Source organism: Paenibacillus sp. FSL K6-2862 (genome assembly GCF_038005125.1).
Taxonomy (GTDB): Bacteria; Bacillota; Bacilli; order Paenibacillales; family Paenibacillaceae; genus Paenibacillus; species Paenibacillus illinoisensis_A.
Map to the genome: position 1 here is coordinate 717501 of NZ_JBBOSN010000001.1, position 57671 is coordinate 775171.

The 57671-nt window shown below is 48.6% G+C and carries 51 protein-coding genes, 2 rRNA genes and 1 riboswitch (2 of these 54 cut by a window edge); of the genes, 40 read left to right on the forward strand and 13 right to left on the reverse strand.

From position 1 onward, the window contains the following. Together MHB82_RS03380 and rrf are read left to right on the forward strand one after the other, a co-directional pair. Window positions 1-1574: ribosomal RNA gene (locus tag MHB82_RS03380) — 23S ribosomal RNA — on the forward strand; it begins 1354 nt to the left of the window's first position. A gap of 135 nt (window positions 1575-1709) precedes the next feature. Beyond that, window positions 1710-1826, forward strand: a 5S ribosomal RNA gene (rrf, locus tag MHB82_RS03385). A gap of 133 nt (window positions 1827-1959) precedes the next feature. Here rrf and MHB82_RS03390 read toward each other — a convergent pair. Continuing rightward, window positions 1960-2505, reverse strand: a complete 546-nt coding sequence (locus MHB82_RS03390; protein ID WP_341173804.1) for an NADPH-dependent FMN reductase — start codon at window positions 2503-2505, stop codon at window positions 1960-1962. 297 nt (window positions 2506-2802) lie between these two features. Between MHB82_RS03390 and MHB82_RS03395 the strand changes: the two genes are divergently transcribed. Further along, window positions 2803-3804 carry a ketoacyl-ACP synthase III gene (locus MHB82_RS03395; RefSeq protein WP_341176574.1) on the forward strand — a complete coding sequence of 334 codons (1002 nt, stop codon included), beginning with the start codon at window positions 2803-2805 and terminating at the stop codon, window positions 3802-3804. A 130-nt stretch (window positions 3805-3934) separates the two neighbouring features. On the opposite strand, the gene MHB82_RS03400 is transcribed toward MHB82_RS03395, so the two are convergent. Further along, entirely contained in the window at window positions 3935-5872 is a 1938-nt protein-coding gene (locus tag MHB82_RS03400) for an amidase family protein (protein WP_341173805.1), read from the reverse strand. 350 nt (window positions 5873-6222) lie between these two features. Between MHB82_RS03400 and MHB82_RS03405 the strand changes: the two genes are divergently transcribed. The 24 genes from MHB82_RS03405 to MHB82_RS03520 all read left to right on the forward strand — a co-directional run bounded on the left by MHB82_RS03405 (window position 6223) and on the right by MHB82_RS03520 (window position 33171). Next, entirely contained in the window at window positions 6223-8352 is a 2130-nt protein-coding gene (locus tag MHB82_RS03405; protein ID WP_341173806.1) for a DNA topoisomerase III, read from the forward strand. A 125-nt stretch (window positions 8353-8477) separates the two neighbouring features. Then, window positions 8478-8615 carry a hypothetical protein gene (locus MHB82_RS03410; protein WP_167301682.1) on the forward strand — a complete coding sequence of 46 codons (138 nt, stop codon included), beginning with the start codon at window positions 8478-8480 and terminating at the stop codon, window positions 8613-8615. 130 nt (window positions 8616-8745) lie between these two features. Beyond that, window positions 8746-9009 (forward strand): DUF1294 domain-containing protein, encoded by a 264-nt coding sequence (locus MHB82_RS03415; RefSeq protein WP_095288452.1) that lies wholly within the window; start codon window positions 8746-8748, stop codon window positions 9007-9009. Window positions 9010-9160: 151 nt separating this feature from the next. Further along, on the forward strand, window positions 9161-9595 hold the full coding sequence (locus MHB82_RS03420; RefSeq protein WP_341173807.1) for a universal stress protein: 435 nt from the start codon (window positions 9161-9163) through the stop codon (window positions 9593-9595). A 268-nt stretch (window positions 9596-9863) separates the two neighbouring features. Next, window positions 9864-9965, forward strand: a riboswitch (purine riboswitch). Window positions 9966-10158: 193 nt separating this feature from the next. Beyond that, on the forward strand, window positions 10159-10644 hold the full coding sequence (purE, locus tag MHB82_RS03425) for a 5-(carboxyamino)imidazole ribonucleotide mutase (RefSeq protein WP_095288499.1): 486 nt from the start codon (window positions 10159-10161) through the stop codon (window positions 10642-10644). Next, window positions 10641-11837 (forward strand): 5-(carboxyamino)imidazole ribonucleotide synthase, encoded by a 1197-nt coding sequence (gene purK / locus MHB82_RS03430; protein WP_341173808.1) that lies wholly within the window; start codon window positions 10641-10643, stop codon window positions 11835-11837. Before purE ends, purK begins: the two co-directional genes overlap by 4 nt. Further along, window positions 11834-13132 carry an adenylosuccinate lyase gene (purB, locus tag MHB82_RS03435; protein ID WP_095288455.1) on the forward strand — a complete coding sequence of 433 codons (1299 nt, stop codon included), beginning with the start codon at window positions 11834-11836 and terminating at the stop codon, window positions 13130-13132. Before purK ends, purB begins: the two co-directional genes overlap by 4 nt. Before the next feature lie 235 nt (window positions 13133-13367). Continuing rightward, on the forward strand, window positions 13368-14240 hold the full coding sequence (locus tag MHB82_RS03440; protein WP_341173809.1) for a phosphoribosylaminoimidazolesuccinocarboxamide synthase: 873 nt from the start codon (window positions 13368-13370) through the stop codon (window positions 14238-14240). A 556-nt stretch (window positions 14241-14796) separates the two neighbouring features. After that, complete coding sequence (purS, locus tag MHB82_RS03445; protein WP_090904903.1) at window positions 14797-15042, forward strand: phosphoribosylformylglycinamidine synthase subunit PurS; 246 nt, start codon at window positions 14797-14799, stop codon at window positions 15040-15042. Between the two features lie 4 nt (window positions 15043-15046). After that, a complete protein-coding gene (gene purQ, locus MHB82_RS03450; RefSeq protein WP_095288457.1) occupies window positions 15047-15736 on the forward strand; it encodes a phosphoribosylformylglycinamidine synthase subunit PurQ in 690 nt (229 codons plus the stop codon). After that, the gene (gene purL / locus MHB82_RS03455) at window positions 15714-17957 is read left to right on the forward strand and encodes a phosphoribosylformylglycinamidine synthase subunit PurL (RefSeq protein WP_341173810.1); all 2244 of its coding nucleotides are present in this window, start codon (window positions 15714-15716) and stop codon (window positions 17955-17957) included. Before purQ ends, purL begins: the two co-directional genes overlap by 23 nt. Next, the gene (purF, locus tag MHB82_RS03460) at window positions 17942-19420 is read left to right on the forward strand and encodes an amidophosphoribosyltransferase (RefSeq protein ID WP_095288459.1); all 1479 of its coding nucleotides are present in this window, start codon (window positions 17942-17944) and stop codon (window positions 19418-19420) included. The genes purL and purF overlap by 16 nt, the downstream gene beginning before the upstream one ends. An 11-nt stretch (window positions 19421-19431) precedes the next feature. Further along, window positions 19432-19875: an immunity 26/phosphotriesterase HocA family protein gene (locus MHB82_RS03465; RefSeq protein WP_341173811.1), complete on the forward strand. Its 444-nt coding sequence runs from the start codon at window positions 19432-19434 to the stop codon at window positions 19873-19875. Window positions 19876-20122: 247 nt separating this feature from the next. After that, window positions 20123-21163, forward strand: a complete 1041-nt coding sequence (purM, locus tag MHB82_RS03470; protein WP_341173812.1) for a phosphoribosylformylglycinamidine cyclo-ligase — start codon at window positions 20123-20125, stop codon at window positions 21161-21163. Continuing rightward, complete coding sequence (purN, locus tag MHB82_RS03475) at window positions 21163-21780, forward strand: phosphoribosylglycinamide formyltransferase (RefSeq protein WP_095360922.1); 618 nt, start codon at window positions 21163-21165, stop codon at window positions 21778-21780. Before purM ends, purN begins: the two co-directional genes overlap by 1 nt. 202 nt (window positions 21781-21982) lie before the next feature. Then, on the forward strand, window positions 21983-23530 hold the full coding sequence (purH, locus tag MHB82_RS03480) for a bifunctional phosphoribosylaminoimidazolecarboxamide formyltransferase/IMP cyclohydrolase (RefSeq protein WP_127538326.1): 1548 nt from the start codon (window positions 21983-21985) through the stop codon (window positions 23528-23530). 119 nt (window positions 23531-23649) lie between these two features. After that, complete coding sequence (gene purD, locus MHB82_RS03485) at window positions 23650-24915, forward strand: phosphoribosylamine--glycine ligase (protein ID WP_341173813.1); 1266 nt, start codon at window positions 23650-23652, stop codon at window positions 24913-24915. 651 nt (window positions 24916-25566) lie between these two features. Then, complete coding sequence (locus MHB82_RS03490) at window positions 25567-26907, forward strand: hemolysin family protein (protein WP_095360925.1); 1341 nt, start codon at window positions 25567-25569, stop codon at window positions 26905-26907. Window positions 26908-27187: 280 nt separating this feature from the next. Continuing rightward, window positions 27188-28270, forward strand: a complete 1083-nt coding sequence (locus MHB82_RS03495) for a hemolysin family protein (protein WP_095360926.1) — start codon at window positions 27188-27190, stop codon at window positions 28268-28270. Between the two features lie 271 nt (window positions 28271-28541). Then, a complete protein-coding gene (locus tag MHB82_RS03500; RefSeq protein ID WP_371859966.1) occupies window positions 28542-29492 on the forward strand; it encodes a ring-cleaving dioxygenase in 951 nt (316 codons plus the stop codon). Between the two features lie 14 nt (window positions 29493-29506). Then, complete coding sequence (locus MHB82_RS03505; protein WP_110756004.1) at window positions 29507-30112, forward strand: alpha/beta hydrolase; 606 nt, start codon at window positions 29507-29509, stop codon at window positions 30110-30112. Window positions 30113-30316: 204 nt separating this feature from the next. Then, entirely contained in the window at window positions 30317-31177 is an 861-nt protein-coding gene (locus MHB82_RS03510; RefSeq protein WP_341173814.1) for an alpha/beta fold hydrolase, read from the forward strand. A 93-nt stretch (window positions 31178-31270) separates the two neighbouring features. Then, window positions 31271-32563, forward strand: coding sequence for a threonine ammonia-lyase IlvA (ilvA, locus tag MHB82_RS03515; RefSeq protein WP_095360928.1), 1293 nt, complete (start codon window positions 31271-31273; stop codon window positions 32561-32563). Further along, window positions 32563-33171 (forward strand): GNAT family N-acetyltransferase, encoded by a 609-nt coding sequence (locus MHB82_RS03520; protein ID WP_341173815.1) that lies wholly within the window; start codon window positions 32563-32565, stop codon window positions 33169-33171. The genes ilvA and MHB82_RS03520 overlap by 1 nt, the downstream gene beginning before the upstream one ends. Before the next feature lie 85 nt (window positions 33172-33256). On the opposite strand, the gene MHB82_RS03525 is transcribed toward MHB82_RS03520, so the two are convergent. After that, window positions 33257-34225, reverse strand: coding sequence for a hypothetical protein (locus MHB82_RS03525; protein ID WP_341173816.1), 969 nt, complete (start codon window positions 34223-34225; stop codon window positions 33257-33259). Window positions 34226-34515: 290 nt separating this feature from the next. Between MHB82_RS03525 and MHB82_RS03530 the strand changes: the two genes are divergently transcribed. Together MHB82_RS03530 and MHB82_RS03535 are read left to right on the forward strand one after the other, a co-directional pair. Further along, window positions 34516-37731: a copper amine oxidase N-terminal domain-containing protein gene (locus tag MHB82_RS03530; RefSeq protein WP_341173817.1), complete on the forward strand. Its 3216-nt coding sequence runs from the start codon at window positions 34516-34518 to the stop codon at window positions 37729-37731. Window positions 37732-37913: 182 nt separating this feature from the next. Beyond that, complete coding sequence (locus MHB82_RS03535; protein WP_341173818.1) at window positions 37914-38819, forward strand: AraC family transcriptional regulator; 906 nt, start codon at window positions 37914-37916, stop codon at window positions 38817-38819. Window positions 38820-38893: 74 nt separating this feature from the next. On the opposite strand, the gene MHB82_RS03540 is transcribed toward MHB82_RS03535, so the two are convergent. Then, window positions 38894-39685, reverse strand: coding sequence for a hypothetical protein (locus MHB82_RS03540; protein WP_341173819.1), 792 nt, complete (start codon window positions 39683-39685; stop codon window positions 38894-38896). 415 nt (window positions 39686-40100) lie between these two features. Here MHB82_RS03540 and MHB82_RS03545 point away from each other — a divergent pair, with 415 nt between their 5' ends. Further along, window positions 40101-40349: a hypothetical protein gene (locus tag MHB82_RS03545; RefSeq protein WP_095360934.1), complete on the forward strand. Its 249-nt coding sequence runs from the start codon at window positions 40101-40103 to the stop codon at window positions 40347-40349. Window positions 40350-40365: 16 nt separating this feature from the next. On the opposite strand, the gene MHB82_RS03550 is transcribed toward MHB82_RS03545, so the two are convergent. Further along, entirely contained in the window at window positions 40366-41829 is a 1464-nt protein-coding gene (locus MHB82_RS03550) for a HAMP domain-containing sensor histidine kinase (protein WP_181429645.1), read from the reverse strand. Further along, window positions 41826-42524 (reverse strand): response regulator transcription factor, encoded by a 699-nt coding sequence (locus tag MHB82_RS03555; protein WP_095360936.1) that lies wholly within the window; start codon window positions 42522-42524, stop codon window positions 41826-41828. The genes MHB82_RS03550 and MHB82_RS03555 overlap by 4 nt, the downstream gene beginning before the upstream one ends. A 376-nt stretch (window positions 42525-42900) precedes the next feature. On the opposite strand from MHB82_RS03555, the gene MHB82_RS03560 reads away from it, so the two are divergent. Both MHB82_RS03560 and MHB82_RS03565 read left to right on the forward strand, forming a co-directional pair. Continuing rightward, the gene (locus MHB82_RS03560) at window positions 42901-43731 is read left to right on the forward strand and encodes an alpha/beta hydrolase (protein ID WP_341173820.1); all 831 of its coding nucleotides are present in this window, start codon (window positions 42901-42903) and stop codon (window positions 43729-43731) included. A 173-nt stretch (window positions 43732-43904) separates the two neighbouring features. Beyond that, window positions 43905-44693: a DODA-type extradiol aromatic ring-opening family dioxygenase gene (locus MHB82_RS03565; protein WP_341173821.1), complete on the forward strand. Its 789-nt coding sequence runs from the start codon at window positions 43905-43907 to the stop codon at window positions 44691-44693. A gap of 150 nt (window positions 44694-44843) precedes the next feature. Here MHB82_RS03565 and MHB82_RS03570 read toward each other — a convergent pair whose 3' ends face one another. Both MHB82_RS03570 and MHB82_RS03575 read right to left on the reverse strand, forming a co-directional pair. Next, window positions 44844-45056, reverse strand: coding sequence for a hypothetical protein (locus tag MHB82_RS03570; RefSeq protein WP_341173822.1), 213 nt, complete (start codon window positions 45054-45056; stop codon window positions 44844-44846). Between the two features lie 134 nt (window positions 45057-45190). Next, on the reverse strand, window positions 45191-45730 hold the full coding sequence (locus tag MHB82_RS03575; RefSeq protein WP_341173823.1) for a DoxX family protein: 540 nt from the start codon (window positions 45728-45730) through the stop codon (window positions 45191-45193). Window positions 45731-46071: 341 nt separating this feature from the next. Between MHB82_RS03575 and MHB82_RS03580 the strand changes: the two genes are divergently transcribed. The 4 genes from MHB82_RS03580 (at window position 46072) to corA (ending at window position 50360) form a co-directional block, all read left to right on the forward strand. Next, the gene (locus MHB82_RS03580) at window positions 46072-47151 is read left to right on the forward strand and encodes a DUF3048 domain-containing protein (protein WP_341173824.1); all 1080 of its coding nucleotides are present in this window, start codon (window positions 46072-46074) and stop codon (window positions 47149-47151) included. Between the two features lie 282 nt (window positions 47152-47433). Then, complete coding sequence (locus MHB82_RS03585; protein ID WP_095360942.1) at window positions 47434-48048, forward strand: DUF47 domain-containing protein; 615 nt, start codon at window positions 47434-47436, stop codon at window positions 48046-48048. A gap of 14 nt (window positions 48049-48062) precedes the next feature. Then, window positions 48063-49052: an inorganic phosphate transporter gene (locus MHB82_RS03590; RefSeq protein ID WP_095360943.1), complete on the forward strand. Its 990-nt coding sequence runs from the start codon at window positions 48063-48065 to the stop codon at window positions 49050-49052. Between the two features lie 348 nt (window positions 49053-49400). After that, the gene (gene corA, locus MHB82_RS03595) at window positions 49401-50360 is read left to right on the forward strand and encodes a magnesium/cobalt transporter CorA (RefSeq protein ID WP_095360944.1); all 960 of its coding nucleotides are present in this window, start codon (window positions 49401-49403) and stop codon (window positions 50358-50360) included. 136 nt (window positions 50361-50496) lie between these two features. On the opposite strand, the gene MHB82_RS03600 is transcribed toward corA, so the two are convergent. The 4 genes from MHB82_RS03600 to MHB82_RS03615 form a co-directional block, all read right to left on the reverse strand. After that, on the reverse strand, window positions 50497-50913 hold the full coding sequence (locus MHB82_RS03600) for a MerR family transcriptional regulator (protein WP_095361018.1): 417 nt from the start codon (window positions 50911-50913) through the stop codon (window positions 50497-50499). A gap of 25 nt (window positions 50914-50938) precedes the next feature. Then, the gene (locus MHB82_RS03605) at window positions 50939-51667 is read right to left on the reverse strand and encodes an SDR family oxidoreductase (RefSeq protein ID WP_341173825.1); all 729 of its coding nucleotides are present in this window, start codon (window positions 51665-51667) and stop codon (window positions 50939-50941) included. 268 nt (window positions 51668-51935) lie between these two features. After that, window positions 51936-53018, reverse strand: coding sequence for a DNA alkylation repair protein (locus tag MHB82_RS03610; RefSeq protein WP_341173826.1), 1083 nt, complete (start codon window positions 53016-53018; stop codon window positions 51936-51938). A 187-nt stretch (window positions 53019-53205) separates the two neighbouring features. Next, complete coding sequence (locus MHB82_RS03615; protein WP_341173827.1) at window positions 53206-53844, reverse strand: tyrosine protein kinase; 639 nt, start codon at window positions 53842-53844, stop codon at window positions 53206-53208. Between the two features lie 458 nt (window positions 53845-54302). Between MHB82_RS03615 and MHB82_RS03620 the strand changes: the two genes are divergently transcribed. Both MHB82_RS03620 and MHB82_RS03625 read left to right on the forward strand, forming a co-directional pair. Next, on the forward strand, window positions 54303-54593 hold the full coding sequence (locus MHB82_RS03620) for a YerC/YecD family TrpR-related protein (protein WP_017690665.1): 291 nt from the start codon (window positions 54303-54305) through the stop codon (window positions 54591-54593). Between the two features lies 1 nt (window position 54594). After that, a complete protein-coding gene (locus MHB82_RS03625; protein ID WP_341173828.1) occupies window positions 54595-55380 on the forward strand; it encodes a sirohydrochlorin chelatase in 786 nt (261 codons plus the stop codon). Between the two features lie 89 nt (window positions 55381-55469). Here the strand turns inward: MHB82_RS03625 and MHB82_RS03630 are convergent, their stop codons facing one another. Then, window positions 55470-56039, reverse strand: a complete 570-nt coding sequence (locus tag MHB82_RS03630) for a TetR/AcrR family transcriptional regulator (RefSeq protein WP_341173829.1) — start codon at window positions 56037-56039, stop codon at window positions 55470-55472. 209 nt (window positions 56040-56248) lie between these two features. Between MHB82_RS03630 and MHB82_RS03635 the strand changes: the two genes are divergently transcribed. Further along, window positions 56249-57172 (forward strand): ketopantoate reductase family protein, encoded by a 924-nt coding sequence (locus MHB82_RS03635; protein ID WP_341173830.1) that lies wholly within the window; start codon window positions 56249-56251, stop codon window positions 57170-57172. Window positions 57173-57271: 99 nt separating this feature from the next. After that, window positions 57272-57671: the 5' portion of a DUF4395 domain-containing protein gene (locus MHB82_RS03640; RefSeq protein WP_095360950.1), read on the forward strand. It continues 17 nt past the right edge of the window; 400 of the gene's 417 nt are visible here — the first part of the coding sequence; its start codon is at window positions 57272-57274; its stop codon lies beyond the right edge, outside the window.

Sequence of the window (57671 nt, forward strand, 5' to 3'; positions counted from 1 at the left end):
GTTCCTGAGGAAGGCTCGTCCGCTCAGGGTAAGTCGGGACCTAAGGCGAGGCCGAAAGGCGTAGTCGAAGGACAACAGGTCGAAATTCCTGTACCACCGTAAATCGTTACGAGCGATGGGGGGACGCAGTAGGGTAGTGACGCAGACGGATGGATGTCTGTCCAAGCAGTAAGGCTGATGTGTAGGCAAATCCGCACATCCTAAGGCTGAGCTGTGATGGGGAGTGAAAATTACAGTAGCGAAGGTCATGATCTCACACTGCCAAGAAAAGCCTCTAGCCAGATGAAGGTGCCCGTACCGCAAACCGACACAGGTAGGCGAGAAGAGAATTCTAAGGCGCGCGGAAGAACTCTCGTTAAGGAACTCGGCAAAATGACCCCGTAACTTCGGGAGAAGGGGTGCCCCGGTAGTGTGAATAGCACGAGGGGGCCGCAGTGAAAAGGCCCAAGCGACTGTTTAGCAAAAACACAGGTCTGTGCGAAGCCGTAAGGCGAAGTATACGGGCTGACGCCTGCCCGGTGCTGGAAGGTTAAGGGGAGCGGTTAGGGAGTAATCCCGAAGCTGTGAACCGAAGCCCCAGTAAACGGCGGCCGTAACTATAACGGTCCTAAGGTAGCGAAATTCCTTGTCAGGTAAATTCTGACCCGCACGAATGGCGTAACGACTTGGGCGCTGTCTCAACGAGAGATCCGGTGAAATTTTAATACCTGTGAAGATGCAGGTTACCCGCGACAAGACGGAAAGACCCCATGGAGCTTTACTGCAGCTTGATATTGAATTTGGGTACGATCTGTACAGGATAGGTGGGAGCCTTTGAAGCATGAGCGCCAGCTTGTGTGGAGGCACCGTTGGGATACCACCCTGATCGTATCTAGGTTCTAACCTGGTGCCCTTAGCGGGTACGGGGACAGTGTCAGGTGGGCAGTTTGACTGGGGCGGTCGCCTCCTAAAGAGTAACGGAGGCGCCCAAAGGTTCCCTCAGAATGGTTGGAAATCATTCGAAGAGTGCAAAGGCATAAGGGAGCTTGACTGCGAGACCTACAAGTCGAGCAGGGACGAAAGTCGGGCTTAGTGATCCGGTGGTACCGCATGGAAGGGCCATCGCTCAACGGATAAAAGCTACCCTGGGGATAACAGGCTTATCTCCCCCAAGAGTCCACATCGACGGGGAGGTTTGGCACCTCGATGTCGGCTCATCGCATCCTGGGGCTGAAGTAGGTCCCAAGGGTTGGGCTGTTCGCCCATTAAAGCGGTACGCGAGCTGGGTTCAGAACGTCGTGAGACAGTTCGGTCCCTATCTGTCGTGGGCGTAGGAAATTTGAGAGGAGCTGTCCTTAGTACGAGAGGACCGGGATGGACGTACCGCTGGTGTACCAGTTGTTCCGCCAGGAGCACCGCTGGGTAGCTATGTACGGACGGGATAAGCGCTGAAAGCATCTAAGCGTGAAGCCCCCCTCAAGATGAGATTTCCCAGTATGTAAGACCCCTTGAAGACGACGAGGTAGATAGGCTGGGGGTGGAAGTGCAGTAATGCATGGAGCTGACCAGTACTAATCGGTCGAGGGCTTATCCAAATTGCAGGTTTTGATCGCAAGTTTCGTTTCGGATCTAGTTTTCAGAGAATAATCTCTGAAATGAAAATCGGTACATCACTCCAATGTGTGTATGATTTTCAGTTCCACAAAATGCATTTGTTACACAAATGCTCGTTTGGTGGCGATAGCGGAGGGGTTCCACACGTACCCATCCCGAACACGACCGTTAAGCCCTCTAGCGCCGATGGTACTTGGACCGAAGGGTCCTGGGAGAGTAGGACGTTGCCAAGCAAAGAACCACTGCCGAAGAATCTCGGTGGTGGTTTTTATTTGTTTATAAATGTAACTAAATACAATTTTGACAGCCCGATAGTGATCAATCGGGCTGTTTTTGTTTTTTTATAAAACTTGTCAGTTCATTCATTCAGTTGGGGCATGCTTCTGCTAAGCGTAAAAGTGAATCTTGCAGTGCCTTTTTAGTATCAGGATCAATGATCATACCTTGTTTGTTGATTTTCATCGTAATATGAGGAATTGTATGTGAGGCATCATCCAGGACGAGGGCATTGATCATGTTTAAAGTCAGCAATATGGATGTATGGGCTTGATTACCGCCCAAAGGGCTGGGGGATGCTGCTATGACCACTGTAGGCTTATTCACCCATTCTCCGGAGGATACAATCCAATCTAAAGCATTTTTTAAGACACCGGGAATACCATTTCCATACTCAGGTGTACAGATCAGGACACCGTCTGCTTGCTTTAATTGGGATCTGAAGTATTGAACGGAAGCAGGACCATCATCTACATCAAGATCAGGATTGAAGTGTGGAAGATCATTCAGTTGATCATATACCTGAAATTTTAAAGTAGTAGGGGCAAGCGCCATCATGGCGTGCATTAGCATAGTGTTTGTGGATTGTTTCCGTAGACTTCCTGAAATTGCAAGGATGTTTATTTCTCTTTGCATTCTGTAATCCCCCATCTTGTCAAATGTCTATCAGTAATATGAATTGATTTGTCTATTTTCCATCTTTCCTTACGAAGAGTCTACAGATAACGGCTATTATTAAGGCATTCTTCATACTAAGCCGAATATGGTTATTCTTCTTCATTGGATCTACATACCAAGTGTGAGGAGAATGGACCAGAGGGAGGCTTTTGTGTATCAACAGAGAAAACAATAAAAATTTATCATAAATTAGTACCAAGTACTAATACTTAGTGCTATAATAATAAAAAACAAAACGAGGTGACTGACGCTATGATGCAATCAAAAGCCAGTATTACTGCATTCGGAACCTATGTGCCGGAGCGTATTCTAAATAACGCGGATTTGGAGAAAATGGTCGAAACGAACGATGAATGGATCGTACAACGAACAGGCATGAGAGAGCGGAGGATTGCCGCAGAGGATCAGTTCGTTTCTGATCTGGCAGTTAAAGCTGTGGAAGACATGATTCAGCGTTATGAGGTTGACGTTCATGATGTGGATATGATCCTCGTAGCAACAAGTACACCGGATTATGCATTTCCCAGTACAGCTTCCAGAGTACAGGCCCGTTTGAACATTGCTCAGACGGGAGCCCTGGATTTGAGCGCAGCATGCGCAGGCTTTGTCTATGGATTGCAGCTGGCCGATAGCATGATTACAAGTGGCATGTATCGCAAAGTGCTCGTGATCGGGGCAGAGACATTATCCAAAATTACAGATTACACTGATCGTACGACATGTATTTTGTTTGGGGATGGAGCCGGAGCGTTTCTGTTGGAACGAACCGAAGGCCAGGGCAGTACTCTGGCAGCACTTTCCGGAACTCAGGGTGATGGTGGGTTACATGTTTATAGCAGTGGGCTTTCTTCCGAGATGAATGGGGTACCTCTTCAAGGTGACGGACGTCTTGTGCAAAACGGCAGAGAAGTATACAAATGGGCTGTACGGCTGATACCGGAGCAATTGCCGAAACTTATCGCTAGCTCAGGCTTGCAGACGGAGCAAATCGACTGGTTCGTACCGCACAGCGCAAATATGAGAATGATTGAGGCTGTCTGCGAGCGTGGTCCTGTACCGTTGGAACGCACGCTAACCAGCATGGAGTACCGTGGAAACACATCAGCTGCATCCATACCTCTAGCCATTCAGCTGGCTGTCGATGAAGGGAAAGTGAAGCAGGGTCAGCGCCTCGCCTTATTCGGTTTCGGTGGTGGCTTAACTTATGCGGGCCTTGTGTTGGAATGGAGTGTAGCAGACGCTGGTTCAACGAATTAACGTAGAAAGTTGAGATTAAGCGGGAAAGACAGTGTGTCTTACTAGGATCATAAAAAAAGTACACTTTCCTCCGATGTGGAGGCGAAGTGTACTTTTTGTTTATTAAGCTCTTTTTAATTCAATAAAGGAGTTATGGCGTAAGTTTAGGAGCTTGGCGGTGGTGGGTTCCCTGCTCATAACTATATGCGAGTTTAATCAATGTTCCTTCATCAAAGGCGCGGCCCAGGAATTCAATACCTACGGGTAGACCCTCTGTAGTGAAGCCAGCAGGTACGGTGATAGCCGGGAACCCGGAGAATGGGCTTAGTCGGTTATTCCCGCCGGAGTTTTGGCCTTCGCCGATCACGGCAGCAGCCTGGGTGGATGTAGGATAAACGATGGCATCCAGGTTATTATCAGCCATCACTTTTAGAATAGCTTCGCGCGTGATTTGAGTACGTTTCAATACGATGTCTTTATACTCAGTTGTCTCCAGCGTTTCTCGTGCATCGCGTGCCTTCATGGATTGTTCCTGTGTTTTATCAAATTCACCTGAAGCGATGATGTCCGACAGACTGTGGTATGGAGCATCTTCACCAAGTGACTCCAAATAGTCGTTCAGCTGGAATTTGAATTCATATCCGCTCAGGCTCGGGTATTTGTTGATTTCGTCCAGGTTCGGAATACTGATGGGAACAGCAGTTGCACCCAGAGATTTCAATTCTTCCACGGCATTGTTGATCACATCGGCAACGGCTTTTTCTTCTGCTTTGGTGCTTGGGATGAGCTCTGTGGCCACACCAATTCGTGCACCTTTCAAACCGTTCACATCAAGGAAATCGGTATAGCTGGATGGGATTTTGCCTACAGCATAGGCTGTAGCCACATCATCTTTGTCATAACCGGCTGTAGCGTCCAGCATGATCGCAGCATCGCTAACTGTACGAGCCATAGGGCCGCCTACATCCTGAGTGAGAGCAAGCGGGATAATCCCTTCACGGCTGGATAGTCCAATCGTTGGACGAATTCCGACAAGGCTGTTGAAGCTGGATGGAATACGGATCGATCCACCAGTATCGGTACCCATGCCTGCTGCAGCAAAGTTGGAGGCAATCGCTGCCCCTGTCCCGCCGCTGGAACCGCCAGGATAATGATCCAGTGCGTAAGGGTTCAGGGTTTGTCCACCCAATGAACTGGATGTAGTAATGCCAAATGCAAATTCATGCAGATTTGTTTTACCGAGGATAATGGCACCTGCTTCTTTGAGCTTCTTCACTTGCTCAGCGTCTTGCGCAGGCACGGAGTCCTTCAGACAGATACAGCCGGCAGTGGTAGGCATATCATTTGTATCGAAGTTGTCCTTCACAAGTACCGGAATACCGTGCAGCGGTCCGCGTGCACCTTTGGCTGCACGTTCTTCGTCCAATGCCTGGGCAAGTTCAAGTGCTTCCGGGTTTAAGGTTAGTATGGAATTAATGCTAACTCCCTGATCATCGTATTTCTCAATCCGATCCAGATACATTTGAACCAATTCCTTGGATGTAAGCTTTCCTTGCGTCATTGCAGCCTGGAGTTCCGTAATCGTTGCTTCCTCCAGCACAAATGGTTTTATGTAGTTATAAATGCGATCTTTCAATATGGCGACATCATTTTCCGTCAGGACAGCGTTAGGGAGAAAGAGGGAATCAGTATATCCTTTCATCAACCCTGCAGCATTCAAAGCACCGATGGCACCTGCATAGCTGGATTGGTCCGGTACGTCTTTGAACGACTCTGTGGTGGACTCCAGCTTCAACCAGGTTTGAAGAGCTAGAGCAGCATCCTTACGTTGAATGGTTTTGCCTGAGAGCTCGTCCATTGAAAAAGGCACACCTGCAAGTGTCGCTGCTTCTTCCATGGCTTCAATAAATGCGGCAGACGTGGCAGGTGCCTTCACTGCAGCTGTTGCTGCGACCGTTGTTTTGCTTGATGGGGTTGCTGCTCCGGCTGATGCCAGCGGTACGGAAGCTCCTCCCCAAGTTGTAACCATTACTGCTCCTGTCAGTAACAGAGCTCCACTTTTTTTCAATACAGATCCATGATAAGTCATGCATCCACGCTCCCTTCTGTCGCAATGATGTGTGTGATGAAACGGCTGTATATGCTTTTGTCACATTCTAATAACATGTCAGGTATTCTTACAACGCTCATATTTATCCAAAAAAACGTATACAAGTTGTATAAAGGTGATTATCTCTTTCAGATGCTCTTATTTTCATTCCTAAAAGAAATTTAAGTGTTCACAAATGTGTTATATTATCTTACATGTAACCTGGAGCAGTAATTTATCAGGTTAATAGTTCCCCCTGGGATATGCCAAGAAACGATTGGTCTGAAATGATATAATGAAAGGATAGGAACTTGGGTTACAAGGTGTATGAAGAAAGGAAGAGATACGAAGTGAAAACATTGGTACTCGCTGAGAAACCATCTGTGGCACGGGAAATTGCCAGAGTTATGGGAGCGCGTGATAAACATAAGAGTTATTTGGAAGGTCCTAAATATATCGTAACGTGGGCACTTGGGCATCTAGTGGGACTTGCGGAACCAGAAGATTACGACAAGAAGTACGCCACCTGGAATCTTGAAGATCTGCCGATTCTGCCGGAGCGGGCGAAACTGAAGGTGCTAAGAGAGACGAATCATCAATACAAGGCCGTACAACAGCTTATGAAACGCCAAGATGTTGGTGAACTGGTCATCGCGACGGATGCCGCCCGGGAGGGAGAACTGCTTGCCCGTTGGATCATGCAAATGGCGCAGTGGAAGAAGCCCTTCAAACGATTGTGGATTTCTTCTCAGACGGATAAGGCAATCAAAGAAGGATTTGCTTCGCTGAAGCCAGGGAGTCAGTTTGACCGTCTCTATGAATCGGCACGGTGCCGGGCAGAAGCGGACTGGATGATTGGGCTTAATGTGACACGAGCGCTGACCGTTCGATTTAATGCACAGTTGTCTGCAGGACGGGTACAGACGCCAACCCTGGGCATGATCATGGACAGGGAAAATGAAATCAATGGTTTTCGGTCACAGGAGTATGAGACATTAACTGCAGATTTTGGAGGTTTTCAAGCCGTGTGGCGGGCCTCAGGCGGAGATTCACGCATCTTTGATACTCAAGATACCCAGGCATTGAAGAAACGAGTGGATGGACGTAAGGGAACCATTGCTCAGGTCAAAAAGAGTGAAAAAGTCGAGCCGCATCCTCTGGCCTATGACTTGACGGAGCTGCAGCGTGATGCCAACCGCAAGTATGGTTTTTCAGCCAAGCAGACTTCCAACGTCCTGCAGCGTCTATATGAGCAGCATAAGCTGGTTACATATCCGCGTACGGATAGCCGCTACCTGACATCGGACATGACAGATACGCTGAAAGAAAGACTGGATACTGTAGCAGTTGGACCGTATGCATCATTAGCGCGTCCCTTGCTGCGGAAAAATCTGAATATCACCAAACGAATTGTGGATGACAGTAAGGTAACGGATCACCATGCCATCATCCCAACAGAACAGACCGTGCTGCTGAATCAGCTGAGTCCAGAGGAACGCAAACTGTATGATTTGATCGTACGCCGGTTTATCAGTTTGTTCTATCCAGCTGCCAGATACGATTCAGTAGCGATTACTGTGCAAGTGGGTGAAGATTCCTTCCATGTTAAAGGTACAACGGTAAAAGACAGTGGCTGGCGTGAAGTATACGGCGGAGACTACAGTGACGAAGATGATGAGCGCACAGATGAGCAAGCAGACAATGGCCACACTCTTTTGCCAGACGTACAGCAAGGTCAGTCGGTTACCGTTCAGCGTTGTCATATTAAAAGTGGAAGAACCATGCCACCTAAACGGTACACGGAGGCTGCATTGCTCGCACAAATGGAGAAGCACGGACTAGGTACCCCGGCTACGCGTGCAGATATTATCGAGAAATTGATCAGCTCCGATACCATCGACCGCCAAGGCAACAGCATGCATCCTACAGGCAAAGGGAAGCAATTGATTGAGCTGGCTGCTCCGCAGCTGCGCACACCTGAACTGACGGCGCGTTGGGAGGCTGAACTGGAACGGATTGCTCGTGGACAAGGGAAACCAGGTCCTTTCCTGGAAGGCATACGTTCGATGGCTAAAGAACTGGTGTCCACTGTAAAAGGAAGCAAGGCAGAGTATAAACCGCATAACGTGTCGAGCAGCCACTGCCCGGATTGCAATGCGCGTCTGCTTGAGAAGAAAGGGAAACGCGGCAAGTTTCTCGTATGTCCCACGGAGGATTGTGGCTATCGTCGCTCTGCAGAGAAGCGGTTATCCAACCGTCGTTGTCCGCAGTGTCACAAGAAGATGGAAATGAAAGAAGGCAAAGCGGGCCTCTATGTGCAGTGTCTGCCTTGCGGAATCACGGAAGCACTGGATAAAGATAAACAGCACGTCAACAAACGCGAACAGCAAAAGCTGGTCAAACAGTATGCCAAGCAGGAATCCATCGGATCCAATCTCGGAGACTTGTTGAAAGCAGCGATGGAGAAAAAAGGGGACTAGTGCCCCTGAAAGAGTTTGGACCAAGTTGAATGGATACCGGCGAGGTCATGCTCAATAAACCGCTTCGCATGGTGTCGTATAAGATCCCTCCTTTTCAGGCAACGTAAGCCAAGGAGGTGACACAGATGCCACACAACAAACCAGAGAAAATTCATAATCAGCAGAATAAGGACAGTATCCGGGAAGAAAGCATCGGAGCACGTCCAACCAAGGCCGGCAAAAGAGTTCCCAGCCTGAACGGTATTCCGAAACAGGAGTCCTAGGTTCTACCCGGAACGGATGATTCCAATAAGCAATCTATGCGGCTCCCTTCTCTCGTTGATCATGTCCCTGCAGAGGATTATAATGGAGGAACAGGGAGATGTCCCGGGATAGGGGGACCGCTAGAATTATATGCAAACCGGACTCATATTGTGGTTTTTATTTATTAACGTGGTAGGTTATCTGGTGATGTCAGATGACAAAAAACGGGCGCAGCGACGTCGTGATCGTACACCCGAACGGACGTTATTCCTGCTGGCGTTTATCGGAGGCGCGCTTGGAGTCTGGATTGCAATGTACCGGAAAAGGCACAAAACCAAACATCCGAGCTTTACCATCGGGATTCCACTTCTGCTATTTCTGAATGCCGTAATCTATGGTTATTTTCTGAAATAGAACCTGGAGGTGGCGACACTGCAAAACCAGGCAAATGGTTCATATCGCATGAAGAACGTTTATAGGGTTACATGGCGGTGGATTTAGTTTTATGTTAGACCGAAGCTTCCAGCTTCGGAGTTTCTACATATAAGGAAGGGACGGGATTTACATGTTATTCTCCAAAATTTTAGTAGCTTATGATGGATCAAAAGCTTCAAACAAGGCACTTGATCGTGGCATTGAACTGGCTAAGGTGTCTCCGGATTCAGTCATTGATGTCATTCATGCCTTTGATTTCCCACGCGTATTTATTGGAGAAGGACTCGCACCGCTGCCGCCATCTCTGAATAACGATTACTACAACCTGGCTGTGCAAACAACCGATGAAGCAAAAGAACGGATCAAAGCTGCAGGCGTTACAGCCAACGTAGACCTGATTCAAGGGGCCGCAGCTGAAGTGCTGCTTGATTATGCCAAGGAAAATGGATCGGATGTTATCGTCATCGGAAGTCGTGGACTTGGTGGCATTCGTGAATTTGTCTTGGGCAGTGTAAGCCACAATGTGGTGCAGCATGCTCAAGTTCCTGTATTGATCGTTAAATAATGCAATAGATTGTGAATTACAATACGCGGTGAGCCGGCTGTCTTCATTTCATTGAAGAGAAGTCGGCTTTCTTTTATGGGATGAAATGGATATGAAGTTCAAAAGAAACGCCTTAATCACGAACATTATATTTGTCAATATGTTAAATGTTCGTCTTTAAGTTGACATTAGCTGTAGGGGATTGTTAGAATGTTAGATGTGTCGATCAGGTGAGAATAAGGTCGAGTAGGAACGAAAGATGTACCAAGGTTGACCGAAATGAGTCGCTTGGATTGAATAGATATTTGCTCGTATAACGCCGGGGATAAGGCCCGGAAGTCTCTACCCGGAGACCGTAAATTTCCGGACTACGAGGAGATACGGCTGAGAGTCGCATGAATATGGATGCGGACAGCAAGCCCCCTTTTGGCATGCCCAAATGAGGGATACGTATTTCTTGGAGTCCGGTGTCCGGAGAAAATGTGATGTTTTCGCGGGTAGCGGATTTTTTTGTTTCAAAAGGGAGCACGTATGGCTAGAGTGGTTGTTATCAAAATAAGCTCAGACGGGAGTTGGATGTATTCATGTCAGTGCAGGTCGCTGTAATTATGGGCAGCAAGTCGGATTGGGAAACGATGAAGCATGCGTGTGAGGTGCTGGATGAACTGGAGATCGGGTATGAAAAAAAGGTTGTATCTGCGCATCGCACACCGGATCTGATGTTTGAATATGCCGAGCAGGCTACTGAGCGCGGATTCAAGGTTATCATTGCAGGTGCAGGCGGAGCAGCACATCTCCCAGGCATGGTTGCTTCCAAAACGATGCTGCCGGTAATCGGCGTACCTGTGCAGTCCAAGGCACTGAATGGTCTCGATTCCTTATTATCCATTGTTCAGATGCCAGGCGGCATTCCTGTTGCAACGGTAGCGATTGGCAAGGCGGGTGCTACCAATGCAGGGCTGCTTGCGGCCCAGATGATTGGTGCATTCGATGAGGATGTCCGTAATCGCTGCGAAGCCCGCAGAGAGCGGATCAAGCGTGAAGTACTCGAAAGCAGTGATGAGCTATGAGTAAAACTGAATTGAATCTTTCCGGCATGGCTGGACGTGTGCTGCTCCCAGGAAAAACAACCATTGGCGTTCTCGGGGGCGGACAGCTTGGACGAATGCTAACGCTCGCCGGGACAGCGATGGGATACCGCTTTGTTACGCTTGATCCGGCACCAGATTCGCCTTGCGGACAGGTTGCCCGCCAGATTGAGGCCGGATATGACGATGAAGCTGCAGCGCTTGAACTGGCCCGTCAGTGTGATGTGATCACGTATGAGTTTGAAAATGTGGATGCAGGTGTAGCGGGCTTGCTGGAACGTGAATCCTATGTGCCGCAAGGAAGTGCGTTATTGTATACAACTCAGCATCGGTTGCGTGAAAAACGAGCGATCGAAGCTGCTGGAGTAAGAGTAGCGCCTTATAGGGAGATTACAAGTAAGGATACGATGCAAGCAGCAGTAAGCGAGCTTGGTGTACCATGTGTTTTGAAGACGGTAACCGGAGGATACGATGGTAAAGGCCAGCGAGTCATTCGCGAAGCGAGTCAGGCTGTACCGGCTTACGAAGAGCTTGCGGCAACCGGAGCGGAACTGGTGCTTGAGCAATTTATCAAGTTTGACTGTGAAATCTCCGTCGTCGTTGCCCGAAGCACGAGTGGCGAGATCAAGACATTCCCACCAGCGGAGAACATTCATGTGAACAACATTCTGCATGCCTCGATCGTACCGGCCAGAGTGGCTACGGACATACAGATTGAAGCCCAAAAACTTGCAGCGGCTGTGGCCGAATCCATGCAGGCTGTTGGATTGCTGGCGGTGGAACTCTTTGTTGCGGCAGACGGAAGATTGTATGTGAACGAACTGGCTCCAAGACCTCATAATTCCGGTCATTACACGATGGAAGGCTGTGCGACGTCACAGTTCGAGCAGCATATTCGTGCCATCTGCGGGCTGCCATTAGGAGACACAACACTGTTAAGTCCGGTCGTTATGGTCAATGTGCTTGGAGAACATCTGGAAGGAATTATCACCAGAACGGGTCAACCTGATGCAGAAGCAATGGAACTCGGTGTTATTCCCAAGCTTCATATATATGGAAAAACCGAAGCGAAAACGGGACGGAAAATGGGGCATGTCAATCTGCTCTGTCAGGATGTTGAAGAAGGATTGCAATGGATTGAACAAACTAATATCTGGAGGAATACAAATTCATGATCGAACGTTATAGCAGACCCGAAATGAGAGCCATCTGGACGGAGGAGAACAAATTTAAGTCCTGGCTGGAAGTTGAAATTTGTGCATGTGAAGCTTGGGCGGAACTCGGAGTTATTCCTAAGGAAGAAGCAGCATTGCTTCGTCAAAACGCTTCTTTTGATATTGATCGCATCTATGAAATCGAACAGGAAACGCGCCACGACGTTATTGCTTTTACACGCACGGTATCCGAGAGTCTGGGTGCAGAACGCAAATGGGTGCACTACGGACTGACATCCACGGATGTGGTAGATACGGCTCTGGGGTACGTACTGCGCCAGGCCAATGAAATTCTGGAACGCGACATCGTGAACTTTATCGAGATCTTGCGTGAGAAGGCCCTCGCTTATCAGCATACGCCAATGATGGGTCGCACACACGGGGTGCATGCCGAGCCAACAACCTTTGGTTTGAAAATGGCCCTGTGGCACGAAGAGATGAAACGTAATCTGGAGCGTTTCCGCCATGCGGCAGACAACGTACAGTACGGTAAAATCTCCGGTGCGGTAGGAACTTACGCGAACATCGATCCGTTTGTTGAAGAGTTTGTCTGCGAGAAGCTGGGCACGAAGCCTGCGCCAATTTCGACACAAACCTTGCAGCGTGACCGTCATGCAGAATACATGGCTACCCTGGCATTGATCGCAACATCACTGGACAAGTTCGCTACAGAAGTTCGTGCATTGCAAAAGAGTGAATTCCGTGAAGTGGAAGAAGCGTTTGCCAAAGGTCAAAAAGGATCTTCCGCCATGCCGCACAAACGCAATCCGATTGGTAGCGAAAATATCTCCGGTCTGTCCCGCGTCATCCGCGGACATATGGTGTCGGCATACGAGAACGTAACACTGTGGCATGAACGCGATATCTCACACTCTTCCGTAGAGCGTGTCATCCTGCCGGATGCAACGATGCTGCTGAACTACATGCTGAACCGTTTCGGTAACATCGTGAAAAACCTGACGGTGTTCCCTGAAAACATGAAACGCAACATGGAGCGTACCTTCGGTGTTCCATTCTCTGGACGCGTACTGACGAAGCTGATCGACAAAGGCTTCAGCCGTGAACAGGCATATGATACCGTTCAACCACGTGCCATGCAGGCATGGGAAGAACAGCGCCAGTTCAAGGATATCGTGAAAGCGACACCGGAAATCACCGAGGTGCTGAGCGATGAAGAAATCGAAGATGCATTCAACCCGTCCTGGCACTTGAAACATGTCGATACCATCTTCAAGAAACTTGGTTTGACCAACTAATTAACTCCAATAAGGCTAGAGAGCAGAATGATGGACCAGCAGGGAACGGAGAGGACAGAGCAAATCTGGAGAAGCGAAGCGCTCGCCTTTATCCCCGGATTTACACTTTGGAAAAAGTGGATCAAAAAAATCCGGGGATAACAGCGATCGAAAGATTGTTCTGTTATCGGAGTGGAGTGTGCTCCATCGCGGTTCTGTCTGTAGCCTTATATCTCCTGAAAGAAGGTGAGCCTCCATGGCACTGTCCACAGCGGCAGATCTCGTTAAAGCACCTCTGTTATATAAAGGAAAAGTACGTGAATTGTACGATCTGGGGGAACATTTTCTGATCGTGGTAACGGACCGGATTTCAGCTTTTGACTACGTGCTGGACCCAGCGGTGCCCGAGAAGGGTAATGTGCTGAATAAACTCAGCAGCTTCTGGTTTGAACTGACGAGTGACATGATGGACAACCACGTGGTTCATACGGACGTCAACCGGCTCGGTGATCTCATTGTGGACCCGGAGCTTCTGAAAGATCGCATTATGGTGACACGCAAAGCGGAACGCATCGATATCGAATGCGTCGTACGCGGATACATTACTGGCGGCGGATGGAGACAATATGAGAATAGCGGAGAGGTGAACGGTATCAAACTGCCGGAAGGACTTCGCAAAAACGCCAAGCTCGAAAACCCTATTTTCACCCCGGCTGCCAAAAATGATGTGGGTCATGATGAAGACATTCCGATGGACCGCATGAAAGAACTGGTTGGAGATGAGCTGGCTAGCGAGCTGCAGGAAAAAAGCCTGCGACTGTACGAGTTCGCCCGGGATTATTGTGATCAGCGTGGAATTATTCTCGCAGATTGCAAATTCGAGTTCGGTGTCGTCGATGGCAAGGTCATCCTGATCGACGAAATCTTCACCCCGGATGCATCACGGTTCTGGGCGAAAGAGAACTACGCACTCGACATCGAGATCGACAGCATGGACAAGGAGCCGGTGCGTACCTATCTGGCAGGAACCGATTGGGACAAAAACAGTAAGCCTGACCCGCTGCCACAAGCGGTGGTGGAGGCAACAACGGCAAGATACGTCGATATCTATAACCGCTTAACGAAATAATAAATGGAAAGTTTGAGGTGAGCTGCGGGAAAGTTTGGCTTTCGATCGCTGTTGCCTTCGGAATGTATTGATTGGAATCTTTTTTCAAAAGGAAACATTCCGATTGCAAAGGCGGAACGCTCCGCTTCTCCAGTTCAATCTTTCCCTCCGCCAGTATCAAACTGGGGGATGAGGTAATTAAATGCGGAGGCTTCCCACAGGTAGGAAGCCTGAAAAATTACGAGAATTAAATTCTTTGATTACTAAAGTATTTTATAGACCATTTATTATTAAAACGTAATGGTCAGACTATACCATTACACACCGTGTAACGTAACAGAATTAGGCCTTTCAAAAAACGCCGCATGGACAAGCGGAGGGGCGGAATTGTTCTTAAAGGAGCGATAGCGTTCGCCTTTGTCCCCGGGTTTTGACCGCACAGCGGTTCAAAATAATCAGAAAAACCTGGGGACAACAGCGACCGGAAGAACAATCCGCCCCGGAGCAAGCTCCCAAACCACTTTTTTAACAGCATAAAGCATTTATCCCGTTCATTACTGAGGAGGAACATAGGATCATGATCAAAGCAACCGTCTATGTCACTATTAAGCAAAGCGTTCTCGACCCGCAAGGAGTAGCCGTTCAAGGTGCCCTGCACTCGATGGGATTCAATGAAGTGGAAAGTGTACGGATCGGTAAAGTCATGGAACTGAACCTGGATACAACTGATCGCGCAGAAGCGGAAAAGCGTTTGACTGTGATGTGCGAGAAGCTGCTGGCCAACACCGTTGTTGAAGATTACCGCTACGAATTGGAGGGTTAATCCCATGAAATTTGCAGTTCTTGTGTTTCCTGGCTCCAACTGCGACATTGACTGTTACAAGGCAGTGGAAGATGCCATTGGGCAAGAGGTTGATTATGTATGGCACACGGCAACGGATCTTTCGGCATATGACTGTATCCTGGTTCCGGGTGGTTTCTCCTATGGAGACTACTTGCGTTGTGGGGCGATTTCCCGCTTCGCACCTGTAATGAATGAGGTAGCCAAAGCTGCTGAACAAGGTAAATATATTCTGGGGATCTGCAACGGATTCCAGATTCTGACTGAAGCCGGATTGCTTCCAGGCGCGTTAATTCGCAATATGTCACTGAAATTCCGTTGCCACGATACGGTCTTGAAAGTAACGAATGCAGATACACCATTTACACGTGACTATGCACCTGGGGAAGAGATTATCATTCCGATTGCTCACGGTGAAGGCAACTATTACTGCGATGAAGAGACGCTCGCGAGTTTGCAAGCGAACAACCAGATCGTATTTACGTACGGCAGCAACCCGAACGGTTCCCTGGGCGATATCGCAGGAATCTGTAATGAGGGTGGAAACGTGGTTGGCATGATGCCGCATCCGGAGCGCGCGGTGGATTCACTGCTGGGCTCAGAAGACGGCAAACGTATGTTTACATCTATTTTGAAAGCATGGAGGGATCGACATGACGCAGCAGCTATCCGCTAAGGAACCGACGGCAGAACAGGTCGCAGAACATAAACTTTACGCACAAATGGGCGTGTCGGACAGCGAGTATGAGCTGATCTGTGAATTCATGGGACGCAAGCCAAACTACACGGAAATCGGTGTATTTAGCGTCATGTGGTCCGAGCACTGTGCATACAAAAACTCCAAGCCGCTGCTGCGCCGTTTCCCAACCAGTGGACCGCGTGTCCTGATGGGACCAGGTGAAGGTGCGGGGATCGTTGACATTGGCGACAACCAGGCTGTTGTTTTCAAAATTGAAAGCCATAACCACCCTTCCGCTGTAGAACCTTATCAAGGGGCAGCAACGGGTGTGGGCGGTATCATCCGTGATATTTTCTCCATGGGTGCAAGACCGGTAGCCCTGCTGAACTCGCTTCGTTTCGGCAAGCTGGAGAGCGACCGCGTGAAATACCTGTTTGAACATGTCGTATCTGGTATTGCGGGATATGGTAACTGTATCGGGATTCCTACGGTAGCAGGCGAAGTGATGTTCGACGAAAGTTATGAGGGTAATCCACTCGTTAATGCCATGTGCGTAGGCTTGATCGATCATGACAAAATCCAGCGCGGTGTAGCCAAAGGCGTAGGAAACCCGGTGTACTATGTTGGTCCTCCAACGGGCCGCGATGGAATTCACGGTGCAACGTTTGCATCGGTAGAACTGACAGAAGAATCCGAATCCAAGAAGACAGCGGTTCAAGTCGGCGACCCATTCATGGAAAAACTCGTCATGGAGTCCTGCCTTGAGCTGATCGACACGGGTATCGTACTTGGTATTCAGGATATGGGTGCAGCTGGCCTGACTTGCTCCAGTGCGGAGATGGCAAGTAAAGCCGGTAACGGTCTGGAACTGTATCTCGATCAGGTGCCACAGCGCGAAGAAGGCATGACGCCTTATGAGATGATGCTGTCCGAGTCTCAGGAACGGATGCTGTTCGTGGTTGAGCCGAAGGATGAAGCCCAAGCGATGGAGATCTTTGAGCGTTGGGGCGTGATCTGTGCCAAAGTCGGTAAAGTTACCGATGATGGACGTCTGAAGCTGTATCACCACGGCGAAGTGGTGGGGGACATGCCAGTGACGGCATTGGTCGACGAGTGTCCGGTGTATAACAAGCCATCTTCTGTACCGGCTTACTACGAGCAAAGCGCTTCAATCGACACGCTGCGTTACGATGAAGTGTCGGATCTCGGCGGTGCGTTGAAACAAGTATTGGCTTCGCCAACGGTAGCAAGCAAAAAGTGGGTTTACGATCAATACGACTATATGGTTCGTACAAGTACAGCTGTTCGTCCGGGTTCGGATGCTGCCGTGGTAACGATTCGCGGAACACGCAAAGGTCTGGCGATGACAACGGACTGTAACGGACGTTATGTATATCTGGATCCTGAAGTGGGTGGCAGCATTGCAGTTAGTGAAGCTGCTCGTAACATTGTATGTTCCGGTGCGGAGCCACTGGCGATTACGGACAACCTCAACTTCGGTAACCCGGAGAAGCCGGACATTTTCTGGCAGATGGAAAAAGCCGTAGACGGTATGGCGGAAGCTTGCCGCGTGCTCGACACGCCGGTTATTGGTGGTAACGTGAGTCTTTATAACGAAAACGCCAAAGGCTCAATCTATCCAACGCCAGTAGTCGGTATGGTAGGTCTCGTTCATGATACGGATCATATCACCACACAGGGATTCAAATCCGAAGGCGATGTGATCATTCTCCTCGGCGAGACCAAAGCGGAGCTGGGCGGCAGCGAGCTGCAATATGCGGTTCATGGCAAAACGGAAGGCCGTCCGCCGCAGCTTGATCTGAACACGGAGAAGGCGCTGCTCAGCACCGTGCTGGAAGCCATCCAATCCGGACTTGTTCGCTCGGCACATGACTTGTCTGAGGGAGGATTGGCTGTAGCTTTGGCTGAATCCTGCATCAGCGGCAACGTGGGTGCACAGGTGAATGTGGAGACTGCACTGCGTGCAGATCATGCACTCTTCAGTGAGAGCCAATCCCGCATTCTGCTGTCCGCTTCGCCGGAGCAAGCAGGCAAACTTGAAGCATTTGTACGTGAGCGCGGTGTACCCGTAGCTGTTATTGGACGTGTGGAAGGAAGCAACTTGACGATCGAATTGAACGGAACATCAGCCGTGAACGAACCCGTAGGAGGTTTGGCTCAGGTCTGGGAGGATGCGATTCCATGTCTCATGAACTGACGACAGGACAGTGGTGGACAGGCGATTATTATAACGAAGGGTCCGGTAAGGAAGGACTCGATAAATTGAAGGAAGAATGTGGCGTATTCGGGGTGTTCAGACACCCTGATGCTGCTTCGCTCTCCTATTATGGACTTCATGCGCTTCAACATCGGGGCGAAGAAAGTGCAGGCATGTGTGTGAGTGATGGTACCCAGTTTAACTACCATCGTGGTATGGGTCTGGTGAAGGAAGTCTTCACCAAAGACCTGATGCAGACCTTGTCTGGTGATATTTCCATCGGTCACGTTCGGTATTCCACGAGCGGCGACAGTAAACTGACCAACGCACAACCCCTGGTTTTCAAGTATCGTGACGGGGATCTGGCTGTTGCCACGAACGGGAATATCGTGAATGCACCAACGATTCGCCGTGAGCTGGAACAGAGCGGGTCGATCTTCCAAACAACTAGCGATACGGAAGTTATTGCGCATTTGATTGCACGTTCATCGAAGGGTTTAGTGGAAGCAGCAAAAGATGCATTCCAGCGGATTGTGGGGGGTTATGCATTTCTGATCATGACCAACGACAAGCTGCTGGTGGCTTCCGATCCGCACGGGTTGCGTCCGCTGACGATGGGCAAGCTCGGAGATGCATATCTGTTCGCATCTGAGACGTGTGCACTCGAAACGATCGGCGCAGAATTGATTCGCGATATTGAACCTGGTGAACTGCTGGTGCTTGACGCAGATGGTCTGCACGAGGATCGCTTCGATCATCACAAACACCGCAAGGCACTGTGTGCAATGGAATATATTTATTTTGCCCGTCCGGATAGTGACATGAACGGAGCCAACCAGCATGCTGCCCGGAAGCGGATGGGTGGACGCATGGCGATTGAATCTTTTGTGGATGCCGACCTGGTAACAGGTGTACCGGACTCCAGTATTTCCGCGGCAATAGGATACGCTGAGCAAACCGGGATTCCGTATGAAATGGGCATGATCAAGAACAAATACACCGGACGTACGTTTATCCAGCCTAGTCAGGAATTGCGTGAACAGGGCGTGAAGATGAAGCTGAGTGCGGTGCGCCGCGTCGTAGAAGGCAAGCGCGTTGTCATGATTGATGATTCCATCGTCCGGGGGACGACTTCGAGACGGATTGTGAACATGCTGCGTGATGCCGGAGCAACTGAGGTGCATGTACGCATAACCTCACCTCCGTTCAAAAACCCATGTTTCTATGGAATTGATACGCCTGACAGCCGTGAACTTATTGCTTCATCCTTGTCAGTAGAAGAGATCTGCCGTGAGATCAACGCAGACTCTCTGGCGTTCCTCAGTCCCGATGGACTGATTGCATCCATTCAGGGAGATAATCAGGATGATTACAAAGGCGGGCTCTGCCTCGCTTGCTTCGATAATGATTATCCAACTAACCTTGACTTCGGTGGCGAAGAGAAATTCGGCTGCAGCTGTTAGGAGACAGGCTTATGGGTAGGAAAAGCTATAATGAGGGCGATATTTTTCTGATTCCGATGCATGATGGACGGTTTGCCGTGTGTCAGGTGATATGTGCACTGAGAGACCGGTTCAAAAAGGCATTTTCGTTCGGCGTGATGAGCATTCAGCGTGACGAAACTGTAAGTTTGGAAGACGGCAAATTCCTTGTCTATTCTTATGGTAAACGTAAGAGCAGCGTGATCTTCACGTCACCCAAGCTGCTGAAAGATGGCACATGGAGCATTGTTGGTAACATCCCGCTGACACCTGCAAAGAAGGAACTGCAAGTATTCCAGTGTGCCGGTGGGGTATACAACGGTGACGAATTCATTCGAATGGTTCCACCAGAAGAGTATAGTCAGTACATTACAATGGGTGTAGCTGGATTTGAATTGGTACAGAATCATCTTTTAGATATGAGCAAAAATCAATAAATTGTACTATCCATTTACACAAAACGGAGAGGACAGAAAAAACCTGAAGAAGCGAAGCTAAAAGCTTTCTGAAAGAAAGCTACATCGGAAGCATAGGCTCGCCTTTATCACCGGATTTTCCCTTTGAAAAAAGGGAATCAAAACTCTGGGGATAACAGCGATTGGAAGGTTATTCTGTCATTGGAGTGTTACGGTGTTGTAAATATCTTTAGTTCAATTTATACAAGATACGAAGGGTGCGATGGTAGTGTCAGAAGCATATAAAAAGGCCGGCGTCGATATCGCGGCAGGTAATGAAGCGGTTGAACGGATGAAAAAACACGTGAAGCGTACCTTCCGTCCGGAAGTGATGACAGATCTGGGCGGATTCGGAGCCCTGTTCGGTTTGAACAAAGACAAATATGATGAGCCGGTGCTCGTTTCCGGCACTGACGGTGTAGGAACCAAGCTGAAAATCGCGTTTGCCATGGACCGTCACGATACCATTGGAATCGACGCTGTGGCCATGTGTGTGAATGACATTGTTGTGCAGGGTGCGGAGCCGCTCTTTTTCCTCGATTACCTGGCATGTGACAAAGTCATCCCTGAGAAGATCGAAGCCATCGTTGCCGGAATCGCTGAAGGATGTCACCAGTCCGGATGTGCGCTGATTGGCGGAGAAACGGCAGAAATGCCGGGCATGTACAGCGAAGGGGAATACGATATTGCCGGATTTACCGTGGGAATCGTGGATAAAGCTAAAATCATCAACGGCACGACCATCTCTCCAGGTGACACGGTAATTGGACTGGCTTCAAGTGGTGTACACAGCAATGGATTCTCACTGGTCCGCAGACTTTTGCTGGAGGAAGCCGGGTTGGATCTACATGAGGAAGTATCTGAACTGGGCGGCAAGCTGGGTGATGCACTGCTGGAACCGACAAAAATCTATGTAAAACCACTTCTGTCCCTGCTGGAAAAGGTCAACGTCAAAGGCATGGCACACATTACGGGTGGCGGATTTATCGAGAATATCCCGCGGATGCTGCCGAGCAGCGTCAATGTAGATATCGATTACGGCTCATGGCCGATCCTGCCTATCTTCAACCTGCTGCAGCAAAAAGGGTCGGTCTCGAACCGGGATATGTTCACCACGTTTAACATGGGAATCGGACTTGTGCTTGTTGTGAACGGGGCAGACGCAAACGAAGCTCTGGAACAGCTGAAAGCTTCTGGAGAAGAAGCGTACATCATTGGACGTGTGACTGAAGGAGATGCGCGAGTAACCTTCACGGGAGCTGATGTTTAATGGCGGACTACCGGATTGCCGTATTTGCATCTGGTGAAGGGTCGAACTTTCAGGCATTGGTGGATGCAGCGAAAAACGGAGGATTGAATGCATCCGTAGACTTGCTGGTGTGCGACAAACCTGCTGCACGCGTTGTGCAGCGGGCCAAGGATGCAGGTATCGACTGCCATCTGTTCACTCCAAAAAATTACGAATCCCGCGAGGCCTACGAGGCTGAGATCGTGGAAGTGCTTGAATCCAAAAACATTGATTTGGTTGTTCTTGCCGGATACATGAGATTGCTGACTTCAGTCGTTGTGGATCGGTATGCCGGACGGCTGATTAACATCCATCCGTCTTTGCTTCCCGCATTTGCAGGTAAGGATGCAATCGGGCAGGCATTGGAGTACGGCGTGAAAATTACCGGGGTAACCGTACACTTTGTGGATGGCGGCATGGATACCGGGCCTATCATAGCCCAGCATCCCGTGCCGATTCTGCCTGAGGATACCGCAGAATCGATCAGCCGTTCCATCCATGCGGCAGAACAGCAGCTGTATCCGGAGGTCGTTTCCTGGTTTGCTCAAGGATTGGTTCGGCTGGAGGGCCGTCAGGTTACGGTTCGGAAAGCGGATTGATATAAGTTGGACTACGTTTACACATTAACGGAGAGGGCAGAAGTTTGTTCTGACCTCGAAGTGGTCCAGTGTAAAATCATTCGTCTAACTTATAGGGTAGAGTCGAAAATTGGTACGCATTTTGTGATATTTCTCGGGAAATAAATCGCCTGTGTTTCGTCATGAAACGCGGGGCCATGGGACATTAAAGGAGGAGCATATTGTGAGTATCAAAAGAGCTTTGGTCAGTGTGTGGGATAAAACAGGCATCGTGGACTTTTGCCGCGAGCTGTCGCAAATGGGAGTGGAGATTATTTCGACAGGAGGTACAAGCAGCCTGTTGTCGAAGGAAGGCGTACCTGTGATCGGGATCTCGGACGTAACTGGATTCCCGGAAATTATGGACGGACGTGTCAAAACGCTGCATCCAGCTGTTCATGGTGGTTTGCTGGCTGTCCGTGACAGTGAAGATCATAAACGCCAGATGGAAGAGAACGGACTGGATTATATCGACCTGGTCGTCGTAAACCTGTACCCATTCCAGGACACCATTGCGAAGCCGGATGTAACCTATGAAGATGCGATTGAGAACATCGATATCGGTGGTCCTACCATGCTTCGTTCTGCGGCCAAGAACCATGCTTTTGTTAGTGTTGTTGTCGACACGGCAGATTATGGTAAAGTGCTGGAGGAAGTTCGCAGCAGTGGGGATACCACGCTGGAAACACGCAAACGGCTTGCGGCAAAAGTTTTCCGTCATACGGCGGCTTACGATGCAGTTATCTCTGATTATCTCTCCAACCTGAATGGTGATCCACTGCCAGAGCGTTTGACGGTGACTTACGAAAAAATCCAGGATTTGCGCTACGGCGAAAATCCGCATCAACAAGCGGCATTCTATCGTAAACCGCTTGCTGCTCAAGATACGTTGACAACAGCCGAGCAACTGCACGGCAAAGAGCTGTCATACAATAACATTAACGATGCAAACGCAGCGTTGCAGATCGTTAAGGAATTTGTAGAACCTGCTGTTGTGGCGGTTAAGCACATGAACCCTTGCGGCGTGGGGATTGGTGAAAGCATCTATGAAGCCTACAGCAAAGCATATGCTGCAGATCCAACATCCATCTTCGGTGGCATTGTGGCAGCAAACCGCATAATCGACAGCGACACAGCTGCCAAACTGAGCGAGATTTTCCTGGAAATCGTGCTGGCTCCTGATTTCACGCAAGAGGCACTGGATATCCTGACGAAGAAGAAAAACATTCGTTTGCTCAAAACGGGTGAGTTGAATGCAGCTCGTGACCGGGCGAGCCAATTCGCGGTGACCTCTATTGACGGCGGCATGATCGTACAACAGAGCGATGTGCATTCCATCGAAGCGAGTGAACTGAAAGTCGTTACAGATCGTGCACCTTCCGAAGAAGAATTGAAACAGCTCCTCTTTGGCTGGAAAGTCGTTAAGCACGTGAAGTCCAATGCGATCGTGCTTGCAGCGAATGACATGACCGTAGGTGTGGGCGCTGGACAAATGAACCGCGTTGGTGCAGCTAAAATTGCCATTGAACAAGCTGGCGAGCAAGCAAAGGGTGCTATTCTCGCATCGGATGCATTCTTCCCGATGGGCGATACGTTGGAACTGGCAGCTAAGGCTGGAATTACAGCTGTTATTCAACCAGGCGGTTCCATTAAGGATGAAGAGTCCATTAAAGTAGCGAACGAGTATGGTATTGCCATGGTCTTCACAGGCGTTCGCCATTTCAAACACTAAGAGTCGAAATCAAAGCTTCACACGTCGATGAACAAGCGAATAGGCTTGTTCATCCTCATTTTCAGCGCATTAAATGATTAATGAGCGAATTCTGGAATTCATGAGGGGGAACGGAACGAATGGATATTCTGGTAGTAGGCGGCGGCGGCCGGGAGCATGCGATTATCTGGGCATTGGCGAAAAGTCCGAAGGCGGGCAAGATTCACTGTGCGCCAGGAAATGCAGGCATTGCACAGCTTGCCGAATGTCACCCGGTGGCAGTGAATGAATTCGATAAATTAAAGGCTCTTGCCGTGGAACTCAAGGTGGATCTGGTGGTCATTGGTCCGGATGATCCGCTCGCAGACGGGATTGTAGATGCATTTGATTCCACAGGCATTCCGGTCTTTGGACCGCGTCGCAATGCAGCCGAGATCGAAGGAAGCAAAACATTTATGAAGGATCTGCTGCACAAGTACAATATCCCAACAGCAGCCTATGAGAAATTCGACAATTATGAGCAGGCTCAGGCTTATCTTGATGCACAGGCAATTCCCGTTGTCATCAAGGCCGATGGCCTGGCAGCCGGTAAAGGTGTAACAGTTGCTTATTCCCGCGAGGAAGCTGATCAGGCACTACGCAGTATTATGGTGGAGAAGGTTTTCGGGGAAGCAGGAGCCAAAGTAATTATTGAAGAGTTTCTGGCAGGGCAGGAGATGTCGATTCTGGCATTTGTCGACGGCGAGACCGTTCGTCCGATGGCCGCTGCACAGGATCACAAGCCAGTCTATGACGATGACAAGGGGCCTAACACGGGTGGGATGGGTACATACTCACCACTGCCACATATTCCGAATTCAATTATTGAAGAGGCTGTTGAAACCATTATCAAGCCAACGGCCAAAGCCATGGTGTCCGAAGGACGTCCATTCCGCGGCGTATTGTTTGCCGGACTCATGATTTCACCGGACGGCAAACCGAAAACAATTGAATTTAATGCTCGTTTTGGTGACCCCGAGACGCAGGTTGTAATGCCACGCCTCAAAACGGATTTGCTCGACATTTTCTGGGCCACCGTGCACGGCAAACTCGCAGACATGGAGATTGAGTGGAGCGAAGAGTCTGCTGTATGCGTGGTCCTGGCATCAGGAGGATATCCGGGGCCGTATGCAAAAGGCGTAGCCATCGAAGGTCTGGATCAGGTCAGTGATGCTGTCGTCTTCCACGCAGGAACGGCACGCAGCGAATCCGGAGAATGGGTCACGAATGGTGGACGTATTCTTGGGGTTGTGGGTCTAGGCGCTGATATTGCCGAAGCTAGAAACAAGGCTTATGCAGAGGCGGAACGTATCCGCTTCGAAGGCAAGCATCAGCGATCTGACATTGCTGCCAAAGCTTTAGTGTAAATAGTTATTAGGTAATATGGGGTCCGCCCGACGAATGCCTTCAGATTAGAAGCATGGCATTCATTGGGCGGGCCTTTTTTGTGTTGAGTCATCCGATAAGAAATATGATTCAGCTGGATAACTCCAAGGGTAGTAGTGTTATAAAATCGGTCTATTCTATACATAGCTTTGTTAGGCATATAAGTAACTTATTACATGAATTAAGCCATTTGTGAACAAAATATTCATGAATATACGTGCAAGATAACCCAAACCATGACGTACAACTGGATGGTTTGATTCGGATCATGTTATACTTTTCTGAAACAGGAATGAACAAGAGGGGAGGTGGATATCTATTGGGAAGGCGATATTGTAAACTGTCCAAATGGAGAATTAAGGTGGAGTAAATCGGAGAAACAATCTGACAGCATGAGGGTTAGCCCTATTTATAGTGAAGTGGTTTCTTAAAGTGATTGACTTCATCCTGGATTCCTGTTTTGCAACTTACAAGGTCTGTGTGCAGCATATAGCAATCTGGTCATTATTGAATTTGATTTTATATATGCATACGCCCAATTTAACTACAATCAGCTGTGCAGCCGTTAACGGGGTTAACGAGCGCTGCTGTAACTATTTCTGGAGGTGAATCCCTGAGAATCGGGGAAATCATTGGACATAATTACCATCTTGAATTTAGCATTACTCGTTCTCTTGATTGCTTTGACCGCTTTTTTTGTGGCATCCGAATTTGCGGTTGTTAAGATTCGTACATCAAGAGTGGATCAACTGGTTGCCGAAGGTAACAAAAAGGCTGTACTCGCCAAGAAGGTCGTTTCTGATCTGGATTACTATCTGTCTGCCTGTCAGCTTGGTATTACGGTAACGGCTCTAGGACTTGGTGCATTAGGGAAGCCGACTGTCGAAAGGCTGTTATATCCGGTATTTGAGTATCTGAATATTTCACCGGCCATTTCGTCGGTTGCCTCCTATGCGATTGCCTTTATCCTTGTGACGTTCCTTCACGTGGTTGTCGGTGAGATGGCACCCAAAACCATGGCGATTCAATTTTCGGAAAAATTGACGCTGATGCTCTCGCCATCGCTATACTGGTTCGGAAAGATTATGTACCCTTTCATCTGGGCACTCAATGGGGCATCCCGCGTCCTTCTGCGGATGTTCGGTGTGAAGCCTGCAGGACATGATCAGGCCTATTCCGAGGATGAGATCAAAATCATCATGAACCAGAGTTATGAAGGTGACGAGACGAATCAAACCAAGTTGTCTTACTTGGAAAATGTGTTTGTGTTTGATGAACGGGTCGCGAAAGACATCATGGTTCCGCGGACGGAACTTGTCACATTGGACCAGGAGATGACTTACGACGATATCATCCCCGTGCTTGATGAGCATAACTATTCCCGTTATCCAGTCATTGAGGAAGGGGATAAGGACCGCATTGTCGGCATGGTCAATGTCAAAAAGATTCTGCCGGATATGGTTGCCCAGAAGCAATACCAACTTGCCGACTTTGTCCGTGAGATTCCATTTGTTTCAGAGATTACACGTATCCAGGATGCCATGATTAAAATGCAGCAGGAACGCGTGCATATGGCCGTGGTAGTGGATGAATACGGCGGTACCTCGGGTATTCTGACGATGGAGGATATTCTGGAGGAGCTTGTTGGTGAGATCCGTGACGAATTCGATGCCGATGAAGTGGCTGACATTCAGGAGACCGGGGAGAATCAATATCTGATTAACGGCCGAGTGCTTCTGGACGAAGTGGAGCGGCAGTTCGGATTGATTTTCGAAGGGAATGAGGAGATGGACACCGTCGCCGGCTGGATTCAGTTCCAGAAGGGTGTGCGTGTGGAAAATGGTGATACGGTTGCCCATGGTGATTATGTCTGGACCGTAGTGGATACCGAAAATTATCAGATCAAGCAGGTCCTGCTTGAGCGCGTGAACGCAGCCCCAGTGGAGGAAGCTACAAGCGATCTGGCGAACTAACTCCGTTTGAGTAATTAATCTGGCTACGTAGTAGTGGAGGGGACGGAATCGATTCTGGAGAAGCGCAGCTAAAAGCTTTCTGAAAGAAAGCTACATCGGAAGCATAGGCTTCGCCTTTATCACCGGATTTCCCCCTATAATAGGGAATGAAAAAAATCTGGGGATAACAGCGATCGGAAGGTTGTTCTGGCATCGGAGTGGACCAATGTAAGATTCATCATAAATTTATAACCATTAAAATGTTCAACTTGGAGGTGAATCCCTCACTCGAGGGAAATCATTGGACGGAATAATAGCATTGAATTTATTTTTGGTAGCCGTATTTATAGGGCTTACCGCCTTCTTCGTCGGCGCTGAATTCGCCATTCTGAAAGTGCGGATGTCACGAATTGATCAGCTGATCTCGGAAGGCAACAAAAAAGCGGTCATGGCCAAGAAAGTCGCACACAATCTGGACTATTATCTGTCGGCATGTCAACTGGGTATCACAATTACGGCTCTCGTCTTGGGGGCTTTGGGTGAACCGACGGTTGAAAAAATGCTTCATCCGCTGTTCGAGCGACTTGAAGTGCCGGCAGCCGTGTCGACGGTATTATCCTATGGGATTGCCTTGGCGATCATTACGTTCCTGCATGTGGTTATTGGTGAGCTCGCACCCAAAACGCTGGCGATCCAATTTGCAGAGAGAATGACGCTTTTACTTGCACCACCGCTGTACTGGTTCGGTAAGATCATGAATCCGTTCATCTATGCGCTTAATGGTGCTGCACGGGTGCTGCTCGGAATTTTTGGCATCAAGCCAGCCGGACACGATACTGTTCACTCCGAAGAGGAGCTGAAGCTGATTGTAGCCCAGAGTTACGAGAGCGGGGAGATCAATCAGACCGAGCTGGACTATCTGAAAAACATTTTTGCGTTTGATGAGCGTCTGCTGCAGGAGATTATGATTCGCAAAGAAAAAATCGTTACGCTGAATAAGGAAATGCCGCTGGATCAGGTTATTGAAGTGCTGAATCGGCACGAGTATACGAGATATCCGGTCATTGCGAACGGGGATGCGGCTCGCTTTATCGGCTTTATTAATACAAAAGAAATGCTGACAAGTGTGGCTGCAGGAAGAACGTTCAGCATGGATGCCTACATTCATGATATGCCTGGATTTTCGGAGAAGTCCCCGATCAAGGACGTTCTGATCCAAATGCAGCAGAGTCGTGTGCATATGGCCGTTGTGAATAATGAAAAGGGTGCGGCCATTGGTTTGGTTACGATGGAGGACATTCTGGAGGAAATCGTTGGGGATATTAAGGATGAATACGAGCATAAGGATCTGGTGAATCCGCCCAAACGATTGAAATTGACTTAAAGTAGACTGAAGAAAGACAGGTTTCCGATTCATTCGGAGACCTGTTTTTGTGTTGCCCTTTTCTGCTAATCAGGAGTTAACAACATCAACGATGAAACAATCTTAATTTTAAAACAAAAAGCTTGCAATTCAACCAGCAATGGATTAATATGAATTTAAAGAATCTTAAATTAAAGATAAATACAAAAACAACAACGAACAAACAAACAACAATGAATAACAAACCGCTAAATTCAACCATGATAAAATTAAAACCAAGGGAGTGGAGATTATGTTCAGAACTTCAGGAATCCATCACGTAACAGCTTTTGTAGATGACGCACAGAAAAATGTTGATTTTTACGCAGGGGTATTGGCCCTGAGACTGGTGAAAAAAACAATTAACTTCGATGCACCGGATGTGTACCATCTGTATTACGGAAATGAGGATGGGGCGCCAGGTACAATCATCACCTTCTTCCCGCACCAAAATGCCATGAGAGGTGTCATTGGTTCCGGACAGACTGGGGTAACTGTATATGCGATTCCGGTAGGAAGTCTGCCATTCTGGAAAGAACGCCTCGCTTCCTTCGATATTCCGTTTGAAAATAAAACCAGATTCGGTGAGCAATATATTCGCTTCTTCGACAAAGGCGGCCTGCTGCTTGAATTGGTGGAACGCGAAGAAGGCCAGCCAAGTAAATGGACATTCAACGGTGTAACACCTGAGCATGCCATCAAAGGTTTTGGCGGCGCAGTCCTGTTCAGCCAAGTTCCTGAGAAAACCACTGACGTTCTGGTATCCATGCTCGGCCTGGAACAGGTAGGGGAGGAAAATGGATTGATTCGCCTCCGTGCGACCGGTGACATCGGGCAAATCATCGATGTTCAGTCTACCGGATTCCAGCGGGGCATTGGCGGAGCAGGTACGGTGCACCACATTGCATGGCGCGCAAAAGACTATACAGAACATGAGCAAATGCAGCGCGATCTGGAGAAAGCAGGCTACCATCCAACCCCTGTAATCGACCGTCAGTACTTCAATGCCGTGTATTTCCGGGAACCAGGCGGCATATTGTTCGAACTGGCTACCGATCCTCCAGGATTCGCACGTGATGAACCTCAGGAGAGCATGGGTGAGAAACTGATGTTGCCTGAGTGGTATGAACCACAGCGTGAACAGATTGAAAAATTGCTTCCACCAATCGAAGTACGTGAATGGAAAGGAGAGTCCAAATCATGACCACAACCAATACAATGAAACATATTTATAAAGCAGGTGCTCAGCCGGATTCCCCAACACTGCTGCTGCTTCACGGGACAGGTGGAACCGAGAATGATCTGGTAGGTCTTGGCGAATTGATTGCGCCAGGAGCAGGCATGCTGGGTGTACGCGGTAACGTGTCGGAGAACGGGATGCCCCGTTTCTTCCGCCGCTTGGCCGAAGGGGTGTTTGACGAAGAAGATCTGATTGCACGGACAGCGGAGCTGGGTGCATTTGTAGATGCAGCGGCTGCGGAGTACGGATTCGATCGTAACAATGTTTACGCACTCGGTTACTCCAATGGTGCCAATATTGCGGCTAGTTTGATGTTCCACCAGGCTAACGTATTCAAAGGTGCGATTTTGCATCATCCGATGGTACCTCTGCGCGGGCTCGAACTGCCGAATCTGAACGGATTACCTGTCTTCATCGGTGCAGGAGAGAACGATCCGATTGTACCGAAACGGGAAACGGAAGAACTGGCTTCACTTCTTAGTGGTGCAGGCGCAGATGTGAAAACCCACTGGGAGCGTCAGGGGCATCAATTAACCCGTACCGAGGCATTGGCTGCGGCAGCATGGTTTAAAGCCCAGGTGTAAGAAAGCCGTGAATCAATTGCAATAGGTAGTCGATATAATCGACTTATTCTCCAGTTTAATATGGACCCGATCCTTGAATGGATCGGGTTTTTGGTTTGCTTTTTCAGGAGGAATTATCCTATACTTAAGTAATTGATAATCATTTTCATTTAGAGCGATAGGACTAGAAATGACAACGTTCGTAAACAGGGCAGGGAGGGGACTATGAACGCTATTCATTCCAATCATTCGTATGGTTCAAGTGCATTTATCCACACACGAGATGGCCGCAAGCTTCATTATATGTCCAAAGGTGCCGGTCACCCCATCGTGATTTTTGAATCAGGCATGGGCTTTTCCAGATCGGCGTGGGGACTCGTGGTGCCTCAAGTGGCTGAACATACCCAGTCAGTGGTCTATGATCGTTCCGGGTTGGGACGGAGTGAGGCCGACACGGAGCAGCGGACTCTACGCAGGCTTACAGAGGATCTAGGCGATCTGCTGACTGCACTTGGGCCAGGCCCTTTCATTCTCGTGGGACACAGCTGGGGAGGGCCAGTCGTGAGAGCTGCGGCAGCTGCGGATCTGTCTCGCATTAGAGGACTGATACTGGTCGATCCATCAGACGAGAACTGTGAATTGTATTTTTCCTCTATGGCCAGAATCAGTTTTGGCTTGAACCGTTTCTTACTTCCTTGGATGGCACGTACAGGGTTGTATCGGAGAATGGGCAGCAAGCCGGGCCAGGTTCAACCGGACGATGTTGCACGAGATCACCAAGAGGAAGACTTCACTGTACAGGCAGCACGTACGATGGCTGCTGAATCGGTGGCGTTTCTGGATGATTTGGCCTCATTGCGGGATACTCCTCCTGAGCTTGGGAATCTGGAAGTCCGGATTATTTCTGGCACAAAAGCAGGACAGGGAGAGCAAAAATTTAGACCTGCCATTGTGTCGGCTCACCGCAAGACAGCCCAAGGGCTCGCGAATGGACATTGGATCGAAGCAGGTCAATCGGGCCATATGGTTACTTTTACCGACCCGCAGATTATTATTGATGAAATTTTGCGGATGGCAAATCGTTGAGGCCTTGGCGCAAGCTCAGGTCAAAAGTGATACAATAACAGAAAAAGCAATGCTTGCATTGCCAACCAAGACAAAGCGGAGTGTGGAGAAGAGATGAAACCAGTGGAACAAGAATCAACGGAAAATAAAAATTCCGGCCATGCCGGTGTTGGCATGGAAGATATCGTACGCGCACATCATGTGCTGCGTGAAGTTATTGTAAGAACGCCTCTGCAGCGAGATGCTGTATTGTCGACCAAATATAATTGCAATGTGTATCTCAAGCGTGAAGATCTGCAAGTGGTGCGCTCTTTTAAAATTCGGGGTGCCTACAATATGATCCGCAGTCTGACTCCGGCTGAGCTGGAGAAGGGCATTGTCTGCGCAAGCGCAGGGAACCATGCACAGGGTGTTGCCTTTTCCTGTAATGCCCTCGGAATCCACGGCAAAATCTTCATGCCGAGCACGACACCGAATCAAAAGGTCAAACAGGTACGGCGCTTCGGCGGCAGCAATGTAGAAGTGGTGCTGATCGGGGATACGTATGATGATGCGTATGCAGAAGCCATGCGTGCATGTGACGAACAGGGGATGACGTTCATTCATCCGTTCGACCAACCCAAAATTATTGCGGGTAACGGTACGGTTGCGATGGAGATCATGGAAAGCCTTGATGAGGATGCAGATTATGTATTTGTTACCATTGGCGGCGGTGGACTCGCTGCTGGTGTCGGAACCTACATGAAGACGGTCAGCCCGGAAACGCGCATCATTGGTGTGGAGCCTCTTGGCGCTGCTTCCATGAGTGAGGCCATGTTCCGCAAACAGGTTGTCACGCTCGATGATATCGATAAATTCGTGGATGGAGCTGCAGTGAAGCGGGTAGGAGACCTAACTTACAACATTTGCAGCAGCACGCTGGATGACATCGTTAAGGTGCCAGAGGGCAAGGCTTGTACGACCATCCTGGAGCTGTACAATGAAAATGCAATTGTGGTTGAACCCGCCGGTTCACTGGCTGTTGCTGCACTGGAGCAATACCGTGAGCAAATTGTGGGCAAGACTGTAGTCTGCGTAATTAGTGGCGGTAACAACGACATCGACCGGATGCAGGAGATTAAGGAACGTTCCCTAATCTATGAAGGTCTGAAATATTACTTTATGGTGAATTTCCCGCAGCGCGCCGGTGCATTGCGTGAATTCCTGGAGGAAGTGCTCGGACCGAATGACGATATCACCCGGTTTGAATATACGAAGAAGCATGATAAAGAGAACGGCCCTGCCTTGGTAGGCATTGAGCTCATGTACAAGGAAGATTATCAGCCTCTGATTGAACGCATGAATCGCAAAGGCATTGCCTATACCGAGTTGAACAAAAATCTGAATCTCTTTAACATGTTAATCTGATGAGTAATCAGATGAAGCAACCGGGCAGCAGTGAACCCCATCTTCAGCTGCGGCCAGCTCGCAGGGAGGATGCAGCTCAAGTCATTCCGCTGCTCTATCAGGCGATAGGAGACATTGCTTATGCACTGGCGGGTGAGTCCAATCACGAGCAGGCGATGCAGATTCTGAAGCAGTTTTATATGCAGGAGGACAACCGGATCAGCTATCGCCATGTAACGGTGATGGAACATGGCCAGGACATTGCCGGTATTCTCGTAGCCTACGACGGTAGTGAAGCGGATCGTCTGGACCAGCCGATTCTGGATCGGCCTGGACGCAGTCAGGACGAGAAGTATGCAATAATCAAAGAAACTCGTCCCGGTGAATATTATCTGGATACTCTGTCGGTAAGCGAATCCTATCAGGGACAGGGGATAGGCCGGGCTCTGATGGCTGCTTTTGAGCAGCAGGGAAGGGAGCTCGGGCATGACCGGGTGGCTCTTATTGTCGAACGGGATAATGGACGTGCCTTGATGCTGTATGAACGGCAGGGCTATACGAAGGATGATGTCATTGTCATTGCAGGACATGAATATAACCATATGATCAAGCCAATTCAGCAGGGTTGATCACACTGAAAAACCGCCATGGGAGCGTATCCTGTGGCGGTTTTGTATTTTTGCAGCGGATGCATTCTTAATGGGATGAATGGTTTTAGAAGCCGGTGTAGCTGCCTGTTGGAACTTTTTGATCCAGCCACTTTTCCACAACGGAAGTCTTTTGGTATTTGGCATCGGTTACGACGTCCATGAAGGCACCCAGTTTAGCCAGCAAGTCACTATCCTCGGATGAATTCCGTTGCAGCACAGCCTTGTACCCTTTTTGGGCATTGACCACCATGGTGTTGGTTTCGTAATCAAACAATGGTGTATTGTTCAGGCCATAAAAGGTATACAGCGTATAATTGTTCAGCAAATTTCGTACCTGTTTGACCCGATTAGACTTCGGATAATCCTGCAAGAAACGTTCCTGATTCAATGCCCGATTCAGAATTTCCTGATAACCAATGATGAGTGCGCCATCCTCAGCAGCCAGGTTGCCTGTCTCGACCGCCATGATGTTGATGTACTGTTTGATGTCCGGTTTAACATGTGAATTATATTTTTGAAAAGCCATATAATTCATGATCGGATAGAGGGAGCCTTCCAACATCACAAGGCGGTAGCCGCTGTCCCGGGCTTCCTTCAGCAATGCGCGGAGTTCAGAGTCTTTGGTGCGCTCCATCAGCTGGGTGAAACTGTCGTTCCACTTGTATGCTTTGATCATCTTATCCTGAACATTGGGAACCAACATGCGGTCCGTCATGGCTGTTAATCCCTTGATGCGGGCATTCTCCAACTGCAGCACCATTAGGGTCGCATGATGGGTGGTTACTTTATCGATATTGGATTCCAGATAGGTGTCAGCGGCGGATAAGCCGTTCTTTTTTTGGAGTGTGGATTGAAATGTGTTATAGATGGCGGTCGAACTACTGGTGGTTACTTTCGCATCGGAATCGGAGGGGGCTGCAGCAGCCATTCCCGTGATCCCCGCGGCACCGGTCTGTATTAAGACAGCAACGGCTGTGACAGTCATAAACATACGGAGCCCTTGGCGTCTGGCAGATGAGTACAATGATGTCATTGTTGTAAACCTCCCGTGAATTTTGAAAATCAAACGGATTGATTCTTTATACATTAACCCAATTTTCTGCGGATGTTGTTTCGGAATAATGACAAAATGTTCTGTTATTTTTAACCTTTGGCAGGTAGATGGTGGAAGAACTTTTCTGCGAAAATATTTTTTGAGCGATTGGAAACTTTTGATCAGGTTCAGACGTCTTAGATGTGCACAGGAAATTATAGGAATAAAATCAAGTGAAATCCGCTCTAATACAATTCAATTCATCTAAAAAGAGAATGGGGATATTCAATATGAAAAAAGCCGGAGGACGTCAAGTTAAAAAGGTCATGTCCGCACTGGCCGTATCAGCCATGCTGATGTCAGCCTTGCCAGCAACAGTAATTGATGCAGCAGCAAGAATCAGTATCTACATCAATGATGCCGAGCTGTCTTCTGCACAAGCGCCTGTCATGAAAGCCGGACGGGTATTGGTTCCGCTGCGGTCCATTTTTGAAGGACTGGATGCTAAAGTGGGATATACGAACAAAACCAAAACCATTACAGCGACTCGCGGAGATCAGGAGGTTTCACTGACACTGGGGTCCAAGACAGCTTACATTAACGGGGAAGCGGTCTCGCTGGACGTGCCTGCAAGTACGATCAAGGGTAACACGATGGTTCCCATTCGCTTTGTGAGTGAAGCGTTTGGAGAGAAAGTATTCTGGAACTCCCGCAATCAGCGGGTGGATATCAAAACAACGTCCACGCCTCCTGTCGATGACACGAAAGCTGCGGCATGGAACATCTACGGATCCGTTTCTGGAAGTAATGGAGATGGTCGGGATCTGACGGTCAGCTTCACGCGCCCTACATCCGAAAAGGCTGTATCCGAATACCGCATTATGCTGGTGAAAACCCGTGATGTGAACAGCTTCAACGAATCAGCGGCTTCGGTGGTGCCATCTGGCAACTATACTTCGGTGTCTCCAAATGGCAGCAACCCGAAATTGACCCTGAATGCGCAGACACGTGACGTTAACGGAGATCTGCTGAATACGAGTGAAACCTATCGTTTGTATGTCCTGACTATGGGCAACAGCAGCAATAGTTACAAAAATGTACTTGCATGGTCTGCTCAGTCTTTGAAATTAAACAATGTGAAAACAACAGTTCAGCCGGTCACCAGTCTTCGCATTGCCGATATCAGTGACTACGGGGATGGCCGTGACCTAGAGATTAACTTCAATCAGCCAAGCAGCACGTCGAATATTACGTATTATCGTGCATTTGTCGTCAAAGCGAAGGATGCTTCATCATTCAATCTGACTGCGGCGAATAAAGTATCCAGCTCGAATTCAACGATTATCTATAAAGGAAACAACACAGCGGTCAAAAGTCAGCTTACCTCTTCCACGCGTGATACATCCGGGGAATTGATTCGCAGCGGCACCGCCTATGTCGTATACATCATGTCGGTCAGCTCCAATGCGGCAGCTGCTGATCACAAGCTGTCTTCCGTATCCTCTTCATTGACACTTAGCGTGAATAAGGCAACGGCACCAGTTATTACGCAAGTCAAGGATAATTCGGATTATGGAGATGGCCGTGACATTCTGGTGAGCTTCAATCGGTCTTCCGACGAATCCAAGGTAGCGAGCTACCGCATCTTCGTTGTACGCAACTCCGTGGCCAGCAGCTTCAATCTGGCGACAGCAAGCAATCTGTCTTCCAGCCTGTACTATACCGTGAACAAAACAGGCAGCAATATCACCACAACGTTGCCTTCATCAATGAAAGATACAAGTGGGTATAACGTAACGAATCTGCAGGATTATCGGATTTACATCATGGCTGTGGGCAATCAGCAAAACAGCTACACCAATGCGTTGTCCTCTTCCTCCACGTTATTGAGATTGGCGACGAATGGAAATGCAGGAGCTGTTAATAACCTGGCAGTCTCTGATGTGAGTGACTATGGTGACGGACGGGATCTGCGGGTATCTTTCAACAGAGCATCGGATGAGTCTAGAGTTTCGGCTTACCGGGTGTACGTAGTTCGTTCCGGTAACGCAGGAAGCTTCACACTGAGCGCGGCTAACGCTTCGAACAACTACTACCAAGTGAACAAAACTGGTGGCAACCTGTCAGTTACGCTACCAAGCAGCATGGTAGATACGAATGGATACAGAGTTTCCAATAACGTGACTTATCGTGTGTTCGTCCTGTCGGTAAGCACAAGCGGCAACTCCAGTCAGAACGCATTGTCTTCGTACTCGTCACAGATTACATTGAGTCCAAATGCAGCGATAACAGCTCCGAGTAACGTAGCGGCAAGCGATATCGGCGATAATCAGGACGGACGCGATCTGCGCGTAACGTTCACCAAGTCGGCGGATGAGACCAATGTGAATCACTACCGGGTGTTTGTTGTGAAATCCACGAATACCAGCTTCAATCTGTCGGCTGCAAATGCAGTAGGCAGTGCGAATTATACGTATGTCAGCAAGAATGGAAGCAATCAGACGGTGAACTTCAACAGTAATTCGAAAACAGTGGATGGGGAGCTCATTCGTAATGACGTTAGTTACAGGGTGTATGTCATGGCGGTGAACGGTAACTCTTCTCTTGCTAATGCATTGTCCTCGGCCTCCAATGTAGTTACACTTTCCTCCAATACGGCTGTAGGCGCAGTGAATAATGTGAATGTAACGGTGAAAAATCAAGGGCAAGCAGGAAACGCGTCAGATGTCACCGTGAATTTCAGTAAACCAACAACAGAAAATGGTATTGCGAATTATAGAGTATTAATCGTTCCATCTGGTCAAGTAACTGGATTTGACCTGAATTCGGCTCTCGGCATCAGATCGTATGTTCAAATTTCCAAGAATGATGCTGGTAATCCGATTCAGCTCAATAATGGTCACGTTGATATTAATGGTAATGCTCTTGCCGTGGGTCAAAAGTACAGAGTCTTTGTTTTGTCCGTATCCGATAGTGGTACGCGTGCTTCCAATCTATCCGGTGCGTCCAACGAATTCAGTATCCTGGCCAAACCAGCAGAGCCTGTTGCTGTTCAGACAGCAAACATAACGAAAGTTGAGAATGCCAGTACAGCAACGGATGCAGGCCTGAAGGTTACTTTCACTAAACCATCCGACGATAAAGGGATAGGCCAATACCGTTTATTTGTAGTAAAAGCTCAAGATAATCTGGATTTGCCTTCTGCTAATTCAAATAATAATTTTAAAGTAGTTACTCCAGGAGAAATTTCCTTATCCAAAGATACGCTCGATTCAAGTGGAAAGGCGATCGAACTAGGAGCTGATTACAAAGTGTATTTCCTTTCTGTATCCAGTGATCTGACGTTGTACACAAGTGTTCTCTCTGCTCCGTCCGGTGCAGCTAGACTTGATGCAGCTCAGGCTACCCCGGTGGTACCCACTCCAGATCCGGCAGTTCCAACGACTGACCCCAATGCCGGTTCGGCTGATTCTGCTCAGGGCACCAGCAATTCAGCGACAAACTAACTTCGTTTATGAACTGAATCATTGTAATGAGAGGGCTCCCTTACCAAACTTAATTGGAAGGGAGCTTCCTTGTTATTAGCTCAATTCTTGTCGTCAAAAGGGTTCTCCAGGCCGTTGCAGGGGCCGGGTCAGCAGGGGGATAATGGAGGGAAGAAGCGCATGATCCGGAAAGGAATGATGGGATGCTTGCATTTCGCTTGACCGGGCTGCCGGATTCCCGGCTGCCTCTGTATCTGTATTGTATTGGAACACACGAGCAGAAAGTGCAGCTCAGGCCGGAAGGGTTCCCGGTGCATCAGCTCTTCCTGTCTCGTAGCGCCGCAGGCGAACTCAAGATTCCGGGTAAGGGGTCATGGCCTGTAGGAGCAGGCCAATTGTGGGTAGGCGAACCAGGAGTAGCCCATGAATTTTACCCGCATTCCAGAACAAACGGGGAACTTGGATATATCGGTATTGGTGGCAGTTCAGCCGGATCGGTGCTCCAATCAGCCGGGTTAATGCATGAGGGACCGAGAGCCCTAACCGACTTTGAACAGTTCTGGTCGCGAATGGCGGACCTCTGGCATGGGCTGGACGATGGGAAGTCTGGTATCTGGGATACGTCACTTATCGTCTATCAGTTCATTCTGGACATCGCCAGGTCCGTATCGACGCAGGAAAGAGCAGATTTATCTGAAACGAGTCGTATCTCTGTGGCGTCTGATCAGCGCGAGTCCGATCCGGGAAGTGAGGCATTTACCCGTGCGGTTGCATTGATGCATGCCCACTACCAGGATGATCTGTTATTAAAGCATGTGGCCGAAGCCGTGGGATACTCCGTGCAGCACCTCAATCGTTTGTTTCATCAACGCCAGGGCGTGACCGGACATCAATATATGCAGCGTTTGAGATTGCAAAAAGCATCCGAATGGCTGGACAAGCATCCACGTGCGAGTGTGAGAGAGGCGGCAGAGATGGTTGGCATGGAGGTTAACTATTTTATCCGCATGTTCAAACGGGAATTCGGTGAGACGCCTGGCAAGGGGATTAGACAGCGGAACCAGTTCAGTGCTGAAAAAGGCGAACCCGATGTGACGACAACGCTTTGAAAGGTAACTTTCGAGGATAGGTGTGAAAAAAAGATGAGTAATGAAGAAAGGGGCCATCATGGCCCCTTTTTGGTTTATTTCTTTTTCTGCCCGAAGAGCGGCCTCAGTAGAGCTAGCCCCACGATACCAATCACGAGACTCACCCACGGGGCTAAGTAAAATATCGGAAGACTGTCTCGCAGCGGATAACCGACGAACAGGACAAGCACAACAATGACGATATAGATCGCAATGCCTTTCAGGTTAACCTGGGGCTTGGACGTCATATCCTTGCCTTGATCATCTGGCCGTTCCGCCAGGCGGCGAAGCATCTCAACCAGGGCAATCCCGCCAACGGCTGAAATGATAATCGAAAACAGACTGATATGGCTGAATGGTTCCGTATCTCCACCGCTCCAGCCGATAAATAGCCCGGCTGCGCCCTGAATGAGCATGACAAAGGAAATGGCTGCCCAGGCAATCATCACATACCACTTGGGTGTACGTTTGACTGGACCGGAAGGTTCTCCGTTCACATCTTCATCGTCCTTAGATGCTACAGCTGGCTTAGCTGGTTTATCGGCTTTCGCTTTTTTGGATGAGTCTCTACCCACGGGTGCTCCTGCATTTGCGTCCAGGCGTGCGTGGATATCCTGTTCCAGGTCCGCTCCATATCGTTCCCGTGCGGATTGTCCATCCCGCTGGGCTTGTACAATGGCTTTTCCTTCAGCCAAAATCCATTCTTCCTGAGTTCTTTCATCCGCGTCGGTACGGCGGGCAATGCCGCTAATCTGGTCGAACAATTTTACATTTTCGGGCGTCATGCGGCTCATTTCGGTCATTTGCCGGTTTTGTATTTCTTTAAGCTTCTTATAGGAAATCCCCAATGATTGCTCCCCCTGTCTGAACACGTTACAGATCCCCAGTTTCCTGAAGACCCTGACGGTATTTTAGTATACGGGAAGGGCTCTCGTTTCGCAAAGTCATTCCTTATAAAAAAGCTGAGTGTGATGTATCCACAAGTACACGCAAGCCAGAATGACACAGGTGCATAACAACACCAGCTTGCCGTGTGCACGTATCCAATCGATTAGAAATTCCATGAATTCAACCCTTTCGGCGGAAGGAATCCGAGGTCCATTTGCATGAACATATTGTCGGTTAATTTCCCCATTTTCCCTGTGGAATATACATAGACTGAGCCCATATCCAACGATTGTGTGAAGGATGAATAAAGGTTGACCGATTCCAACACAATAGTAGCATTTCAAACGAAAAAAACAGTAATGGGAGTGTGCAGACATGAATCAAGCCAATCATAATAACAACGAATTAACACGGAAGCTGCTGCTGAACAGCAACTCCCGTGGTGTGAAGGATGAAGTGGTTCCCATGGGACAGGGAGCAGCAGAGGATACCGAATTTGCAGTTGAGCTAGGCGAGGGGCCCGATAAGACGGGCAGCTTCTGGGAAAGTTCCGAGTTTGCCCGTGAGCATCGCTGGGAAGGTCAAGTAGAGACCCACGAGATGTTTCGCCGGAGCTATGAATAGTACATGGACTCCATGATCACCCTGCCGTATCGAGTGTAAAAGAGATACAGGCACCACCTTCAGGCAGGTTACTGGCGCGTATGGTTCCACCGTGCTTCTCTATAATTCGTTTGGCGGTGAACAGGCCCAGTCCGGTTTGCCCTTGGTAGCCGTGATAGAATTGGTCAAACAAATGCGGCAGATCCGCTTCGGTAAAACCGGGGCCTGTATCGCAGACAGTGACCTGCATGATATGAACATCCTGTATATCCACATGTAGTCTGATCTCCCCTTGCGGGGGTACATAGCGTAAGCTGTTAACCACCAAGTTATCCAGCACCTGCCCCACCCGTTGTACATCCAGCTGAAGGCACGGAGAACTGTCCGCCCTTCGATCCACGAGTTTGAATTCCAAATGCACACGTTGACTGGAACACAGGAAACCAATCTCTCGCTGCTTCATCTCCCAGAAGGAAGAAGGATCAACCTCTTCACGTCGGAGCGGAAAATAATCAAAATCGGTACCTGCGGCTACCGTCATATCCTGAATGAGCCGATTAATTCGCTTCACATTATGGTCAATGACGTCCAGATGATTGCTCATGCTTTCGGCAGTATGTACAACATGTGCGGGTGAATCCTTAAGCAGTTCCACATGACCCTGAATCACCGTCATCGGCGTGCGGAAATCATGGCTGATCGCACCCATCAGTTCACTCCGTTCCTGCTGAAGCTTCCATTCCCGGGTTAAGGCGCTCTTCAGTTCCTTTCGCATATCCTCGAAGGAGGCGGAGAGTAGACCGAGCTCATTAGGTGCGTGGTTATCCAAAATGAAGTCCAGATCCTGCTCCTTGATGCGTTTGGAAGCCAGAATGAGGTCCTGGATCGGCCGGTTCACGTTGCGACCCACTCTTCCAGCCACAAACCAGGTCGCTGCCGCGATGTATACGAAGGGAGAAGCCAGCATAAGTACGAGAAACGTATTTGTCCAGACGGGCGATATGGATGGAGAAGGGCTGGTTTCCAATCGGTACTGGAGCACCAGAGCTCCTGAATACATTCCGTGATCTCCGCTTAGAGGCGAGATGAGTGTAACCAGTCCGCCTAACCCAAGTGTACTATCTGTAATTGTTTTGCTGTTCAGCCTGCTCAGCAGATCCACTTCATTCTCCACGATCTGCTCCTGAATCGTTCCGTATCTTCTGCTTCCACGGGTATCCACAATCTGATAGGTGATGCCTTCCGGAGGGAGCAGCTTTTCCAGCTTGGCCTGATTGGTGGTGTCGGTCCACTTGATCTGCTGCTTCGCCTGATCCTGCACAGTGTGCTGAATATCGGGGATTTGAGATTCATAATAGTTGGCAGGCTGCAGCCATTGGCTGGAGAAGAGGAACGTTATCCCCGCTGCCCAGGTCAGAAGTGTCAATACGATGCTAATCCCCATCACGAGTGCAAATGCCCAGACGAGTTGTTTTTTGATCGGCCAGCGTTCCTTAATCATCGTACGGGCTCCCATTTGTACCCGACACCCCATACCGTCGAGATATACGCATGATCCGGGTCAGCTGCTGCCAGCTTGGCCCTTATTTTTTTGACATGTTCCGTGATTGTGGTTGTATCCCCCGTTGCTTCGAGACCCCAGATGCGGTCATACAGCTGTTCCTTGGAGAAAACCTGCCCTGGATGCGTGGCCAGCAGTTCCACCAGATCATATTCCTTGAGCGTGAGCGGGATGGCATGCTGCATGATCATGACCGTGCGCCCCTTCAGGTCCATTTGCAAAGATCCGTATCTGTAAAACGCAGGCTCATTCCCGCGCGGCTGAACACCATCGCGACGGGAACGGCGCAAGTGGGCAGCCACTCTTGCCTTTAATTCCCCAAGACTGAACGGTTTCGTCATATAATCATCGCCACCGATGGATAACCCTTGAATCCGGTCCATTTCGGCCTGCCTCGCACTGAGAAAGAGGATGGGGCAGCTCACCTCATCCCGAATCAGCCGGCAGAGCTCGAATCCGCTCATGCCGGGCATCATAATGTCCAGCAGAATCAGATCCGGCGGATTACCGAGAAGCTGTAAGGCCTCGGTGCCGCTTGATGCCGTGGACACGTTATATCCTTCCTGCGTGAGCGTCTGATGAATCAGCGCCACAATATCCTTTTCGTCATCTACAATTAAAATCGTCTCGTTCATGTTGATTTCCTGGCAGTTGTGTTCAAGGCTGTTACTCCTTACTGCCGTCTCCGTTTCCTTCAAATAGTTGAGTATATATTGTACCTAAAATTACCATGCTCGTAAAAACAAGAATGCCTAGATGAATTCGGTTTTGTCATTCACTCCAGGCATAATCTTGCCGATACATTGAAGATACACACGAATTCTAAAGATTTTATAACGTTCCATCTATAAATCATAAATTGCCTGTTGCACAGGTGTTTTCCTCACGTTGACTTGAGGTTCGCAGGATGATATTATACTAATAACATCTTAATACACATTAAACTTATCGGATTTATATACAATCAAATGAATGAACGAGTAACGGCAAGAATGGAAAGGGGAAATTAGCATGGAGCGTCAGATCAGTATCCGTCATGGACAGGAAGAATTAACAGCTACAATTCATTATCCTGTGGTTAAGGATATCAAGGAGGGGAACCACCAGCAGCGTGTGCCTTTGGCGGTCATTTGTCATGGTTTTGTTGGCAGTCGGATTGGCGTGGACCGCCTGTTCGTGAAGACCGCACGTGAACTGGCTGAGGATGGATACCTGGTGCTGCGCTTCGATTACATCGGCTGCGGGGAGAGCAGTGGTGAATATGGAGCTGAAGGGCTAGATTCCATGATCGCACAGACCCGTTCAGTCCTGGATTACGCGGTGAACTGCAGTGATGTAGACCCGACCCGTGTAACATTAATCGGTCACAGTCTGGGCGGAGCAGTTGCTCTGCTCACAGCCATTCGTGATAAACGAGTCAAGAATCTGGTGATGTGGTCTGCCGTGGGATATCCGTTCAATGACATCGTGAAGATTACGGGACGTGAGGTGTACGATCTGGGTGTGAAGCAGGGCTCGGCTGATTATCTTGCCTACAAGTTCACGCCGGCTTTCTTCGAGTCTCTGGCTGAGCATCAACCGTTCCAGGAAGCCGTTAAGTTTAACGGCGATGTTCTGGTCGTGCACGGAACGTCGGATGATATCATTCCTGTAGACTATGCTTTCCTGTATCAGAAGGTATTCTGGATGCGTCAGGAAGGGCGCTGCGACAAAGAGATTATTTTTCAGGGGGATCATACCTTTTCTTCCGGCAAAGAGCGGGAGCAGCTGATCACGCGTACCCGGGAATGGCTCGGCGAACGTCAGAAGATGGAACAGGATTGGCAGCACTGGATGATTTAACGGCTTGGATGGGGTCGACTGGTGGTTATAACTCAATCATAGAGCGGAGAACCACCGGATTGCGTGATTGGGTCATTTCGGGATGTCAGCTTGGAAAAGCGTCTTCTAAGCGGTAGAATAGAGGAGTAGTATAGAAGCATGACCATTCTATCCGTGTCTGGAGGTTGGCAGCAATGACATTACCCGCATTTTTCATTGCGCATGGTTCTCCCGCTATGGCGGTAGAGAGCAATGACTACACTCAATTTCTGAACCAGCTTGGAAACAGGCTGCCGGCTCCAAAAGCCATTGTCGTATTTACGGCGCATTGGGATTGTCCCGAGCCGTCCGTGACGATGGACGATACACATCAGACGTTGCATGATTTTTACGGATTCCCCTCTAATATGTATACCATTGATTATCCGGCTCCAGGGCACTCGGAACTCGCAAGTGAGATCTGCGCCCTCTTTACACGCAGCAATCTGCCGCATCAGCCTGTTCGAGGCAGAGGTCTGGACCATGGAGTCTGGGTGCCGCTGCTGCATATGTATCCGCAGGCGAATATCCCTGTCGTTGTCGTGTCTGTAGATTCCCTGCGTTCACCGCAGGAGCAGTACGATATTGGCCGGATGCTTGAACAGCTGCGTCATGACAATGTACTGATCATAGGCAGCGGCGGTACCGTTCATAATCTGCGACTACTCGGTAGTGACGAAGATGCACCCGAGAATTGGGCGGTAGAGTTCGATGATTGGATGGAAGAGCGGCTGGAGAAGTGGAACACGAGAGAGCTGTTTCAATATGACAAAAAAGCTCCGAATGCCCGGACTGCGGTACCTTCTTATGGAACGGAGCATTTGGCTCCCCTGTTCTATGCCATGGGCACAGCAGACATGTCCCGAAAAGCGAAGCGCTTGTTCCAGTCTTATCCGTATGGAACACTTAGTTTAAACTGCTGGCAATTCGGTGACGACGTGTAACTTGGAGCAGACAAGAGGGATACCTGTACAGTAAGGCACTCACTATACGGTGACATTCAGACATGAACCACTTATGAATAATAAAAACAAAAGGTTCCTTTACCCAGCAATATTCTGGGCAGAGGAACCTTTTTTGGTGCAAGCCTATATCTATTTTCGAATTTCGAAGAACTCACAGTCGGTGCGGGAATGATAGGCAAGTTCACTGACACTGGACTGGACAACAATCGTTTTGCTGTCAAAACGAATAATGACACCACCGGAATCAATCTGGTGGTTATCCTGAAAAACCCGGACTTTGTACTTCATATCCATGGCTTCCTGGAAGTCGGCTTCAGTCTCAAGACGGCGTTGAGTGGGCATTAGAAGTACTCCTTTGGTCATAATCTATTCTATATGTTCATCATAATACGTGATTCCGTTCAGGGGCAAGTCAGGCATGAAAAAGCCCTGTTCCCCGGGGGATGGGGAGCAGGGCTGATATGGTATTCTGAACGTTACGCTGTTTTTTGAGCTGTATTTATGGTTGGTGTATCTTTGGGATGATTCCCTTTGTTACGGCTGAACAATCCGCGAAGGTAAGGCAGTACCCAATGATCCAGACCGATTTTACCAGCATTGGCACCAGCAACGACGAGGAAGATTTGCATCAGAACCAGTTGTGCATTCGTGCTCACTGTACCCGAGAAGAGGAACGCGAAGTTCATCACGAGGGCCATCAGTGCAGCCAGTGTTGTGAAGCAGCCAAGGATGAGACCAAGACCTACCAAGAATTCGCCGAGAGGGATAAGGAAGTCGAACAATCCGGCATTCGGTACTGCGAATTTCTCAAGGAACGTTGCCCACCAAGCCTGAACTGCCGGGTGATCACCTGTTGCTTTTTCTACTGCCCCGGCAAGAAAGCCTCCAGCCTCGAAGCCGCCTGTCAGTTTGCCCCATCCGTGAGTCATCCAGTCATAACCGATATACACCCGAAGTACTGTCAAAATCCACATTGCCACTTTGTTTTCTCTAAGCCATTGGTTGAAGCTGAACATATAAACCACTCCTTCATGGAATCTAGTGTGTGTTGTTTGTTTTGGTTTTTCTAAGTGATCACCTTTGATGTCTTTATTGTATAGTTCAAAAGTCATTTTGTTTGTGATAAAAATCACAATCTAGTTCAAATTTTAAGTAAGCTTTGATGAGTTCACATTTAAGACATAAATGAATTCCGATTCATCGTTTCAATTCCTTGACTCCGGGGTAGAAAATCGTCTTTATATCGAAGACAAATGGTGGCGCGTGTGATTAAATGGAAAGAAAAACGTGAAATGGTTATCCACATCCAGAAATCATCACACCTTAGACCTAGGCCATTGTACAGGAGGTACAACGATTGAAGTCATTAAAATGGAATAAGGCAGCCTCTGCTGCATCATTGCTGATTCTCGCCATAAGCCTGATAGCTTGTCAAAGTAAGGAGGCAACGCAGCCGCCGGAGCCGGAAGCAGTGCCTGCGCCTGTAGAAGAGCAGCAAGAGACACAAGAACCGGAAGCTCCGCTGTTCACCGCCCCGCTGACTGGCTTGCCGGTTGAGGAGGCTGTTACGCAGAGACCGCTCGCAGTCATGATTAACAATGCACCTGCAGCCCGGCCCCAGTCCGGTCTGAGCTCGGCAGATATCATTATTGAGGTGCTCGCAGAGGGCGGAATTACCCGGTTCATTGCGATCTTCCAGAGTCAGGGCGGTGCAGAGACTGTAGGACCTGTACGCAGCATTCGTCCGTATCTGATTGAGCTGGGCGAGAGTTACGATGGTGTACTTGTACATGCGGGCGGCAGCCCAGACGCTTATTCCATTTTGCAAAAGCAGCAGAAGCAGCACATGGATGAAATTTCGAACAGCGGGCCTTACTTCTGGCGATCTTCGGACCGGAAGGCACCTCACAATCTGTATACTTCAGCGGACAAGCTTAGAGAGGGAGCGGATATCAAGGGGTATAGCCACGATACCGAGTCTCCCGTCTACATCTATAATGAGGAAGGCTCCACTTCAGCAGGAGAACCTGCAGCTCAATTCGATATTCATTATTTATTGGATAGTTACCGGGTGACGTATGATTATGATGAAGTTAGCGGACGATATATGAGACTGGTGAATGGCAAGCCCGATCAGGATCAGGATAATGGAAAGCAGATAGGAGCAGCGAATATTATTGTAGCGGGTGCAGATCACAAGGTGCTCGACAGCGTTGGCCGTTTGTCCGTCAATGTGGATCAGGGCGGAGAAGCAATGCTTTTCCAAAAAGGGAAGATGGTTCGGGGTCAGTGGGTGAAGAAACCGGGTGATATTATTCGTTTTGTGCAAAATGGGACAGAGGCAGCTCTGGTTCCAGGCCAAACCTTTATCAGTATTGTTCCAAACCAACCCGACTTTGCCAGCCATATTGAAGTCCAAAATCATGTTCAAAATTAAGATCTTATTAAGATCAATTTCCTTCGCTTGCTTCATTGAATATGCTGATCAAAAACGAAAGTCGAATCCTGTCGGTATATGAAATGTAAACGCAGTGTAAAATTTCAGTATCATTTTTCCATCGATTCCAATTAATTAAGATTCATTTCAGATTAATGTGATAAGAATATAAAAAAGGATCGCACCTTTTGTACAAACCATGAAACAAATATGATAAGATATCAAAGGTTGTCATTTCATGTTTCAAGGTTATCAGCAATTTCTCGTAAAGGGGATAGAACGATGAAGTTTAAGAAGAAGGATATATTTTTCGAAACATTAGAGAATATGGCGGATACTGTCGTACAAGCAGCTGACTATTTCTCTGAGCATGTTTCCAACCTTCAGGATGTAACTCTGTTTACTAATGAAATGAAAAAATACGAGTCCAAGTGTGATGACTATGTGCATACGATCATTATGGAACTCAACAAAACATTTATTACGCCGATCGAGCGTGATGACATCATGGAATTGACAACAACTCTAGATGACGTATTGGACGGGCTTGAAGCAACGGCTTCCCGATTCTATATGTACCAATTGACTGATCCGGATGAATTCATCGTGCAGTTCGCTGAGATTTTGCGCCAATCGGCTTACGAAATTCAAAAAGCGATCCATTTGCTGTCCCAGAAAAAATTGCTGGCGATCCGCGAATATACGATTCGTCTGAATGATCTGGAAAACCAGGGAGACGAAGTATTGCGCATGTGTATCAAGCATCTCTTCGCTACCGTGTCTGATCCGATTGAGTTGATCAAGCGCAAGGAGATTTACGAGCGTCTTGAGACGACAACGGATGCTTGTGAAGACGTAGCCAACATGCTGGAATCCATCATTATGCGTAATTCTTAAGGAGCCAGAGAATAATGGAAACAACGATTTGGGTATTAGGTATAGTCGTCTTCCTGGCATTGGCGTTTGACTTCATTAATGGTTTTCATGATACAGCGAATGCCATTGCAACTTCGGTCTCCACACGGGCGCTGACTCCAAGACGTGCCATTATCATGGCTGCGGTGATGAACTTTGTCGGTGCAATGATGTTTACAGGAGTGGCGAAGACGATCGGAGGAAGCGTTACAGACCCCACGAAGCTGGATAACGGGATCGAGGTCGTCATAGTCACCTTGATTGCCGCAATTATCTGGAACCTCGTGACCTGGTGGTTTGGTATTCCTTCTTCTTCCTCACATGCATTGATTGGAGCACTTGCCGGGGCAGTATTCGTCGGTGCAGGTTCCGATAAAGTGAAATGGGGCGGATTCATTGAGATTGTCGAGGGACTTTTGCTATCCCCGCTGATTGCATTTGCCATAGGTTATGTGGTCATGACCATTCTCAAATATATTTTCGCTAAACGCAGTCCTCACACCGTGAACAAGGGTTTCCGGACGGTACAGATTTTCACGGCGGCACTACAGGCGTTCACGCATGGTACAAATGATGCTCAGAAAGCCATGGGGATTATTACTTTTGCACTCGTAGCAGCAGGTGTACAGGATCATCTTGATGTTCCGCTGTGGGTTAAAATCTCTGCGGCAACGGCGATGGCACTGGGTACTTCCATCGGTGGTTGGAAAATCATCAAAACGATGGGAACCAAAATCTTCAAAATTGAACCGATCAACGGTTTTGCTGCCGATTTGTCTGCGGCTTCCGTTATATTCACGGCAACATTGCTGCATCTTCCAGTAAGTACAACGCACGCCATTACATCCGCTATTCTGGGTGTAGGTTCAGCGAAGCGTTTCTCTGCTGTCAAATGGGGCTTGGCCGGACGTATCATTATTACGTGGTTCATTACCATTCCGATTACGGCTGTACTGGCAGGCTTGCTGTACTGGATTATTTTCTAAGAAAAAGCCGACTCAGGACCGACGGACACAACTGTTCATAACTGTGTGAATATCGGGATATGTGGACAATTTTATAATCATAAGATAGAGAAGCCTGTGCATGAACGTGTGGACAGGCTGGATATGTGGATAGCCATCCGTGGAATGATAAACCAAACGTTAGATTATCCTGTGGATACAGGGAACTGTGGATAGGGAATGAGAGAAGCCAACAGGGTTGGCTTTTTTTGTTGTCCCTGCAGCAAGTGATTTTGTGGATAATAAGGGGTTATGCGATGGCAGGAGACGGTTCGAGGATTAAGTTATACAATAGCGTAAAGGATATAGGACAAGGACGTGGTCTAATTTATGATTCGTACACTCGCCATCACACGAGATCATCAGGTCTCCATTAACATACCCCTGACACAGCTGGACCTCCAGGATTATGCCTGGGTCTGGGCAGATTTTAACCAGCCTTCGGAGGAAGAAAGCCGATTGCTGGATACATATTTTCATTTTCACCCCTTGGCGATCGAGGATTGTCTGCATGTGCTGCAGCGCCCGAAGCTGGATTACTACGATAATTTGCAGTTTCTTGTGTTACATGCGCTTAATCCAACTACTCTGGAAGCGGAAGAAGTGGATTTGTTTCTGGGATCGAACTTCCTTGTTTCCTTTCATCATGGTGTACTGGAAGAAGTGGACGAAGCATGGGAACGCATACTGCATCATGCACATGAACGGACCATCTGGGCGCGTGGACCGGTGGCTGCTGCCTATACCGTGATGGACAAGCTTGTCGATCATTATTTCCCGTCGCTGTTTGCGATTGAGGATGAGCTTGCAGAACTGGAAAACCGGGGCAGTCAGGAGTCGGTAGAGGACCTGATGAATCAGGTGTTTGACCTCCGCAGCCGGCTGCTGAAGTTAAGACGAACCGTGGTACCCATGAGAGATCTGCTCTACAGGGTCATCAACTCGCAGCATGTGCAGCGGACGGGGGAACATACCGCGTATTTTACGGATATCTATGACCATCTGCTGAAGCTGACGGACATGATCGAGGCGGACCGGGAGATGACCTCAGACCTGCGGGACAGTTATATTTCCCTGAACTCCAACCGGATGAATCAGATCATGAAGACACTCACCGTTATTACAACGGTATTCATGCCGCTGACGCTGATCGCCGGAATTTATGGCATGAACTTCGCCTATATGCCGGAGCTCCAGTGGAAGTTCGGGTATGGTGCCGTGCTGCTGCTGATGTTTGTGCTCGGTGGGAGCATGGTGGCCTGGTTTGTGAAGCGCGGATGGTTCAAATAAAGGATTTATTATAGAAAATCTAATATGGATAAGTAAATAAAATGTGAACAAGCGATGATCTTCTTTTGTCTGTTGTAGCAGCGCAAAAGGGATCATCGCTTGTGTCTTCATAAATGGAGTGATTATTGGGAGCGATTTAGGCACCGGTGTCGCAGTTCGTATCTTCAAGATCAGGATGTTCTGAAAGCTCCTGGTAATGCTGAAGCTTATAGGCTATAATCTCTGATGTTTCTTTCAAATTAGATATGTCTTGTTGAATCTTACGCTGGTGTTCCTCCAGGATCGCATACCTGGTTGCAAGGGTATCGGCACCTTGCTCAGACAGCTCGCGGTAATGCTTCATCTGTTCGATGGTCATCCCTGTGGATTTGAGTCTGGTCAAAAAAATAATGCCGAGAATCTGGTCTTTACTGTATTGCCGATGGCCGTTTGTTTTGCGTTCTGCATAGGGGAGCAGACCTACCTTTTCATAATAGCGTATTGTATCTTCCGTTAGACCCGTATGCAGGGCAGCTTCGCGAATCGATGTAACGATGTCGGGTATGTCATGCATGTCATGCAACTCCTCAGTATTGAATTTACCAAGGTATTTCTCCATTATTCCCATAGAATCCTCCTGTTGGGCCATCGCTTCCGAGAACAGCCAGTTGCACAATCGTAGCAGCTGCTTGCTGCACGGTATTGGTTCCTGTGAAACCGTTTAGATCGGTTGCTGTAAAACCCGGGTCGACAGAGTTAATCTTAAGAGACGTATCTCTGAATTCCTTGGCAAGAGTAACGGTAAACATGTTAACGGCTGCTTTGCTGCTGTTGTAAGCGAGCAGATTGAATTGTGCATGTTCATGCTCGGGATCACTATTATAGGCGAGTGAGCCCAGACCACTTGTCAGGTTAACGATTCGTCCTGCAGGAGACCGCTGCACTAAGGGTAACATGGCCTGGGTTACGGATATCATGCCGAAGAAGTTCGTGTTATAGGTTTCTCGTATATCATCCACAGCGATTAAGCTTGGTGGGGTAGCTCCACCCACAGAGATCCCTGCGTTATTGATCAGAATGTCAAGCGAGCCATACGTTTGTTCAATGTGATTGACCGCTGTATCAATGGTTTTTTGACTGGTAACATCAAGCTCGATTTCATAGGCTTCGATGCCCTCGTTGAGTAATCTCTGTGCGGCTTCCTCGCCTTTGCGCATATCTCTCGCTCCGAGGAGAACAGCATAACCCATAGTTCCCAACTGCCGTGCCGTTTCGAATCCAATTCCTTTGTTTGCTCCCGTGATGAGGGCGTTTTTTTTAGTTTGCATCCGTCATTCCTCTTTTCTTGATAATGTGAAGCATGTGGGTGATGATCTCCGAATGGTACAACTTGGAGTATGCTCCAAGTCAACAGATGATTTTGGAGACGTACATAGGGGAAATGAGGGGAAAAGTAAATAACCGAAGCGCGTCTGTGACCAGACATAGCGTTCGGTTAAGGAGGATATCGGTGGATAACAATGATATCCACATGTGAATATCTTTTTATCCGGTGTTGTGGACTGTTAATAACTCATTGACGCAATCCGGTTGTTGTTATTCAAGCACAAAAGTTGTCGAAGCAGTGGGTTGTCCATTGACTACGATTGTCAAAGTATGAAGCCCGGCATAGTAACGTCTGGTGGTGATCACCTTGAACGATTGCTTCGTAGCGACCTTATTTCTCCCCGCAGGATATGTTTTATCCGAGCATTTGAAACGTTTGGGAGCCTGTTTGCCACTCGCCTTCATATATCCAATCTCATATTCAATCCGCAGCATCTGAGGCTGCCCACTCTCATTGACCACATCGAACGAGAATTCCAACTCTTCACCAACGGCAATTGTATCCCGTGCAAGCTGAAGCTGCTCAATGTGTACCGCGTCCTGTTCATTATAGCCAAAGAGGGCAAGTGCTTTGGGGTGCCCCTTCTTCAGCAGGGAGCGGCTGGCGTGGCGGACAATCCAGTCGGTATGTGGATGCTGACCGAACCAGGTGGAGGCGAGATCCAGAACCAGATCAGGATGATCTTTTGAAATATCATTCAGATGGTTTGCTACGCTTTTCCGTACATAGAGGGACTCGTCCTGCTTCAAGGCATGGAGAATGGGAAGGGCTGGCGTTGGATCTGCAATCAAACTGCGCAGCTTGGAACCCCATGGCAGACGAGGGCGACTGCCTTCGCTGGCAAGTCTGCGAATATGCTCATTCTCACTGCTTGTCCATTCCATCATTCGTTTCATCGTCTCAATCGGATATCGTTCAATAAACGGGCGCACCGCAAACTCCGAGCTGGAATAAGGTGTGAAGACCGTCAGGTACTTCATGGACAATTCATAATGTTCAGGCGAAAGTCCGTTTACCTCGATAAAATCAGGGACAAATAAAAACTCGACCCCTCGCAGCTGCGGTGCCACCTGTTCGAGGACATGCAGCGCCTCCTCATAGGAAGAGGGAAGTACTTCGGTCAGCGCCAGTGTAATGCGCCGAATACGTGCCTTGAATTCTGCCTGTTCCCAGCCTTCGGCAAATACGAGATCACGAAAGTGTGCCTTGTCCAGGGCAGGGTAAAATTGAAGCAGCAGTTCGCCGGTCCGATCAATTAATGCGGGCGTATATTTATCCTTAAACAGTTCCATGGTCCGCCTCCTTTATCTACTACCCAGTATACCTTAATTCACAGAAATAAGAACATAGGTTCCTGAATTTTTTTGTTTGAGATACTTTATATCGGATAGGAGTGTTCAGCTAAGGCAATAAGCGGGCATGCTCGTAAAAAAGGTGAAGGCACCTTCCTTATTCAAGGAGAGGTGCCTGAGGAAATGGTTAACGTTTGCTGCTTGAGGGACGGCGCTTGGTGGAAGTTGTTTTGCGACGAGTGGTATTACTGCTGCGGCGACGTGGCGTAGTCGTATTAGACTTCTTGCGGCGTTTGCGCGGGCGAGACCGGGGCGGTGTATATTCCTCATAGTCGGCCTCAGCAGGGCTGCTCTTGTTTTTCCCTTTTCCAAAAGGCAGGATGCCCATAACAAGCTTCATCATGGGGGCCATTTGCTGAATGCCGCCAACGACCTTCTGCATCTTACCAATTCCACTCATGATACCGTCGATTCCGCCAAAGCGGTCGATCATTCCTTTCAACTCACCGAGATTAGCCAGCGAGAACCCGGAACTTCCTGAAGCTGCAGGCGTCTCTACTGGAACTGGAGCAACCGGAGCGCCGCCCCCCAGAAAGTTTCCGCCAGGTGCCCCTTGCCCGTAAGGTACAAGTGCAGATGCCTCTACTTCACCGTAGCTTGGATAGTAGGGTTCTACTCCGGGGTACATCGGCTGAACTGGGGTTTCATTCAATGAACGCTGTACCGCACCGGGCGGAGCATAGGCAGAAGTATGCGCCTGTCGCTGTGAATAGGAAGACGGACGCTGCCGTGGTGTGGGCTGGCGATGATAATAATGCTGTGGCATGAACGATCACGTTCCTTCTATATTGGATTTCGGAAATGCGTTCCTTCAACTGTCAGGTCCAATAGGCGTGAACAGACCTTGATGGAACTCCCTTTTGCTATACTGTATGTCATTCGCGGAGAGACGGCGTAGGCGGGTGTCACGGAAAACGGGATATTTGCGGAATTGGGCGCAGGGGACAAGGGAGGATCATAATCATCGAAAAGGGAAGTTTGTACACAAAATTGTAACAATTATAAGGGTTAAATCCCTACATAAGTAATCGGGAATATACAGGTGAAAAATGGGATATATCGCAGGAATTACGGTTGGTGTCCACGTGTGAAGGACAATAGTGCCTAATGTAAGCGGTAACATGTATTTTTATTCTGTAGTGCGTGAAATCGTTAACGCTTGAAATACCAACTCAGTGTGAGTACAATGAAGGTACACAGTAACCGCTAGGGGATGATGATGAAATGCAGCTGAAAAAGCTAAATGATAAAAGTATTGAACAACTATTTGAGGCCATTCTCACTCTGAAAGATATTGAGGAGTGCTACGTGTTTTTTGATGACCTCTGCACGGTAAACGAGATTCAATCCATGTCCCAGCGGCTGGAAGTAGCTCGCATGCTTGGCAAAGGCAACACGTATAATCAGATCGAAGCAGAGACAGGAGCTAGTACAGCTACGATCTCCCGTGTGAAGCGCTGCCTGAACTACGGCAATGATGGCTATAAAATGACATTAGAACGTCTGGGTCGCTAAGATGAAGAAACCGGGTGTACTGATCATTAGTCACGGTTCTCAGGAGCAGACCTGGGTAGAATCCGTCGATGACGCGGTCTCCCGGCTTAATCTGCCTGACGATCTGCCTGTTGAAGCTTCATTTCTTGAACTTGTGGAAGGACGCCTGATCCAGGACGGTATCAACCGACTGGAAGCACAGAGCGTAACCGATATATTGGTCGTACCGCTATTCGTTTCGTCTGGCAGCACTCATGTGGATGAGATTGAATATGCGATCGGCGCGAAGGAAGCACCGGAACGGGAAACGGATCTGGAACCCTTTCAGGTAACGACAAGGGTACACTTCGGTTATCCTGTGGATAACGACCCGGATATTGCCGTGATGGTGTGGGATAAGGTGAAATCGCTGTCCCGGGAGCCGAAGCAGGAGACGATTCTACTGGTTGGGCACGGGAGCATTCACGATGGATTCCGTCAGCGTTGGGAGACAGGCATATCCTCACTCGCGCAGCGGGTACAGGATGTCAGTGGCGTTGCCCATACGGATTACGCACTCCTCAATCCGGAGAGTGTATATGACAAGGCAAAATACTGGAGCCAGGAGCAGGGAACCCGCGTTATTGTGGCGCCGCTGTTTTTGAGTGCTGGTTATTTTACCATGAACGTCATTCCAGGCAGGCTGAAGGAACTGGACTATGCTTACAGCGGTGAGACGCTGCTGCCGCATCCGCTCCTTGGGAACTGGCTCGAGCGTCAAATTCAACTTTTACTGGACAAATGTAATGAGGGTAAGGCCCTTTCTTAAGAAGGGGACGAGCACTTTAAAATTATAGACAAGGAAACCACGTCCGCCGGACGTGGTTTTCTTATTGCTGGTGTTGCTTGAGGTGGAGCTTATCCTTGAACCACGAGTGCAGGCAGGCTCAGATGGAGCTCCAATAACGCAATTAATTGGTCGACCATATCCTCTGCAGAATAAGGCATGGCATTCATAATCCACCATTCCAGCAGACCCACGGCAGCAGAAGCCAGAAACTGTACAGTGATCTCTTTGCTCATGCCTCCCTGAACGCCGCACGCATCCATCTGTTCCTCGACGCCCTGAATCATAATCGTCATGAGTTTGCTCCGGAAGGCGGGAATTCCTTTTTTCGTAAGGAGGGTGGTATAGATGGATGCATGTTCCTCGAGATAAAGGAAGGTTCGCAGCAGCGCGTCCTTTGCCGTCATTGGCGTTGGATAATGATCGATCATACAGCTGTCCACCAATTGCTGCAGGTACGTCTCGATACAGCGGTCCAGCAGATCATACTTGTCTGTATAATGCAGATAGATCGTTCCCCGGTTAACATTGGCGCGATCTGCGATATCATTGATCGTCATTTGCTCGAAATCATTCTCATCCAGCAATCCGACAAAAGCCTCCATGATGGCCTTTCTGGTTTTAAGTACGCGTCTATCCATGGCGCCTCCTCTACATGTTTCTTCGTTTTCTGCATATCTCTCTATAAATAGCTTACGCTTTTCAACAAAAAGGAGTATTTCGTTGATTATTCAACGAAAGCGGTTTTTTTAGCGATTGAAGCCCGAAAGCGGCTTTGATACTCTTATTTTATCAACAACTGTTCATAAAGCAACGATTATTCATAAATAACGAAACTGAGGAGAATCGAATGAAAGTATTGGTCTATGGTGCGGGTGTGTTAGGCAGTCAGCTGGCCCACGTTCTGGTACGTGGAGGAAATGATGTTACCATTCTGGCGAGAGGGAAACGGGCTGAGGAATTGGAGAGGGATGGCGTGGTCATTCGGCATGTATTTCAGTTTAGAACGACGGTTGATCCGGTTCGGGTAACAAGAGAATTAAAGGCAGAAGATGTTTACGATCTCATTTTCGTGGTCATGAAATATAATGATTTTCCATCAGTGTTACCTATTCTCGCGAATAACCGGAGCACCAACATCGTGATTGTAGGAAACAATGCAGATGCACGAAGCATGCAGACCTATCTCGAAGACAACAGCCCAGTGGATAAGCAAGTTGCGTTTGGTTTTCACGTTAGCGGCGGGAAGCGTCACCAAGATCGAATGATGTCCATAGGCGGAGGAAAGGGGCTAATGGTGATTGGCGCACTGGACGGTAAGATTTCTTTTCAGCCTCTGCTGAATCAGGCCTTTGCGCGAGTAAAGTATAAGCTGGATGTGAGTGAGGATATTGACGCTTGGCTGAAGAGTCACCTCATCCCGATTCTGATGTTGAATGCAGTAAGTTTCAATAAAGAGCGAGAGTTGAAGACGCTGGAGGGAAACCGAGAGCAGCTCCTGCACATGATCGGTGCCTTGGATGAGGGAATTGCTGTACTGGAGGCAATGGGCATCGCCATGATTCCGCGAGCACAGGCGAAGCTGATCCGCAAGCATAAGCGGCTGCTGTACCTTTTGCTGAAGATCTACAGCATGCTTCCGGTGCATAAGCTGGTTGCAGGTTCTTTTGGTGAAATCGAGGCATTAGACCGGGCTTTTACCGATTGGAAAAGCGTAACGAAAGTTCCTACACCCCATTGGGATGCACTCCGAAGGGATTATACCATCCTGTAATAAGATATGCACATGTTCAAATCATCTTTCTGTTGCTCAAAACTTCAATCCCGATTACAATAAAACCAACTAATAAAATGGGGATAAGGAGATATGAGGATGCGGGAAGTGCCTATGCGTTATGTCAAAGCGAATCAGGTCGGGATCGTGCTGTTTGTACTTCTATCGTTTGGGTTCAATCAACCGCTGATCTTGGGTGCGTTATGGATCATTCAGGTGGTCGGGCTCGCCTCTGGCGGGAAGCTGAATCTGTTTGTCCAGATCGGGAAGGCTGTGCTTAAGGGAAAAGGTACGGAAACCCAGGCGGTGGAGCTGCAGCGCTTCAATAATATTTTGGCCATCGTGTTCCTGTCTCTTGCTCTCATCTCCTTCTCCTTGAGCTGGCAGGTAGCCGGTTATCTCTTCTCGGGAATGCTTCTGCTTGCTGCAAGTGCTGCGTTGCTCGGTTATTGTGTGGGCTGCACCGTGTATTTCTGGTACAAACAGCTTCGAGCTGGCA

Excerpts from the sequence above, each read along its gene's own strand:
- MHB82_RS03390 (WP_341173804.1), bottom strand. The coding sequence starts at position 2,505 with ATGCAAAGAGAAATAAACATCCTTGCAATTTCAGGAAGTCTACGGAAA.
- MHB82_RS03395 (WP_341176574.1), top strand. The coding sequence starts at position 2,803 with ATGCAATCAAAAGCCAGTATTACTGCATTCGGAACCTATGTGCCGGAG.
- MHB82_RS03400 (WP_341173805.1), bottom strand. The coding sequence starts at position 5,872 with ATGACTTATCATGGATCTGTATTGAAAAAAAGTGGAGCTCTGTTACTG.
- MHB82_RS03410 (WP_167301682.1), top strand. The coding sequence starts at position 8,478 with ATGCCACACAACAAACCAGAGAAAATTCATAATCAGCAGAATAAGGAC.
- MHB82_RS03415 (WP_095288452.1), top strand. The coding sequence starts at position 8,746 with ATGCAAACCGGACTCATATTGTGGTTTTTATTTATTAACGTGGTAGGT.
- MHB82_RS03420 (WP_341173807.1), top strand. The coding sequence starts at position 9,161 with ATGTTATTCTCCAAAATTTTAGTAGCTTATGATGGATCAAAAGCTTCA.
- purE (WP_095288499.1), top strand. The coding sequence starts at position 10,159 with ATGTCAGTGCAGGTCGCTGTAATTATGGGCAGCAAGTCGGATTGGGAA.
- purK (WP_341173808.1), top strand. The coding sequence starts at position 10,641 with ATGAGTAAAACTGAATTGAATCTTTCCGGCATGGCTGGACGTGTGCTG.
- purB (WP_095288455.1), top strand. The coding sequence starts at position 11,834 with ATGATCGAACGTTATAGCAGACCCGAAATGAGAGCCATCTGGACGGAG.
- MHB82_RS03440 (WP_341173809.1), top strand. The coding sequence starts at position 13,368 with ATGGCACTGTCCACAGCGGCAGATCTCGTTAAAGCACCTCTGTTATAT.
- purS (WP_090904903.1), top strand. The coding sequence starts at position 14,797 with ATGATCAAAGCAACCGTCTATGTCACTATTAAGCAAAGCGTTCTCGAC.
- purQ (WP_095288457.1), top strand. The coding sequence starts at position 15,047 with ATGAAATTTGCAGTTCTTGTGTTTCCTGGCTCCAACTGCGACATTGAC.
- purL (WP_341173810.1), top strand. The coding sequence starts at position 15,714 with ATGACGCAGCAGCTATCCGCTAAGGAACCGACGGCAGAACAGGTCGCA.
- purF (WP_095288459.1), top strand. The coding sequence starts at position 17,942 with ATGTCTCATGAACTGACGACAGGACAGTGGTGGACAGGCGATTATTAT.
- MHB82_RS03465 (WP_341173811.1), top strand. The coding sequence starts at position 19,432 with ATGGGTAGGAAAAGCTATAATGAGGGCGATATTTTTCTGATTCCGATG.
- purN (WP_095360922.1), top strand. The coding sequence starts at position 21,163 with ATGGCGGACTACCGGATTGCCGTATTTGCATCTGGTGAAGGGTCGAAC.
- purD (WP_341173813.1), top strand. The coding sequence starts at position 23,650 with ATGGATATTCTGGTAGTAGGCGGCGGCGGCCGGGAGCATGCGATTATC.
- MHB82_RS03500 (WP_371859966.1), top strand. The coding sequence starts at position 28,542 with ATGTTCAGAACTTCAGGAATCCATCACGTAACAGCTTTTGTAGATGAC.
- MHB82_RS03505 (WP_110756004.1), top strand. The coding sequence starts at position 29,507 with ATGAAACATATTTATAAAGCAGGTGCTCAGCCGGATTCCCCAACACTG.
- MHB82_RS03510 (WP_341173814.1), top strand. The coding sequence starts at position 30,317 with ATGAACGCTATTCATTCCAATCATTCGTATGGTTCAAGTGCATTTATC.
- ilvA (WP_095360928.1), top strand. The coding sequence starts at position 31,271 with ATGAAACCAGTGGAACAAGAATCAACGGAAAATAAAAATTCCGGCCAT.
- MHB82_RS03520 (WP_341173815.1), top strand. The coding sequence starts at position 32,563 with ATGAGTAATCAGATGAAGCAACCGGGCAGCAGTGAACCCCATCTTCAG.
- MHB82_RS03525 (WP_341173816.1), bottom strand. The coding sequence starts at position 34,225 with ATGACATCATTGTACTCATCTGCCAGACGCCAAGGGCTCCGTATGTTT.
- MHB82_RS03530 (WP_341173817.1), top strand. The coding sequence starts at position 34,516 with ATGAAAAAAGCCGGAGGACGTCAAGTTAAAAAGGTCATGTCCGCACTG.
- MHB82_RS03535 (WP_341173818.1), top strand. The coding sequence starts at position 37,914 with ATGCTTGCATTTCGCTTGACCGGGCTGCCGGATTCCCGGCTGCCTCTG.
- MHB82_RS03545 (WP_095360934.1), top strand. The coding sequence starts at position 40,101 with ATGAATCAAGCCAATCATAATAACAACGAATTAACACGGAAGCTGCTG.
- MHB82_RS03550 (WP_181429645.1), bottom strand. The coding sequence starts at position 41,829 with ATGATTAAGGAACGCTGGCCGATCAAAAAACAACTCGTCTGGGCATTT.
- MHB82_RS03555 (WP_095360936.1), bottom strand. The coding sequence starts at position 42,524 with ATGAACGAGACGATTTTAATTGTAGATGACGAAAAGGATATTGTGGCG.
- MHB82_RS03560 (WP_341173820.1), top strand. The coding sequence starts at position 42,901 with ATGGAGCGTCAGATCAGTATCCGTCATGGACAGGAAGAATTAACAGCT.
- MHB82_RS03565 (WP_341173821.1), top strand. The coding sequence starts at position 43,905 with ATGACATTACCCGCATTTTTCATTGCGCATGGTTCTCCCGCTATGGCG.
- MHB82_RS03570 (WP_341173822.1), bottom strand. The coding sequence starts at position 45,056 with ATGCCCACTCAACGCCGTCTTGAGACTGAAGCCGACTTCCAGGAAGCC.
- MHB82_RS03575 (WP_341173823.1), bottom strand. The coding sequence starts at position 45,730 with ATGTTCAGCTTCAACCAATGGCTTAGAGAAAACAAAGTGGCAATGTGG.
- MHB82_RS03585 (WP_095360942.1), top strand. The coding sequence starts at position 47,434 with ATGAAGTTTAAGAAGAAGGATATATTTTTCGAAACATTAGAGAATATG.
- MHB82_RS03590 (WP_095360943.1), top strand. The coding sequence starts at position 48,063 with ATGGAAACAACGATTTGGGTATTAGGTATAGTCGTCTTCCTGGCATTG.
- corA (WP_095360944.1), top strand. The coding sequence starts at position 49,401 with ATGATTCGTACACTCGCCATCACACGAGATCATCAGGTCTCCATTAAC.
- MHB82_RS03600 (WP_095361018.1), bottom strand. The coding sequence starts at position 50,913 with ATGCATGACATACCCGACATCGTTACATCGATTCGCGAAGCTGCCCTG.
- MHB82_RS03605 (WP_341173825.1), bottom strand. The coding sequence starts at position 51,667 with ATGCAAACTAAAAAAAACGCCCTCATCACGGGAGCAAACAAAGGAATT.
- MHB82_RS03610 (WP_341173826.1), bottom strand. The coding sequence starts at position 53,018 with ATGGAACTGTTTAAGGATAAATATACGCCCGCATTAATTGATCGGACC.
- MHB82_RS03615 (WP_341173827.1), bottom strand. The coding sequence starts at position 53,844 with ATGCCACAGCATTATTATCATCGCCAGCCCACACCACGGCAGCGTCCG.
- MHB82_RS03620 (WP_017690665.1), top strand. The coding sequence starts at position 54,303 with ATGCAGCTGAAAAAGCTAAATGATAAAAGTATTGAACAACTATTTGAG.
- MHB82_RS03625 (WP_341173828.1), top strand. The coding sequence starts at position 54,595 with ATGAAGAAACCGGGTGTACTGATCATTAGTCACGGTTCTCAGGAGCAG.
- MHB82_RS03630 (WP_341173829.1), bottom strand. The coding sequence starts at position 56,039 with ATGGATAGACGCGTACTTAAAACCAGAAAGGCCATCATGGAGGCTTTT.
- MHB82_RS03635 (WP_341173830.1), top strand. The coding sequence starts at position 56,249 with ATGAAAGTATTGGTCTATGGTGCGGGTGTGTTAGGCAGTCAGCTGGCC.